Genomic DNA, 57,671 nt, shown 5'->3' on the forward strand with positions numbered 1-57,671 from the left:
CAGCGCAAAGCGCTGTATCGGTGGACAGTAGGAAAAGATCCCCCCTTGCCCCCCTTAAAAAGGGGGGAATAGGAAAGTCCCCCTTTTTAAGGGGGATTTAGGGGGATCAAGATGTCCCACATAACAGCGAAAACTGCTGTAAACCCAGAAACCGGGTTTCTGAATCGTTGCCCAGGCTCCCTAGTTTCAAGAGAGGAGTGGGAGCGTCTCGCTCCCTGGTTTCTCTAGCGAGCAAGTCTCGCTCCCTGGTTTCTTTAGCGAGCAAGTCTCGCTCCCTGGTTTCTCTAGCGAGCAAGTCTCGCTCCCTGGTTTCTCTAGCGAGCAAGATGCTCGCACTCCTAATATTGCACTATATGGCGCTACGCATTCAAGTTAGGACAACTTGAGGCTTTTTAAGGGGGACTTTTACTGCACAACCTTTCGAGAGTCCCAATCAACCCAGAAACCCCATTTCTTGCCCTTCTAACGGCCTAACAATTCTTCGGCTCGCTTGGCCAAGTTTTCCGCACTCAAACCGTTATAGGCCATAATCTCGCCCGCACTAGCAGCCGTTTCTCCCCGTTTCCAGGCAAAAACATCCCGCTTACAGGTACTGCGTAACATAACCGGTTCGAGCAGGGCACTGGCTCCTCCACTGATACCAATCAAGGCATCCCCACCCAATAAGGACTCAAATCCCGCATCATCTAAGAAATGGCTATCTTTTTCCGTGCAAGTTTCCCAAGCCACATCAGTCGGACGATATAACCGTCGGGGATTAATCACAGAAACAATACGCACGCCAATGCCCTCATCTTCCAATTCTAGAGCAGCTTCAAACGTGGGAATTAAGGGCATATCGCCAATTACGGCAAAGACAACTTTCTGTTTGCCTTCCGTTTCATGGAGAATAATGCCCCCATCTTGCAGAGCTTGGCGGGTTTGGTCGAGGGTGGTGCGAACCGGTAAAGGCGATTTACTAGCCGTAATCGTAACACCCTTATTTCTTGTGCCTAATGCCCACTCATAACAAGCTTGAATACTATTGGCATCGCAGGGGAAGAGGGGGAAAACATTACCATTTCGCATCATGGCAGCAAAATAGTTTTCGATTTCTGGCCGTTGGTGCGTCCAACCGTTGCGTCCTTGCTCCAATGCTCCAGCCGTAAATAGGGTGATGGTGGAAGGGGTGGGACGGCGCAATTCTGCCATCGCTTGGGTGACGGTTTGCCAAATGGGCAGGCCGTTGATGGCAAAGGATTCGTAGGAACACCAGAGGGTACGCGCTCCAAAGAGGGCAAGTGCTGCGGCTAACCCGGCACAGGCATCTTCACTTAGGGGTTCATAGACTTGCCCTTGGGGCCCTTGGAAGTAGTCTTCATCAGGAGTCGGGTGGAGAATTTTTAGACCGATGTTAACGTTATTAATTCCAGATGCCGCATTACCATCGGCGTTGGTGAGCAGGAAGTTGGGGTCAGTTTTGCCCACATGAACGATTAACTCACCCATGGCAGTGGTGGCTACTTTTTTGTCGCCTTTGACGGGGTATTCGGTGAGGGGAAGTTGGCCGAGTTCGGGTAGGGGGAGTTCTTTTTCGGTGACGACATGGTGAGAAGCGGGGCCTCCAGCAGAGCGCTCAAAGTTGGTGCGGACGAGTTGCCAGGCTTCGGGGGTGAGGGCCCGTTCTTGGAGGGCACTCACGATGTAGTCTTTTTCGGTGCTGTCTCCGGGATAGAGGTTGTGGGATTTTGCGCCTCGTTTGTGGACTCCTGCGCCTTTGAGTTGTTTGACGATGAGGACGGTGAGTTTGCCGCCTAGGGCAGATTGGGCGGCTTGGTGGGTGGCTTCGAGGATTTCTTGGACGAATTGAAGCCGGTTTTTGAAGGAGAATTGGGTGCTGTCTACATAGTCTCCGGGTTGGTTGGTGTCGTCGAAGTCTTTGGCGTTGACGAGGATGACTTCTTCAAAGCCGTTACCTTCCCAGTATTGGATCATTTCTTCGTTGGTTTTGGTGGAGACCATGCTGTGGTGTTCCTGGGAGTAGCCGTTCCAGACGAGGATGGGGAGGAAGTTGGTGATGTCGGGGAAGGCGGTGTGGAAGTGGCCGAAGCTGCTCATGATGTAGGGTTCGCCGAGTCCACCGTCGCCGATGGTGACGGGGAAGAGGATGCCGGGGTGGAGTTTGGCTCCGGCCATGGCGAAGTGTTGTCCTTGACCGAGGGGGCCGGCGGGGTTGAGGAGTCCGGGGATTTGCCCGGAGAGGTGGCCGAGGAGTCCGTGCATTTCCCGGAAGCGTTCGCGCATGTTTTGTACGGTTTCGATGCCCATGTCTTCGAGGGAGCGGTCGAGGAACATATTGCTGTAGAAGCCGGGGGCGTGGTGACCGACTTCGGTGAGGATATTTTTGTGACCGAGCATGACGAGAGCGGCGATCGCATCGGCAATGCTGGCAAATCCACCGGGGTGTCCGGATTGTTTGGAGGCGGTGATTTGCAGGGTGAGATATCGCAGGGCATCGGCGGCGAGGAGGGTTTGGTAGGCGGCCCGCTCGTCACTGGGGGCGCTAATGGCGGTTTGTCCGGCTTCAATGGCGGGTTGACTTCCGTAGGTGTCAAATTCTGGCAGGGTGTCCGCAAAACATTGGATTCCTTGACAAAAAGATGGGATTGTGGTAGTGGCGGTCATCAGTAAAAAAATCCTCTGGTGTGGTTGGAGATCGTTAAATAAATCTTACAATGTTGCCGGACACTCTATTGGGGAGAGTCTATTGGTTAATTACCGGGTAACCTATTTATAAAAGTTTATAGATCTAGAGTTTTCCATAGAAAAATACTGAAAAAAGAAGAGTTCTTCTCCCATGGAGTCAGAGTAAGAACCCTTGCTAAAATTGTATTTCACAAGGTGGGTCACCCTCGGATTGACCTGATTGCCCCCTAGAACTGAGAACCCCTGTTAATGAAAGCCTTTAGTTTTTCCAAGGTTCCCCCGATTTATTTTGGTGCTGGCCAAGTTCGACAATTATCTCGTTTAATTGCCCAATTTCAGGGTCGGAGGGTACTGCTGATTACGGGGGCACAGTCTTTAGAAGCCTCTGGTAAGCTAGAACAGATTAAGACGGATTTAAGCGAGTTTGGCCGGGTATATCATACGATTTGCGATCGCGAACCGACGGATGCTCTGATTGATGGCATTTGTGCCGAGAGCCGCGACCATTCTATTGATGTGGTGGTTAGTATTGGGGGAGGCAGCGTCATTGATGCGGGAAAGGCGATCGCCTGTAATATGCCACCAGAGTCTGGGGCGATCGATCGCATCCAAAGTCTAGTGACCAACCCTCAACTGACTCACTCCAAAATCCCCTTGATTGCCATTCCCACTACCGCCGGTGCAGGAAATGAAGTCACCCCGAAAATGGCGATCGACCGGGTAGGAGTTTTAGGAACCAAAGCCTTTTTCTCCCATCCCCAATTTACCCCAGATGCCGTAATTCTAGACCCAGAACTGCTGATTTCTTGCCCCTCCGAACTCACTGCCGCCTGTGGGTTAGTCACCTTATCCCATTTAATGGAAGCTCAGTTTGCCCTACATACCTCGGTCTTAACCGAAGCTATTATTTGGAGCGGCTTAGAAGCTCTCAAAGATAATTTACTCCTGGCCTGTGCAGTGGGAGCCACTAGCCAAGCCGTACGGGGAAAAATGGCCTATGCCTCCTGTGCCTCTGGTATTGGTCAAGCCAATAGCTCTATCGGACTGTTGCAAGGACTCGCTCTCACCCTGAGTAGTTTTTGCCCCATTCCCTATCGGGTTGCTTGTAGCACCTTAGCCGGTTCTGCTCTCCGGGTGAGTATCAGAGCTTTGCGTACCCGTTATGCCCAAAATCCGATTCTGCTGAAAATTGCTAAGGTTGGGGAGCTTTTTGATGGCCGCACTCAGCAAAGCCCCAACTATTATTGTGATGCCTTGGTCAATATTGTAGAGGCATGGGTACAAATTTTACCGATACCTCGTCTCGGTGAATATGGAATTAAGCCTAAAGATCTGCCTCCGGTTGTAGAAAAAACCCTGGATTATTGTCCCGATGTGGATCTCCATCGGGATGAGATCTACGCCATCTTACAGGATAGATTGTAGGGCTATGGGCGATCGCGGGTAATGGGTAAGCTCACCTTATGAGAGATAAAAAAATATTATATTTCAAAAGACTTGCAATCCAATCAGCTTATGCATACACTAAAAGTATGAAAGCAATAGGAGCAATAACTAATGTTCAACTTCCTCTTTACCCAACGCCCTGCTAACCCTGAAATGCAAGGAAACGATAACCCCATCAAACGGTACTTACAACCTTTACGGCAATGGCTCAATCGCTTTGAAATTCGTGACGAAAGCATGGCTCATTTCCTCTGTCGTATGATTCCCGTTCAATGTCCTTTTGCCCGCGATCTTTATTTGTTTGGTCGCAAAATTGGCCATATTCCCCCCTTGTGCAAGTTAAATCCCCTGTATGAAGAAGTGGTTGCTTTGCGATTCCGCGCTCTGTGTTATTTGGCTGATGAATGTGGACAAGATATTCGCATTTATTGTTAAGCGCACCGCGCTGGTAATCGGTAAAACACACTCTCTCCCAAAGGTATAGATCGCCGTACTTTCCTCAGTTGCTTACATCAGCAAATCCCTTAGCTCTGGATATCGTCGAATCGAGCCATCAATTGTAGCTAATTGTGCTTGGTATTCTATTGCTGTAGCTATAATAATTCTGTCAAACGGATCTCGATGAATGGGTGATAGCTGCACTGCACGAGAAGCAATCTTTGGAGTCAGAGGAAAAAGAGAAATTCCGGAGGGATCTAACGCTTCTTGCAACCAAAGATCGAGAGTATAGGGCAATGATAAGCGTCCGCGTTGTCCTGCTAAAGCTACTTCGTAGCAAGAGACTGAAGCTATACCGACTAAACTTGCTGTTGAGATGATGTCTACCCAAGCAGTAGGAAACCGTTCCCATTGGAGATTAACAAACCAGATCCAGATGTGGGTATCTAAGAGAATTATTTCAGGCATTCCCAATCGTTTTCATCCACAATAGGACTGACCAAATCTCCTGTAATTTTAGCTTTGCCTGCAATTAAGGGTGAAGGTTGGCGGCGTTGTCCAGTAGAGGTGGGAAACTCTTCTAGAATAGAAATGGCAATGCGAGCTGAATGAATGGGGGGTTTTTGGGTCAACCACACAATCTTACCATTTTGATATAAGGCTTCGTATTGCATAAGTTTCCCTCTAAATTGACTGCCTAGAGATATTATAACTTCCAGACCAATAGAAGTGTAACATGGGCAGGGGACAGAGTTTGGTATAATTTGACGAGTTATTGCTCGACCCAAACCCATGAGTACCCAACCGAAAATAATTGTTCTTGACGACGATCCTACCGGATCGCAAACGGTGCATAGTTGTTTGTTGCTGATGCAGTGGGATGTGGAAACCCTGCGGTTTGGCTTAACGGATGATTCGCCGATTGTGTTTATTTTGACGAATACGAGGGCGCTGACTCCGGAGGAAGCGCGGCAGGTGACGGTGGAGGTGTGCCAAAATTTGAAGCAGGCGATCGCCGCAGAAAAGATCGAAAATTTCTTAGTCGTCAGTCGCTCAGACTCTACGCTCCGGGGCCATTATCCCATTGAAACGGATGCGATCGCCGCCGAACTCGGCCCCTTTGATGGCCATTTTCTCATCCCCGCCTTCTTTGAAGGGGGACGGATCACCCGCGATAGTATCCATTATCTGATGGTGGACGGCACGCCTACCCCCGTCCATGAAACGGAATTTGCCAAAGATTCTGTTTTTGGCTACTCCCACTCCTATCTTCCCGATTATGTCGCCCAAAAAACCCAAGGTCAAATTATCCGCGATCGCGTCCAACGGTTTCTCCTCGAAGATATTCGCGAAGGCAGCTTTGACCGTCTCATGACCCTCACCGATAATCAATGTGGGGTCGTAGACGCAGAACACCAAGTTGACCTAGACTGGTTTGCCGGTGACCTATTGCGAGCCAGTTCCCATGGTAAACGCTTCCTCCTCCGCAGTGCTGCCAGCATTCTCACCTCCCTAGCCCAACTGCCCCAGCAACCGGTAATGGCCGAACATATGAATCAATATGTGCGCGAAGGCAAACCCGGCGTAATTTTAGTCGGCTCCCATGTGAAAAAAACCACCGAACAACTCACCGAACTCCTAAAAGAGCCAGAAATTAAGGGTATAGAAGTCGATGTCAGTCATTTACTCAAAAATGACCCTAACAGCCAAGAAAACCTCATCCAGAGCATTTTAAGCCAGGTTCAGGACATCCACAGCCAAGGGCAAACCCCCGTGATTTACACCTCGCGCCAAGAACTCACCTTTCCCACCATTCAAGCGCGACTCGACTTTGGGAAACAGGTGTCGCAAGTGCTAATGACGGTGGTTCAGAACCTCCCCGAAGATATGGGCTATTTAATTAGCAAAGGCGGAATAACCTCCAACGATGTTCTCAGTCAGGGGTTAAAATTGCGATCGGCTCGTCTACTTGGCCAAATTCTCCCCGGATGCTCCCTGGTGCGTACCCCCATCGATCATCCTCGATTCCCCAACCTACCCGTAGTTCTCTTTCCCGGAAATGTCGGCGATCGCCACGGGTTAGCCACTGTCTATCAACGATTAAACCAGTCATCTGCTCACTGAACCCCCTGAACGGGATCTTAGCCGTACCATTTTATGAAATTATGGTTAAAAGAGTTTTGGCGATCCCCGATCCTGAGCCATCTATCCTCAGTTGGGGAGCAGCAGAACTCCGTTGGAGGAAAACACATTTGGTCAACGCTAACCACTCAACTATGAAATACCGCGCTTTTATTTCTGTCATTCTAGCCTTGTGTTTGAGTCTGATTACCGCCTGTAGTGAAGGCCCAGCCGTAGGCAGCGACTACACCTATGATGATATTAGAAACACAGGTTTAGCTAATAACTGTCCCCAATTGGAAGAAACCGCTAGAGGTTCTATTCCCCTAGATTCGAGCAAGAGCTACATCTTGACCGATCTATGCTTGCAACCGAACGACTATTTCGTGAAAGAAGAAGCCACCAGCAAGCGCAAAGAAGCTGAGTTTGTACCCGGTAAAGTCCTTACCCGTAAAACCTCCAGCCTCACTCAAGTCTATGGAGACCTCACCTTTACCTCAGATAAAGCTCTGACTTTTGCAGAAAAAGGTGGAATTGATTTCCAAAATATTACGGTTCTCTTACCCGGAGGCGAAGAAGTTCCCTTCTTCTTCACTATCAAAAGTCTACTTGCCCAAACTGAACCCGGTGCAGATAGCATCAATACTTCAACCGATTTTGAAGGTAAATTCCGCGTTCCCTCCTATCGGGGAGCAACCTTCCTCGATCCTAAAGGGAGAGGGGTAGCCACCGGTTATGATAATGCTGTTGCTTTACCTTCTAGTGCAGATGATGAAGATTTGACCCTGGCTAATGTGAAACGGGTTCAAGTTGGTGAAGGAGAAATTTCTTTACAAGTTACTAAAGTTGACCCCAGCACGGGAGAATTTGGGGGAATTTTTGTCAGTGTCCAACCTTCGGATAATGATTTAGGAGCCAAAGAGCCTGTAGATGTGAAAATTAAAGGCGTTTTCTACGGTCGCGTGGAAGAAGATTTGAGCTAATTTGATTGCAATTAAATCATCAGTAGGGGCAACAGTGGTTTGTCCCTATTTTTTTGGCAGGCACTATGGCTTACAGCGCTTTGCGCTGTGATGGGGGGATGGGGGAATGGGGGGATGGGGGAATGGGAGCGCAAACAACAGACTCAATCTAGCTTTGAGCAAGCGGACATGAATGAACTATTCTAGCGATCTTTAAAAGCTGCCATTCATGTACCTTATAAAGTGTGAAAACTGCTGTATTAACGATCGCCGAGGGCATCTAGTAATGTTTGATTCTCACTTTGGGAACGAACCGCTATACGGAAATAGCGATCGCCCAATTCAGGAAAACTCAGGCAGTCTCGGATCAGGATCTGGTATTCTTTTAATAACCACTCCTGTAGCTCGGTCACCGACCCATCTGTTTTCACCAATAAGAAATTAGCTGCTCCTGGGTAAGGATCAAACCCCGGCAGCGATCGCAACCCTTGCCAAAGATGGTCGCGGGTGGGGGGTAACCACTGCCAAGTTTGCCGTTGAAAATCATAATCCTGGATGGCTGCTATCCCAGCCACTTCCGCCAGGATATTCACCGGCCAAGGATCGCGCCAAGTTTGCCACTGCTCAATTAAGGTGGGAGCGGCGATCGCATAACCCAGACGCAAACCGGGCAAACTATAAAACTTAGTGAGCGATCGCACCACCACCAGATGGGGATAATCTGGGATCAGGGGGATTAAACTTTGGTCTTCTGAGGGGTCTAGAAAGTCCATGAAGGCTTCATCAATAACCACAAACTCAAATCGATCCAAAATTCGGACAATCTCCTCCTGTCGCCATAATTTGCCCGTCGGATTATGGGGATTATTCAGCAATAAGCCCGATCCAGGATTACAGGAATCGGGAAAAGGAGAAGCTAACTTAGACAGATCTAGAGGATAGGCTTGAATCGGAACCCCAAAGGCTTGTAGCGCTCGTTGATAGTCTCGAAATGCTGGAGTCATCAGATATACACAGCTACACTCTCGAAACTGACGAGCGATCCAAGTCAGTAATTCTGCGGCCCCATTCCCCGGCCAGACAAACTCTGGGGGAAGTTGATGAAACCACCCCAGATGTTTCCGTAACTCGGAGTACCGGGGATCTGGGTACAGAGTAATCCGATTCAAATGGGTATTAATGGCGGCGATCGCCGATTGTGGAGGGCCTAACGGATTGATACTAGCGGAAAAATCCAGCAGGCGATCGGGTGAACAGCCTGCAATTGAGGCTGCCCAAACCAAATTTCCGCCATGAACCGGACGCTTCCAAGACACTGGCTTGACTGATATCAACCGGTAGCTCTCTTAGTCTTTCGGGGGAGCCACTTTTTCCTTAAACAGCTTACCCGCCGAAAACGCAGGAACCTTAGTCGCCGGGATTTCCATCTTATCTCCCGTTTTCGGATTCCGTCCTTCCCGCGCTTTCCGCTCCCGCGACTCAAACGAGCCAAAGCCAACCAAGGTCACTTTATCGCCCTCAGAAACCGCTTCCATAATCGCTTCGAGTGCCGCACTTAAAACCGCATCTGCCTGTTTCTTGGTCACCGCAGCCTTTTCAGCCACCGCATCCACCAACTCACCTTTATTCATGTTGAATCTCCTTTTAAGGTTAAACTGCTGAAACTCCCATTAATTCAGAGTTTCACTGGATTATTCTAATCTCTGTCATCCCAATATGGATCGGCCAAACCTTTAATTTCTATGGATTTCAGGATTTTTTTCAGAAATTGAGCCGAAACTGTATCACAGGATACTATTTTTGGGCAATGAGGGGACATGGATAAGAAAGATTCTCCATTACCTATGACCCAATTTCGTTAATACACAAAAATATTGAGATTGCTAAAGCTACCCACCGAAGGACGACCCGGAGCAGTCAGAACAGCTAAGGGAGTGATACCGCCAGCGGCCGAGCCATTGGCATCAAAGAACAAGTTACCTTGGGAATCGTAAATAAAGCGGATCTGGCCTCCATTTTGAGCATTCTGATAAGCAGTCGGAGGAGTAGCTGGATTAAATGTTCCATTAAACTCGAATAACTGTTCTTCAGATAATGGTCCGGCCGTTAGACCTCCACCGAATCCCTGAGAATTCACTAGAATTCTACTGTTATCACCAAAGCCTTGGATAGTATCTATACCTTCAGTGGGGGAATTATTGGTGTACACATAATAATCTTGACCCGATACCCCATTGAGGGTGTCTGCCCCTAGTCCTCCAAAGAACAAGTCGCTAGAGCTACTACCTCGGAAAATCTCTGATGCGTTTGTACCCGAGACTAAACTACCGGTAATGGCAGTCGTAACAGCATCTGAAGTGAGTCGGGCAATACCCGATTCCGTATTACCAAGAGGAAGAGTAGGCGAAAAGCGCAAGGTTGTATTTCGAGCAATACTCAAGCTGGTTTCATTGTATTGACGAGGAATAACGATAATCGTATCTTGACCCGATACAGTGGTTGTGGGGGCGCTATCATCTTGACCATTGCTGAGGATGGGATCGGTGATGGCTGCGCCCACGGTGGTATAGACATTAATTGTTGATTCATCAGAAGTTCTACCCCCGGTATTCGTGGAGCGTACCACCAAGCCAAAGGGGCCATTGCCACCGGGAGCGCTTTGGAGAGTGATATTTCCACTGGCATCGACAGTAAAGTTAGTGGTCGAGGCCCCTCCGGTAACGCGGGAGATTTCATAGGATTGAATCCCAGAATTATCGGAGGATTGAATTTGTCCAATTATCGTTCCGGGTTGGGTCGCATCAATCCCCGGATCGTTACTGACGGCAATGACTTCTCCCCCGACTAACTGAGGTGCAGTGGGGGCTTGGGTGCTGGGAGTTGGAGTCGGGGTTGGCGTTGGAGTCGGCGTTGGCGTTGGGGTGGGTGTGGGGCTTGGAGTCTCAGTTGGCAGTTCGACGGTAACAAAATCTGTTTCGTTAATGAGGGCTGCGTTGACATTCTGCAAGACCATTAAATAATCGCCGAGTACGGGGCCGGTTTGTCCACCCGCAATAATCTGACGGATAATGACATTACTGGCATTGGCTCCCGTTCCTTGGGTAATGAATAGATCGGCAAAAGTGAGTCCACCTCCTAAGCCGATTTTATCTTCCTTATTTCCTTCCAGGTCAACAAAGAAGTCGGCCACAATGTCTGCACCAGCGAGCTGAAAATCACCGGAGTTGGCATCAATTGCAAAAATATCTCGTCCCGCACCACCGAGCATGAAATCAGCGCCTGTACCGCCAAAGAGAAAATCATTACCTGGTGCATTAATGTCTAAATCTCCAGCTAAGATATCATTACCAGCATTACCTTGTAGGGTATCATTACCGCGATCGCCAGAAAGGAAATCATTCCCATCTCCCCCTTCCATCTGATCCTCATTTTGTCCCCCAAACAGGGAATCATCCCCCGGATTACCCAGCAGAGTATCATTTTCCGTACCCCCAGAAATAAAATCTGCCCCATTACCACCGAGAAGACTATCAAAGCCAGCTTCTCCGGCAATCACATCATCATCATCATCGCCAAAAATAATATCCCCATCATTCCCTCCAAAGAGAAAATCAATCCCTTGACCCCCTCGGATGCTTTCAAAGCCATCTCCACCTTCAATCGTATCGTTACCTAAATCTCCGAATAGACTATCATTCCCTTCACTACCGACCAGATAATCATTATCTTGGCCGCCATAAATAAGATCGTTGCCTCCATTCCCATCAATGGCATCTACACCCGTTCCTCCGAAGAGCAAGTCATTAAACGACCCTCCAGAAATCTGATCGTTACCCGGCCCTCCCAGGATTAAATCAATGCCATCTCCTCCCGCTAGGAAATCATTTCCAAAGTCCCCTGAGATTTCATCGGACTCTGTACGACCAAAAATAGTATCGCTTCCTTGGCCACCAAATAGGCTATCCTTACCCGGCCCACCATCGATCAGATCGTTATCCTGATGACCCAAAATCAGATCATTAAACCCCAATCCGTTTAGGGTATCATTGCCTTGAAAACCTAAGATGATATCGCCTTGGTCTGTTCCGTTGAGTGGATCTGGGCCGGGGGTTCCGTTAATTGTTGGCATGGTTAAGCCTCCTCACGACTGAATGATATAGATGTAAGACCTTCATCCCATTAAAGCTTACCTTAGCTAACTTGAGATTGATCTCAGGTGAAGAGACACCACGTTTGTGGAGGTGAGGAGTTAACCCAAAGGATAATAAGAGTTAATAGAGTTCTTCTTCTTGACCCGTAATAATAGTACAGTCAGCCTTAGCATAAGCCACGCAGGTGAGGACATAACCCGCTTCTATTTGCTCATCCGTTAAAAAGGACTGGTCAGTTTGATCGATAAAATCTTCGGGATACTTTTTCTCTGGTAATACCAATTTACCGGCACAGGTTGAACAAGCTCCCGCTTGACAGGAATAAGGAAGATCGACCCCTTGATCCTCTGCTGCGACTAGAATGTATTCATCTTCAGGAACTTCAATCGTTTCATCGAGTTCTTCTTCTTCGTTGATCAATCGGACGCTGTAGGTTTTCTTCGCCATTTTCCTGCTTCCACGATTAAGGGCCAAATGAACTTTTGGGGATTTGAGTTAAGGGTATTATAGATTAAGCTAAAGCTAAGGATTTATTAACCCCAAATTTGCACTTTATGAAGACAACTCAATTTCCTTTAATTCAAAAGGGAATACAGTTTATCTAATTATGTAAAACAACGACATCTGTAGGGGAAAACGGGTGTTCCCCCCTACAATTATGTCTCACTGTTAAGCGAATCGACTATAGATCGTCTTCTTTATGGGTTTCAATCGTGCAATCGGATTTAGGTTTAGCAATACAGGTGAGAACCCAACCTTCTCCAATTTGATCGTCATCAAGGAAGGACTGATCTTCTTGGTCAACACTACCAGAGACAACTTTACCTGCACAGGTAGAGCAAGCACCGGCACGGCAGGAGTAAGGCAGGTCTAAGCCTTGTTCTTCGGCGATATCTAGAATGATTTCGCTGTCAGGGCACTCTATTACTTTTTCTCCATCTGGGGTTATTAAGGTAACTTTGTATGTAGCCATGGTGTTACTCCTCAGAGATTGTTTAAATGAGTATAAGCTTGATTAATACAAACAGTAGATGCTTTATCAGCTCAACTGTTTGTAATATTGCTTGTCTTCCTTCTTGATATTACGTGATTTTGGACAAATTGCAACCCTAATTTAATCAACAATTTGAATCAGATCGGTGATTTGATTTTCTAATTGCTTATACTTCACCGTTGGCATCCGTATCTAAGATAACTGTTGTTGGGGTTCAGATTATGGGCAAGTTTTAGGGATGTAAGCACTGAATAGCTTGTAATAATCCTTTTGCTTTGTTCAGGGTTTCCTGGTATTCACTTTCGGGAATGGAATCAGCAACTAGACCGGCTCCAGCTTGAACAGATACGGTTTTATCTTGTACGACCATGGTTCTAATGGTAATGGCGCTGTTGAGTTGTCCTTCAAAGTCGTAGTATCCATAGACACCTGAGTAGGGGCCGCGCCGATCGCCTTCCAGTTCGTGAATAATCTCCATGGCGCGAATTTTTGGGGCCCCACTGACGGTTCCGGCGGGAAAACAGGCTTTGAGTAAATCCCAGGCTGTAAAGTCGCTCCCCAGTTCCCCGACGACATTGCTAACGATGTGCATGACATGGGAATAGCGCTCGATCACCATCAGCTCATCGACTTTAACCGTTCCACTGGTACAGACTCGTCCCAAATCATTGCGCCCTAAATCGACTAACATCACATGCTCGGCAATTTCTTTGGGATCTTGTAAGAGTTCGGTGGCTAAGGCTTGGTCTTCTTCTGGAGTTGCGCCACGGGGACGGGTTCCGGCAATGGGTCGGACGGTGGCGAGGGTTTTGCCACTGGGGTCTTTTTCGGCTTTAACCATCACTTCTGGAGAAGAGCCGATCAGTTGCCAGGAGCCAAAGTTAAAGTAGGCCATGTAGGGTGAGGGGTTAATGAGTCTGAGGGAGCGATAGAGGTCAAAGGGTTTGCCTTTATAGGGGGTACTCAGACGCTGAGAGAGGACGACTTGAAAGATGTCGCCCGCGAGAATATAGTCCTGGGCGGCTTTGACGTTGGCACAGAAGGCTTCTGGGGTAATGTTGCTGGTGTAGGAGAGGGTGGAGTCTGGGTTAATGCGGTTGGGGGGGGTCCATTCGAGGGAGATGTGTTTGCGCGAGAGGGGTTTGTTAAGTTTTTTGACGAGAGATTGGATGCGATCGCAGCCTTTCTTATAAGCTTTTTTCAGTTTAGTCTTCGGATCGCTCACATCTACATAGGCGATCGCCCAAATCTTGCGCTTGACCTGATCGAAAATTAACAGGTGATCGACCTGCATCCAAATACCATCGGGCAGATCTGTCTTTTCCCCTTCATGAACCGGAACGGTTGGTTCGATCCAACGAATCAGTTCATAACCCCAAAACCCAAATAATCCCCCAATTCCGGGAGGCAATTGGGGCAATTTGACGGGATGATAGGGTTCTAAGCAGTTGGCTAAGTGCTTGAAGGGATCGCCTTGAAAGTCTTGTTGAGTCCCATCTCGGAAGGTTTGGGTGGTGCGATAATGCTCCGCATCGCTGTCGCGATCGCCTCTTGCTTCTAAGATCCATAGGGGATCGCATCCTAATAAACTGTAGCGACCGATTTTTTCACCCCCTTCGATCGACTCTAACAAAAAGCTGTAGGGGCGATCGGCACAAACCTTATACCAAGCGGAAACCGGGGTTTCTAAGTCAGCTACCCACTCCTGACACACGGGGATAAAGTTACCTTGTTGGGCAAGCTGTTTAAATTCGGAAAAATCGGGGTAAATCATGGATCGAGGGTAGATAGAACAGGGGTCGCCATGCAAATATAGTCCTGTTTATGCTCAAGATCAATGATATCGCGCTTTCCTCTGGTAATGGGTAATGGGTGATATTCCGATTGTTCTATTCTCCCTCTATAGCTGAGAGTTCGTCGGTCAGTTGCAAACGTCCCCGATGATAAAGATAGAGAAGGCGATTAATGGCATGTTGCTCTTCTTCGCTCAGGTTTTGCTCTAGAATAGCCGCCATTAGCCCATATCGGTCTGCTTGGGTTAGCTGGCCTTTAGTATAGGCTTGCACAATTACATCGCTGAGGGCACAGGGGAGGAGATTTAAAGAAAATTCCATGGCTCGATTTTGGAATTGCACCTGTAAGGGACTCTAAGATTATTCTGCTTAATTTTTCCCTATATTTCGGTGATGATGGGGCTAATCCGTTGTGATTTTGGTCACGATTATGACTAAGCGACCCTTTTGAATTGATATTAGGCGCAAACAGCAGCAACCCAGAAGAGTCCATCGACCACTAGGGTACTGAGGACTGCACCGCTAAAGGCCCACCATTGGATGGGTTGAGAGCGCAGGGGAATTAAGCCGAGCAGGAGCAGGAGCATGACTAGAACTCCGGCCCAAAATCCTCCCCAGGGGGTATAGATTTGGGCGATCGCCTCTTCAAAGACGGGGCGGACAAATTCGGGTTCGACTTGCATCAGTTGTCGCCAATGAGGGATCAGATCGACTAGGTAGAAGTAAATATCGGTGATTGCTGTGCCCAAGAGGGAACCGAGATAGAAGAAATGACCAATTAATCCCCAAGCATTCCCAGAGCGTCTACAGCGCAGCACTAGGTCGAGTAACACGAAGGGTAGGGCGATCGCCTCGATGGGCAAATGATAGAGCGGTTCCCACCTCAACCACCCCCAATAAATCGAACCGGCTAACCAACTCCAACTGAATCCTAAGCACAGATCTCCCCAAACTTGCCCCCAGGGGCGAGTCCTTAGCGCCCAACTTACCCCTATCCAGAATAGGGTCATTACAAAACTTAACTCTGGGAACAGTCTTACTAAGGGGGCTTGGAAGAATACGGGCACAATTACCAACCCCCCAGATGCCAGCCAGATTTGCCAATGTTGAGGGAGAGCCAACCCTTTCCACCATTCTTTTACAGGATTTGGGGCTGACTTGGATGTTGCGGAAGAGTAGGGGGGGAAGGTTTGATGAACCACAATTAAGTTTCGTTACTTAACTTTACATTGTTTAAGATATCAGATTTTTTAATTCTGTCCATTGGATCTGATATCCCCCCTGGGGGGATATGACTATGATAACCGATCGCCAGAGAAATGAAAGCCGTAAGCGATGACAGGCTGTTTTTAGCAATAATGGGACAGTTCTTCATCGATAGTTTCCAATGATCAAAAAAAGTGGCGATCGCCCCCTTCTGCTGCTGATGTTCCTATCCAGCCTACTTTTACCCACCCTCGTGCAAGCCCAAGAAGCCTCCAGCAGTATCTCAGGACAGATTAATGTATTTCAAGCCTTCATTTTAGGACTGGTACAGGGAATGACCGAATTTATCCCCATCAGCAGCACCGCGCACCTGAAAGTCGTTCCCGTCGCGCTCGGCTGGGGCGATCCAGGAGTCGCCTTTTCTGCCATTATTCAACTCGGTAGTATTGGCGCAGTTCTGTGGTACTTCTGGGGAGATTTGAGTCAACTTACCCTAGGAACCTTGGGAGCGCTCCAGAAAAAAGACTATCAGGCTAATAGTGTTCGCATGGTATCCGGGATAGCGATCGGAACCCTACCCATTGCCATTATTGGTTTAGGGATTAAAATACTTGTACCCAACTTCGACGAATCGCCCATTCGCAAACTCTCCTCGATTGCGATCGCCTCCATCGTCATGGCCATCCTACTCGGATTAGCCGAAAAATGGGGCGATCGCAAACGAGATTTCGATCGCCTGGGAATGAAAGACGGCATCCTCATGGGATGTGCCCAAGCCCTCGCCATTATCCCCGGCGTTTCCCGCTCCGGCTCCACCATCACCGCCGGATTATTCATGGGATTAGAACGCGCCACTGCCGCCCGCTTTTCCTTCCTCCTCGGCATTCCCGCCATCACCCTCGCCGGATTAGTCGAACTCGCCGGATTACTCGACGAAGGACTCAGTGGAGTGGGCTTATTTCCCCTAATTGTCGGCTTAATCTCCTCCGCCTTCTTCTCCTATGTCGCCATTGCCTGGCTGATCCGCTTCCTCCAAACTCGTAGCACCTGGCTTTTTATCTGGTATCGTCTTATTTTTGGCATCGTTATCCTAATCGCCATCAGCACCCAACTGATCCCAAATCGCTAAACCATGAGTACCATCCGTCCCGCTAAAATCTCCCAAGTTCTCCCCGACTCCATCGCCGCCGAGATTGGCTTTGAACCCGGTGATGCGATCGTCTCTATTAACGGCACAAATCCGCGAGACTTGATTGATTATCAGTTTTTGTGTGCCGATGAAATTCTCGATCTTGAAGTCATTGATATTAAAGGTAAAACCCATCAAATTGAAATTGAAAAAGACTACGATCAAGACCTAGGACTAGAATTTGAAACTGCCTTTTTTGATAGCTTAATTCAATGCAATAATCGCTGTCCCTTCTGCTTCATCGATCAACAGCCCCCCGGAAAACGGAAAAGCCTCTATCTCAAAGATGATGACTATCGCCTCAGTTTTCTCTACGGCAGTTATTTAACCTTAACCAATTTATCAGAGCGGGAATGGAGCCGCATCGAAGCCATGCGCCTCTCTCCCCTCTATGTTTCCGTTCATGCCACTGAACCAGAAATTAGAAGTAGACTCTTAAAAAATCACCGTGCTGGTGAAATCTTAAAACAGCTCGAATGGTTCCAAAAACGGCGCTTACAAATTCATGCTCAAGTCGTCGTTTGTCCGGGAATTAATGATGAAGAGCATTTAGAACAAACGATTTTAGATTTAGCCCAATTTCATCAAGGAGATGTTCCTACAGTCGCTTCAATTGCAGTAGTTCCTGTAGGCTTAACTCGGTTTCGCCCCACAGAAGATGAACTGATTCCGGTAACCGTGGAAAAGGCTAAAGAAGTGATTGCACAAGTGCAACGATTACAGGATAAATTTCAACAGGAAAAAGAGGCTACGGTCGTTTGGTTAGCTGATGAATGGTTCTTAATTGCTGGAGTTGATTTACCTCCAGAATCCCACTATCAAGATTATCCGCAGATTGGTAATGGGGTGGGATCGATTCGGTTATTTATTCGGGAGTTTGAAGAGAAGATCCAAGAAAGAACCATTTCTGAAGTTTCTCCCCATAGGACGTTATCTTGGGTGGTGGGAAATACGGTGGAGAAAGCCTTTACACCTCTGGTAGAGAAACTCAATCAGATATCAGGCTTGAGGATTGAGTTACAAGCCTTGAATAGCGACTATTGGGGACAAGAAATGACGGTTACGGGCTTGTTGACTGGGGAAGATTTACTGCATAAATTATCAGGAAAAGTGTTAGGGGATGAGATATTATTGCCGACGGTGATGTTAAAGCATGGTGAAACTTGTTTCTTAGACGATCTGACGGTAGAAGAGGTGGAAGAAAAGTTAGGTGTGCCGATTTTTCTGGTGGAAAATATTGATGCTTTGCTCGATAGGGCATTTTTAGATGAGATGTAAAGTTGATTCAATTAACAGTGAGACACCATAATCTATCTACAACGCCCGTATATGTAGGGGCGAACGGCCGTTCGCCCCTACAACCATGTCTCATTGCTATTTGAATTGACTATAAATGTAAAATGTCTTCGCTAATTTAGGGCTTTAGATTTTAGGGAGTGCGAGCATCTTGCTCGCTTATCACCTCTAGCAAGCAAGATGCTCGCAGTACTGCCTTTAGTTCCCGATTTAATGTATCTAAAAATCCCAGAGAACGGGGTGATATTGGATATGATCGGTAACCGTGGAGCCGATCGCCGAAATTTTCTCTAAGTCTTCCTCCGAGAGCTTGATTTCTGCGGCTTTGGCGTTATCTTGGACTTGCTGAATATTGCGAAAACCGGCGATCGCATGGGTGCGGGGCCCCGCCATTACCCAGGCTAGGGCAAGTTGTGCTAAAGTACACTCTTTTTCGGCGGCAATGGGGCGTAATTGTTCTAGGGCATTTTGTACCCGTTGGTAATGATCTCGATTGACAAAAAGCTTATTTTTCGCCCGATGATCGCCAGGGAGAAATTGATGATCGGGGCCAAATTTGCCCGTAAGGAGTCCTTGACAGAGGGGAGAATAGGCGAGAATTGACCAATTCTGCTCGATGCAATAGGTTTTAATTTCCCCTTCAATGGAGCGCCAAAAGAGGGAATAGGGCGGTTGTAAACTGTCAATGGGGCCATATTGCCGGGCTTCTTCCATCTGGTCTATGGAAAAATTAGATACACCGATCGCCCGAATTTTGCCCTGTTGCTTTAAGTCCACCATTGCCTGCATGGTTTCGGCGATCGGTACAATTTCGCTCCCCCAACTGCCAGAGGGCCAATGCAATTGATACAAGTCAATATAATCGGTTTGTAAGTTCTTCAAGGACTGCTCGCAGGCGGCGATCGCCGCATCATAGCGAAAATCACTCACCCATAACTTGGTAGCAAAAACCATGCGATCGCGCACATCCCGCAACGCTCTACCCACTAAACGCTCCGAATCTCCCTCACCATACTCAGATGCCGTATCTACGGTCGTTATTCCCGCCTCAAACCCCGCTCTGAGTCCTTGCATGAGTTCCTCCTCATCCGTACCAAACCACATGCTTTTATCCGCTTGCCAAGTGCCCATAATGATGGGGGTAATCTGAATATCCGTATTGCCTAAAGGGTAAGTTTGCATGGTTGTGTGTCTGTTTAGCGAGTATCTTGTAGGGGTGATATCAAGTCCGGATAAAGGGTGAAGAAGGGGGCCAGATGCCCGCACTCCTCTAATCCCTTAATATTGCTGGAGTGGGATCGTCTCGCTCCCTAAGTTTTTAATCATGGTATTTCCGCTTCGCGGACATGAACAATCGGACTTGATTGAAGGGCCAGAGAGCCTCCTAAATTAGCTCTAATTCTTATTGTGACTGACGATCAAACCTATGGCAATTTATCTCGATTCTGCGCTCATTTCTGAAGCCCAAACCGCGATTGAATGGGGATGGGTCAAAGGGATTACCACTAACCCCACTTTATTAGCTAAAAGTGACCTTTCGCCCCAAGAAACTTTAACTCAATTAGCGGCGATCGCACCTGAAGAGTTATTCTATCAACTCACCGCCCCTACCTATGAGGGCATGATCGCCGAAGGCAAACAAGCCTATGAGATTATCGGCGAAAAAACCGTGTTAAAAATCCCGGCAACGGCGATCGGATTTCAAGCCACAGCCTACTTATCGCGCCATATGGACTGTTCCGTGACTGCCATTTATAGTGCAGCCCAGGCGGCGATCGCCCAAGAAGCGGGAGCCAAATATGCGATCGCCTACGTCAACCGCGCCACCCGACTCCTAGGGGATGGACTCGCCCTCGTCCAATCCATGGCTCAAATCTTACAAGGCACTTCCACTCAAATTCTAGCCGCCAGTCTCAAATCTCCCGAAGAAGCAGCATCTGCTCTACAAGCTGGCGCAAATGTCATCACTGTACCCCTAAACCTTTTGCAACAAATGACCACCCATCCCCTATCAGAAAAGACCGTCTTGGAATTTAACCAAAACGGTCGAGGAATAGGAGGATAAAGATATTCCCTACTCAGCTACCCGCACCCTAGCCAAATAAGCATCCGTATAATAATGGCGGAGAATATCCTGATAGGTTGACCCTTGAGAAGCCATCGCATAGGCTCCATATTGGCTCAGTCCCAAACCATGGCCAAATCCCCGGCCTTGAACTTGGAAACTTCTCGCCCCTGTTGCCTTATCTCCCGTACTAGCCGGTTGAATTGTAAATAAGGTACTTCTCAACCCTAGTGCTTTTCTAAACTGGGCCCCAGTAACCACCTTTTCTCCCTGATCGCCAGTAATTTTTAGCGTCCGAACGCGACCTTGGGGGGTTTTTTCTTGAGGGACAATAGACACCACATTACCCACTCCTGCGGTTAACTCGCTGATATCGTCGAGAGTGAATACCTCTGTCCATTGATAAACAGGAGCTTGCTGATCGTAATCGGGTACAGCTCGCAGATAGGGACGAGCTTCTGACCAAATATCTTCCACATTCTCCGTATGACCGCCAGAGGAGGAATGAAAGACCGCTTCAATAATTGCGCCATTGTAGGCCAAAATTTGCCCTTGGGTGGCATCTACGGCTTGCTGAGTGCTGACATATTCATCTTGTACCCCACCATAGACCTGCCAGAAGGTATTATTCCCCACATCATAAATTTTATCGGCTGTCTTTTCCCGGTGATAAAGGGCATAGCTGCGAGCCGATACCGCCTGAGCTTTCAGAGCTTCCAGGGGCCAAGAGGGGATCATTTCGCCGCCGACTACACTGTAGAGATAGTGTTCAATATCGACATAATTAATGGCGGTAATTCCTTCATCTGTGGGTGTAATGAGTAGTCTACCTCGATACCAGCGATCGCCAATCCACACTAACCCACCATTTTCTGGCTCAATCCACAGTTGTCCCGCTCGCCACTGGGCTAAAGACACCCCATAATAATCAGACTGAGCCGTAAACCCATCCATGGGGTTTAACTCCCCAATCACCTGACCATTGGCATCTTTGACAATAGCGGCCGTAGAACTACCAATTTTGACTTGATCGGCATCTTCCTGAATGGCGACCCGCAATTCTACTTCCGCCGCACTTGCTAAAGAAGCCATCACCATCCAGAGCAGGGTGGTGAGCCACCAATGGGGTTTAAGGGGTTTCAATAGGGACTGAAAGGGAATGAAGAAAATACTGAACACAGAAGCCATAGAAAATCAATCCTGAGTGGGAGTCGTTAAAGAATCTGTACGTTATGGAAAATCTTAATAGACCTTAACAGATCGTCGGCTCTTATGAGTCAATTTCCGGGAAATTTCCACAGCCATTTTTGGGTAGCGATCCTCTAACGACTTTACCCACCCTAATGCTTAGATGAGGGTTCTATGCTGCGGCAGGCTCTTCATAGGGAATAAAGAGCTTTTTCTCTGCTCCACAGATGGGGCAATTCCAATCATCGGGAATGGCAGAAAAGGGGGTTCCGGGGGCAATTCCTGAGTCGGGATCGCCTTTGACGGGATCGTAGATCATGGAACATTGACGACAAATCCATTTTTGGGTGGCTTCATCATCGCTGGGCGCTTTTTTGGTGATGGTTTGACCGTCTAAGCTATGCATTGCATCCGTATATTGACGGGCATGATGCTGTTCAATGCTGGTGAGCAGGCCAAAATTGTGGGCGGCTTTACGGAAGATTTGGGCGTGTTCTTGGGATTCTTGGGTTTGCGCTTCAAATTCAGCCACGGCATCACTGTCGCGGTCTTCCCGTGCTGCTTCGGCAAACTCCGGATACATGGTGGTATATTCGTAGGTTTCCCCTTCGATGGCTAATTCTAAGCACCGGGAGGCGATCGCCTTTTTCTGCTCATCTGTCAAAGATGCAGGATCGTCAACCACCAGTTCAGGATGGATTAAGCGAAAATGGGCAAAGGCATGTTCAGTTTCCTGATTTGCCGTTTCTCTAAACAGTTTCGCCAGTTCTGACATTCCTAACTTTTTGGTCACTTCGGCGAAAAATAAATACTTACGGTTAGCCATGGATTCGCCACCGAAAGCAGCTTCGAGATTTTTAGCGGTGTTGTTATTGGATAAGTCCATCGTTTAATGTTGCTTTTTTTGGGCGGGTAATTGTATCAACCCTACCATTATAAAGGAACTCTTAAGCCAAAATAAGTCACAACTAATTCGGTTGCCCCCGTATTCCGCAGTTCATGAACTTCGCCAACTTCAACGGCAATACAAGTGCCGGGAGACAGGGGATACTCCTGGTTATCTACGGTAATCATTCCGGTTCCCGATTCGATAAAGAAGACTTCACACATATCTGGATGGCTATGGGAATTGGCGATTTCTCCAGGGGGAAATTTGGCTTGGGAAAAGTTAGTTAAATGGGGTAAATCTCCCATGCGTAACATCACTTGTTTGCGGATGTTGGCATTGTGAGAAACTCCTTCTTGGGGGAGATTATTTAAGGTGGTTATTTTCATCAGTCATCAAGGGGTTGAGACTCTAATGATTTAGGCAAATTACGGACGACCTCGGTTTGAAACCAAACTCTGAGAATGGTTTGTAATTGAATTCGACTAATATAGGGCCATCCTCCTTCGGTTTCGATATCTCGCAGGAGTGAATATAAGGCTTGACGGTTATCGGGAAGGGAGTCTTGAAACCAGGTGTCTCGAATATGACGATGCATGTCTTCGAGACTGCGAAGGATAGCTAATAAGGTAAGGGTATCTTGTTGGTGTGTAGCGGCTAGGGTTTCTATCCGCTCCAGAGTGGTTTTGAGTTCCTGTTTCCAGGGTTGTACATTAGGGTCTAAATCCTTGTGCATCCGTGATTGAGTTGACTTATATTCGGGAGTTCGATCGCTTCAGTGTAACCGAAAACTGGCGATCGCCGCTAATCCCCCATCTTAATTACAGTCGATAGCGCTGGAGCAGCCGATCGATCTGTTGAAATAATTCGGACTCAGTAGAAGAGTTGTCTAACAGGCGATCGCCACGCTGAACTTTCTCATCTAACGGCATTTGGCTGTTTATCCTCATCTGCGCTTGGTCTAAAGTCAAGTGATTGCGGTTCATAAGTCGTTCGATTTGTTGCTCTTCAGAACAGTAAATCACCCAAATCTCCTCCACCAGATGCGTCATCTGGGCTTCAAACAGGAGAGGAATAGAGAATACCAGGGTATCCTGGGGAGAAGATTGGTTAAGGATAGTGTAGAGGCGATCGCGTACATAGGGATGAATTTGCTGCTCTAACCATTGTCGCTCAACCGGGTGATTAAACACAATTTCCCCCAACTGCTGCCGATTTAATCCCCCTTCCGGTAACTGAATCGACTCCCCATATCGTTGCACAACGCGCTCAAAAATCGGCGATTCCGGTTGTACCGCTTCCCGCGCATAAACATCCGCATCAAACACCGGCAACCCATACCGCCTTTCCAGATATTCAGTCACCGTACTTTTTCCCGTCGCAATTCCTCCAGTAATTCCAATTTGCGCTTGTTTTCGACTCATTGATCGATCGTCCCTTGTCATTTTGATCTTCATCATCTAAAACATTAGCTAACCCAAAAGTTCTTGAATCAATGTTTTGAACGTTCTGATAGCTATTTTCCAATTCAGCCGAGACTCGTATTCCTGAAATGAAGACAGAGCCAAAGACTGATACGCTTCTCGATTGTGTAGCATCTCTAGGATATACTCGCTATAAACTGAACTTTCAGTTTCCAAGGAAAATGTCTTTCCATTTTTTCCATCTTGAATAATCGTCGGAATTCCACCAATATTAGTGCTGACACAAGGCACACCATAGGAATTAGCCTCGATTAAAACATGAGGAGAACAGTCGGCTAAAGTGTGTAATATTAAGAAATGAGACGCAGAAAATAAATGATCGAGTTGTTGTTGTCCAGATGTTGTGGATTTATCGATATATCCAATAATATTAACAAAATCGAGACTTGATACCCATTTAGGGGGTTGACATCCCACTACATTTAAGTCTGTTTTTACTCCTGCATTGTTTAAGTTTTTGGCAACTTCTACCGCAAAATCCCCTCCTTTGCGTTCCCAATCTACACCGATAAATAACAGTTGACATTGATCGGGGTTTCGGTTTTGAATCGATAATTCAATATCGGATAAAGTTCTTGTACTTTTCAGATTCGCTCCCCAAGGGATAACGCTCACTTTCTCAGAGGGCAAATTATAAATTTTCATTGATTCCTCGGCAGCCCAATCGGATGTGAAAATCAGGCGATCGCACCGATCAAAAGCTGACTTTTCTAAGCGATAAATATTTCTTGTTGTTTCACCAGACAAATTATTTAAATAAGAATAAAAATTGATTAAACTCCCTAAAGGTGCATCTGTCCATAGAACTAGAGGTTTAGGGCTTTTTAAGTAGGCAAAAGGAATCGCATTTTCTGGACAGAGTGCCAGATTTGAGGTAGAAATTGATAACTTTTTTTCTATCTGTTTAGCATAATATTTCAAAACCATCGGTTCTGCCCAACTATAATAATCTTGTTTAAATAACTTGCGATAAAACAGCCATTTTAAGCGCGTGACTGGAGTCTTGTATTTTTCTAAAGGGCCGAGATAGTTTAAGGTAACGTCTTGAGCTTGTAATTCTTGAGACAGATAAGAACCGGCCGTATACATTCCCGTATGTTGTTTGGGCCAGCTAGAGGGGTTAAATACATCATAAGTGGTTATATAATCGAGTTGGATCATTTTATTCTCATTTCAAGGTTTTTCTATGAGGTCTTGCATCAGCTTATAGGCTAATTCTCCAGCCTTATCCCAATTCAAACGCTCTTGATATTCTTGGAATGAACAAGTAGCTAAAGCCTGATAGGTTTCCCAATCATAGAATGTGGATTGAATATACTGGTGATACTCTTCAATTTTGGCATTTAGAGCAAAGGTTTTACCATTTTTACCTTCTCGGATTAATGTGGGAATACCTCCGACTTGGGTTGATAAGCTAGGGAGTCCGAAAGAACTTGCTTCCCGGATGACTGCTGGCGTGACATCTGCTCTGGAGGGTAAAATTAGGAAGTGAGCCTGGGCAAAAATTGAATTGAGTTGTTCTCGTCCTTTTTCAGTGGATTTATCAATAAAATCGATCACGGTGACAAAATCGGGTATAGGTTCATCCTGGGGTAGACGGGTTCCAACAATAGTTAGCTGGACGGGAAATCCGAATTGATGTAGCGATCGCCCCACATCTAAGGCAATATTACCCCCTTTACGATACCAGTCTACACCGATAAACAGCAGATGGCACGTGGCTTTCGACTTCCCACCAATGATATGCTGAATCTCTTCTGGGGTGCGATCGCACTCCATATTTGCCCCCGTAGTCACCACCTTTAGCTTTTTGGCGTTAACATTGTATAGTTTTTTTGCTGTTTCTGCTGCCCACTCAGAGGAAAAAATAGCTAATTCAACATTCTGTAATGCTCGGAAATCAATGGCTTTTAAATATTGCTTAGATCGCCAGCATGTATTTCGATAGACTTCCGGAATTCCCCCACAAGTTGTGTCTGTCCACAACACTTTGGGCCGGTTATACTTTAAGTAAGCTAAAATCAGAAGATTGGGAGAAAAAATAATATCAGGTTTCCATAATTCTAATTGACGAATAATTTGCTGGCAATAGTTTTGATTCACCGAAGGTTCCGCCCAATAGAGATACTCTTGTTGAGAAAATATGGTTTCATAAAATCGCCGTTCTAACTTCGCAAAAATTGAATGCTTCTGTTGTAGCGCACCAATATATAAAAACGACTCCGCCTGCTGTTCCAACATTTTCGCCATCCAGTAGTTGCTTCCCCAGTTACCAACCGAGCCACGGGGCCAACTTTTGGAGTTGTATAGATCCGAATGGGTTACAAATGCGAGTTTCATTTCAACAATTCCTAAAACTTAAATTGACTTAGAACATAAACTTTGATAAAATTTTATAGTCTCGTAACTTAACCTTTCCCAATCCAGTTTTTCTAAAGGGGATTGTTGCGATCGCGGTTTTTGTATCCACTCTAAACTTTCTTGTAGTAGATTCGCATTTAACTGATTTTCATACACTTTTACCCAATCAGAGCCTACCCAGGTTTGCAGTTCAGCCATGGCTCCTTGATTCGGAACCAGGATCGGACAATCGAAGGATAAAGCTAATAAAGCGCTTCCAGAATTGAGGATTTCTGCAAATGGAAGGACAACTAAATCGGCGGCTCTATAATAAAATTGCAGCTCTTCATTAGGGACATATCCGAACAGCAGACGAATTCGGGAATCTTGATAAGCAGACTTTTCGAGTTCCCCTTGCATTTCTGGAAGATCGAGACGGCCAACGATCAGTAAAATAGCGTCAGGATCGTCTAATTCTCGAAAAGTTTGAATTAGGAGGGGAATATTTTTATAAGGGGCAATGTATCCGAGAAATAGGATAACATTGGAGGTTTGGGGCATATTGAGCTGATTTCGGGCAGTGGCGCGATCGCACTCATCGGCATATTCTCCCCGATAATGACCATGGGGAATTATCCCACAAGGACGCTCTCTGAGGCTAGGATAGCATTCTTGGGCAAGCTCTTTGCCTATCTGACACATGCTGATATAGCCATCAATGCGCTTGAGCAGTTCCCCTTGAAACCATTCTGCTACTTTGGGATGAAGCACAATATGAGGAATTTTATCGTGAAATGTCCAAACAATTCGAGTGCCTCTAAATTTAGCCCAATCAATTAACACTAACATCATCCGAGCGCGAATCCCGGCAATGATACCATTAGGATGGCGAACAATTGTTTCCGCAGCCCAATGGAGATGAAAAACATCATAGCGCTTGCTCAGTAACCGCTTGAATGAAAATTCTTCAACCTGGACTCCTTGTTTAGCCATGGGTTGATATAATAACCAATTATAAGGATTAAGATATCGCGTCTTAAACGCCGGCCAAGCAAGCACTTTCATAAATTTATACTTTATCTAGATATTTATTTTTCCACAAATATAATGGACTTTTCAAGCTATTCACCAGCATCTCCAATTGACAAGCAGCAGTCAAATTGGATTTAACTTGAGTCCGGTAACGCAAAAATAATAGAATCATTCTTCTTATATCATTGACCATATAAATTGGATAAATTAATGGTCGTTGCCAAGGCTTAAAATTAATGGTTCGAGTTACATAGCGACTCAAGCCAATTCCCTGAAGTAGAGAGAGTAAGTAGGAGCGCTGTAAACGAGAATCTGGAATTTTGTGATCGATTTCCATTTGGGGATTGTACCAAATTTCCCAGCCATTTTTGCGAAGGTAAGATAAAGTCTCCAAATCTTCAGAAGTCAACCAACTTCTTTCGACTCTTCCTGTTAAAATCAGGTTTTCTGGGACGCTAGTCAACCAAGCCTGTTTGCGAACGACTAACCCCGCACTAGGAGGTAATAGATTATTTTTGGGACTGTATTCTAGGGGCTGATCTCCTCGTTCGACAATAGCCAAAAAACCTAGAAGTGGTTGAACCTCTTCTGAAGGAGGAGATTCAAATTTCCCATGAATTTGACTGCCAAATGCGCCCGCTTGGGGATACTCTTGTGCGAACTTCAAGGCAGAACATACCCAATTTTGACTCGGCAGATTATCATCATCTAAGAACCCAATTAACTCAGAATTTGACTGTTCTACCCCTTGCTGACGAGCGAAAGCTGCACCTTGTTGTTTTTCAAATTCATATCGCAAAGGAATGTTTAAATCCCAAGTTTTTTGGTAGTCTTGGAACACTTGGGCGGTGTTGTCTGTACTGTTATTATCCACTAGGATAATTTCCCAACTCAGGGACTCAACCCCGGTTTGTTGGCGCAACTTATCCAAAACTTCTGGAAATCGGTTTGCGCCATTATAGGTAGGAATCGCAACTGTAAATTGGACAGACATTTTTCCTCTCCTTACTCGGAGACAGACGCAACTGGTTCGGGTTCTGGGGATACGATCGCATCATGGGGTTTACTGAAGGTTAACGCACCGTCTTGGGAATCAATGATAATGGTATCGCCTTCTAGGAAAGTATTGTCTAAAATTTGGGTGGCGATCGCATTCTCAACCTGTTTTTGAATCGCCCGCTTCAATGGACGGGCCCCATACACCGGATCGTAGCCCGCCTCTACCAAATGGTCAACCGCCGCCGGGGTAATGTCTAGGGTAATCTTCTGTTCTGCTAACAACTGCTGGGTGCGTTTGAGTTGAATATGGACAATATTGCCCAATTCCCCTTTACCCAAGGCATGGAAGAGGATGATATCATCGACGCGGTTGATAAACTCCGGTCGAAACTGCTTCCGCAAAGCTTTTTGCACCCGCTTCCGCATCTCCTCATATTGGCTATCATCGCCGGAAACATCTAGAATATGCTCCGATCCAATATTACTGGTCATCACAATCACCGTATTGCGGAAATCAATCGTCCGTCCTTGGGAGTCCGTAATTCGACCATCATCAAGGACTTGCAGCAGAATATTAAATACATCTGGGTGCGCCTTTTCCACCTCATCTAACAGCACAACAGAATAGGGACGACGACGGACTTGCTCGCTCAGTTGTCCCCCTTCCTCGTATCCCACATATCCCGGAGGCGCACCGACTAAGCGGGAAACGGCGTGTTTCTCCATATACTCGGACATATCAATTCTGACCATGGCTTCTTCCGAGTCGAACAAACTGGCAGCCAAGGATCTGGCTAATTCCGTTTTTCCCACCCCTGTCGGCCCCATGAACAGGAAGGAACCGATGGGACGACCGGGATCTTTCATTCCTGCTCTGGCGCGGCGTATGGCTTCAGCAACCGCCTGTACAGCCTCATGCTGACCGACGACGCGCTCATGTAAATAGTCTTCGAGGTGTAGCAGTTTTTGCCGTTCAGATTCGAGTAAACTATTCACCGGAATACCCGTCCACTTGGCCACAATTTCGGCAATATCCGCGTCTGTGACTTGTTCGCGCAATAAAGTCGAGCCGGTTTCTTGCAAGGCTTGCAGTTGTGCTTCTTTGGTTTCCCGCTCCCGTTCCGTTTTCTCTAATTTGCCATATTTAAGTTGGGCTGCCCGGTTTAAATCATAGGCTCGTTCGGCTTGTTCGATTTGCACGCGCAACTGTTCTTCTAATTCTTTGAGGATCTTAATATCATCGATCAGTTGCTTTTCCATTTGCCATTGATCGTTGAATTTCTTCTGTTTTTCCTTGAGTTCGGTAATCTCTTGCTCAATGCGTCTGACTTTTTCTTGGGGTTCTTTCAAGTGTTCCCCGTCCAAGGAGATTTTTTCCATCTCTAGCTGCATGATCCGGCGATCGATGGTTTCCAATTCTACCGGTTTCGAGGTAATATTCATTCTTAATTTAGCGGCCGCTTCATCAATCAGATCGATCGCCTTATCCGGTAAGAAGCGATCGGTAATATACCGGTTGGATAACTTGGCGGCTGCAACTAGGGCTGAGTCCGTAAACTTGACGCTATGGTGGACTTCGTAGCGGTCTTTTAAACCCCGCAGAATGGAAATGGTATCCTCAACACCGGGTTGATCCACATATACCTGTTGGAAGCGCCGCTCTAGGGCCGCATCCTTTTCAATATAATTGCGATATTCATCCAGGGTGCTTGCGCCAATACAGCGCAATTCGCCCCGCGCTAACATGGGTTTGAGTAAATTGGAGGCATCCATGGCGCTCGACTGTCCGGAACCGGTTCCGACTACGGTATGCAGCTCGTCGATAAAGAGGACAATTTGCCCTTCGGAGTGGGTGACTTCCCGCAAAACCGCCCGCAGTCTGGCTTCAAATTCTCCCCGATATTTGGCTCCGGCGATTAAACTGCCCATATCCAGGGTGATCAGTTGCCGGTTTTTCAGGGACTCTGGCACTTCATTGTTAACGATACGCTGTGCTAGGGCTTCGGCGATCGCCGTTTTTCCCACCCCCGGTTCCCCAATTAACACCGGATTATTCTTCCGTCGGCGCGAGAGGACTTGTATCACCCGCCGAATCTCCTCATCCCGCCCGATAACCGGGTCTAGATTGCCCGATCGCGCCAATTCTGTCAAATCTCGCCCATACTTCTCCAAAGCGTCGTAGCGGTTTTCTGGGGCTTGATCCGAGACCGTTTGACTGCCGCGAATATCCTTGATCGTTTGCTCCAGTTGCGTGCGAGTGCGGTTAAACCGACGCACCAACTCCCGGCCAATTCGTTGATCTTCGGCTAAAGCGAGTAAAATATGCTCGACGGAAATATATTCATCATTCCAACTTTGGCGAGCCGTTTCTGCTTCATCGAGCAGCTTATCTAGACTGCGACCGAGATAGAGTTGGTCAACATTGTAGGTGGTTTTCTGCCGCGCATCAAACTGGTTGAGTTGCTGTAATAACCGCGCTGGGTCAATTCCCGCCTTTTCTAAGATGGTTTTAGCCAGTCCTCCTTGCTCCAAAAGGGCGATCGCCACATGCTCGACTTCCAACTGCTGATGTTTCCCTCGTCGAGCGATATCCTGAGAGTTGACAATGGCTTCCCAAGCTTTATTGGTAAATTTAGATGAGTCAGTTGGTTGCATGGTTAGGGTAATTGGCGATCGTTTCGCTATAAGCTTATCTATTATAATGATCAACTCCTGGATTAAGATACCCAGCTCTGGACGAACTCGCCCCAGAAGAGAGTCTCGGTTGGTTGTGGTGGGTTCTCTAGGATCTAGGAGAGTGGCGATCGCCCATCTGAACCCACCCCATCAAGCTAATGTTTGGTCTTTTGCTACAGTGTTAACCATACCCAACTTAGAGCGATCGCCATGTTTAATCTTTCTCGTACCCGTTCCCTAAATCAGGTTCAAGAAGCCGTTCCAGCCCTTCTTGATGAGTTAAAAACCGATAAAACACCGATTGTGATTACCCTGGATGGTAAAGCTGCGGCTGTACTGCAAGATGTTGAAAGCTATCAAAATCTGCTCGACAGACTAGAATTATTAGAAATGATTGTCGGGATTCGGAAAAGCTTAGAAGAATTTGAGCAAGGAAAAGGAATTTCGATCGATCAAGCATGGGAACAGTTTCAGCAAAAACATGACTTACCAAGTTGAAATATCTCCTACGGCAAACCAAGATATAGAAAATATCTTTCTTTGGCTCCAGCAAAATATCCCCAATCAATCTTATCGCTGGGTTCGGGGATGTTATGAAATCATGCTGACACTTGAGAACTTCCCTAATCGTTGTCCCCTGGCTCCAGAAAGCGAATATTTAGATATAGAAATACGTCAACTTTGGTATCAAAAAAAGTATCGTATTTTGTTTAGTGTGACCGAAAATGAAGATCGGGGAACGGTTCAAATCCATAGAGTCAGACACGGATCTCAAAAACAGATTGAATCTTTAGAGGAATTTTTCAATGATCGGGAAGAAGGAAATGAGTAATACCAATCCTTTCAAGATAGTGCCACGACTAGCGAGATTATGAGATTGCTTCACTCCACTGAGTTCTGTTCGCGTTTCACGCAAGCTTCGCTTTCATGTCGGCGACAGCCGAAACGCTGACATACTATAACTGATCCAATGGACTTGATATGACGGTTTATTATGGCGATCGCCCATCTGAACCCACCCCATCCCCCTTTATACCCTGGCGGGGGGCGGGTTTAGGAGATGGGATCGCTGATGATTTACTCAGAGCAGGAATTCCCCAAAATAAAATTGTCCTCGGATTTTATCTTCCCCATATCCGACGTTATACCGAATTTGCGGTCAATTAAACCAATTCTCCTATGTATCGTTGTTAACCTGACTCAGGTCAGGTTAAAATAACGATTGATTTTCCTCTCTTCTCCTCCATGTCTATTCAGGCTCAACCTCCTATTTTTCTCGTGGGCTGTCCGCGATCGGGGACAACCTTTTTGCAAAGCGCGATCGCTGCTCATCCAACGATCCATTCCTTTCCCGAAACCCAGTTTTTCAAGCACTTAACTCCTCACAACCCCTTAAAAGCTCAATTAGGGTTAGTGGCTCGGAGTAAGATCCGACCGAAACTGATCTCTTTTTTCCAAGAAATCAATCGTCCTGACTTAATTTCTACCATTCCTCAGATCCCCTATAAACCTATTTATATCAATTATTTTATTAATCTCTTGCAATCCTTGACTCATGAGCAAGGCAAAGATCGCTTCTTAGAAAAAACCCCAGAACATCTCTATTACATTCCGGAAATCGAGCCGTATGTTCCAGGCGTGAAATTCATTCATCTCTTTCGTAATGGCACTGATGTAGTTGCTTCGTTGTATGAAGTCACCCATCGCTACCCGCAACGTTGGTGGGGAGCGTGGAATATTGATTATTGTATCGATCGCTGGCTGGAAATGGTTACCCTCAGTCAAACGTATCTAGACCAGCCTCATCACTGTGCCGTTCGCTATGAAACACTTTTGCAAAACTTTAGTGAATGCTTGCAGCGCATTTGCCAGTTTCTCAACATTGAATATAGTGAAGCAATGATCGACAACTATCATCACTCTTCAAAGTTCTTGATTAATACAACGAGTAGACAAGTAGAGAACCAGATTAGAGATATTAGTACAGTTAGCTCAAAATTTGAATCCTTGTTTGATGAGTCACAACGAGAGTATATTATTGAGAGAGTTTCTGCTGTTGATTTAGAGACGATTCCGTTTCTGTAATATTACAGCGCTTCGCGCTGCTATGAGGTACATTGTTGATTAATGGATTTGAGTTGTCATTGCGACCGCAGGGAAGCATTCGCGCTTCGCGTTTCGCGTTTCGCGTTTCACGCAAGCTTCGCTAACACGCAAGCTTCGCTTTTCATGTCCGCGAAGCCCAAACGCCAAGATTCGGGGATTGTGGGATGATTGCTTCATTGCACTTCGTTCCATTCGCAATGACTTAATCTTAATAATACTGTAGGAGGTCATTGTACAATGGATACCCTAGATCATTACTTAGAGCGGGAATTCCCAAACATAAAATTGTCCTGGGATTTTATTTGCCTCATATCCGACGTTATACGGAATTTTCAGTCAATTAGATCGATTAACCCTGAATATGCTCAATTTATCTAACTTTGGCCCCTTAGATTTAGTCATTCTCCAAACTACGTCCTTTTGTAATCTCGATTGTGACTATTGTTATTTACCCGATCGCCATCTCAAAAACCAGTTTTCCCTGGATCTGATTGAACCGGTGTTTAGGCGCATCTTCGAGAGTCCGTTTGTGGGAGATCGCTTTACCGTCTGTTGGCACGCAGGGGAACCCCTAGCTGTGCCGATTTCCTTCTATGAAACTGCTCTGACTCAAATTGCAGAACTGGATCGACAGCTCAATAAAACTGGGTGTAAAATTGGGCAATCCGTGCAAACCAATGCCACCTTAATTACTCCCGCTTGGTGTGACTTATTCAAGCGCTATAACGTGCAAGTGGGGGTGAGCATTGACGGCCCTGATTTTATCCATGATGCCCATCGGAAAACCCGCACGGGACTGGGAACCCATCACAGCACCATGCGCGGTATTCGTCACCTGCAAGAACAGGATGTACCGTTTAATATTATTACCGTGATTACTCAAGATTCCCTTGACCATGCTGATGAAATGTTTGAGTTTTTCATGGATAACGGTCTCACCGATGTGGGCTTTAATATCGAAGAATTAGAGGGGGTACACCAGTCCTCATCCCTCGCCAATACGGACGCTAGAAAGCGCTACAAGGCATTTATTCAAAGATTTTGGGATTTGACGGCTCAAAGCGGTGGAGAATTCAAACTGCGGGAATTTGAGCGGATTTGTAGTTTGATTTATAGTGGCGATCGCATTCCTAGAAGCGGTTTAACCACTCCCTTCGTCATTCTCAATGTCGATCATCAGGGCAATTTTTCTACCTTCGACCCGGAACTGTTAGCCATCAAAACCGCAGAATACGGTGATTTTATCCTCGGCAATGTGCTAACCGATAGCTTAGAATCCGTGTGCGAGAGTGAAAAATTCCAACGCATCTATGGCGATATCACGGCTGGGGTCGAACTATGCCAAAATACTTGTCAATATTATGGCTTGTGTGGCGGCGGTTCTGCCAGTAATAAATATTGGGAAAACAAAACCTTTCGCTCCTCGCAAACCATGGCCTGTCAGTATTACGAACAAATGATGACCGATTTAGTCGTAGAACAGTTAGAGGATTCTTTAGGATTAACCCATGTCTGATTTTCATCCTGTATTGGCCGCCCATAGAGCCAACTGGCCCCTAACCCATTTTTAATTTTTAATTTTTAATTTTTAATTGATATTAGGACTAACCCATGTCTGATTTTCATCCCGTCTTTTGGCAATTACACAGTGACCTTCCTAGACAAGGCCCCGGCAATTTTGAAGCGACAAAACAGGCCTTTTCTCGTCTGAGTGCTTTACCCGACTGTCCCCAAATTTTAGATGTGGGGTGCGGCCCAGGACAACAAACCCTGGATCTGGCCACCCTGAGCCAAGGTAAGATTACTGCGGTGGATTTCTATCAACCCTATCTCGATGAGCTGAAGCAAAGATTTGAGAGTCGGGGATGGGGAGAGCGTTTAGAAGTCGTCTGTGCAGATATGGCCGACTTACCGTTTGCAGAGCAATCTTTCGATCTGATTTGGTCAGAAGGAGCCATTTATATTATGGGGTTCGATCGCGGCTTGAGCAAGTGGCGATCGCTCCTCAAACCCGGAGGATACCTAGCTGTCACCGAAATCAGTTGGTTAAAACCCAATCCTCCCGAACCCGTCAAGGAATTTTGGCAAGAAGGCTATCCCTCCATGAGAACCCTAGAGGAAAATCAATCCGCCATGGAAGGAGCGGGTTATACCCTGGTTGATACGTTTACCTTACCCGAAAGTGCTTGGTGGACAGACTACTATACACCCTTGGAGAACAAAATTCAGCAGCTCAAAGTAGAGTATCAGAATGACCCAGAAGCCTTACAAATTTTAGAAGGCGAACAACAAGAAATCGACCTCTATCGCCAGTACAGTCCATATTTTGGCTACGTTTTTTATATTGGGCAATTGGCAGACCATTGATAATTGATAATGATGGGGTGAGCTTCTTAAAATCATCTACTTGTAAGCCCCCCATCTCCCCATCTCCCCATCCCCTACTGAAACGGCAAGAGCCATCCGCGCAAAAAGTAGTAAATTGTGACTAAATATTCATTGGTCACCTTGGTACTTAAAACCAGAGCTTCGGCGCTGGGAATAATATCTTCTAACGTCAGTCTTTTAGTCACCGTTGAATCCTGAATGGTAATAAAATCCGTAGGGCTGGGAATCACTTCTATATTCAAGAAAGAAAACGTTAATTGAGCGCGATGCATTTGTAAGGCTGAGGTGACTAAAATAATCGGCGTTTTTTCTAGTCCTTGAACTTCGAGAATTTTTTTCACTTGTACGGCAGCACGATACATATTATCCCCTTGAGAAATGGGTTGCAGGTTAGAATTATGGACTCCAAAACGCTGGAGGACGTTGACAATATCTTGGGCTTCATTGGGGTGTTCGCTGTGGGTGAAACTCTGCACGCTAGAGCGTCCAGTAACCAGGATTTGGGGGTCATGATTTTGGGAAACGGAGGCCCAAAATATTTCCAGGGTATGAAAAATGAGATTACCGCGATCGCTCAATTGCACATGGCGATAATCGTCGGCTATCACTGCTTCTGTTGTATCTTGACCCAAGAGAACAATGATTCGAGCTTGTTCGAGGGGGGAAACCGGACAAGCTGCTTGGCAGTTACTATACCGTTGTTGAGTAATTCTATTTGCTTCCGCTTCCGCCTGATGAGCCAATGTATAGGCAACCACTGGCAAACTAAAAAAGACTAACATAGCAAACCCTGCCCAGATCAGAACTTTTCCCGGTTTAACCATTTCCTTGCCTTTGAAGTGCAACATCCCCGATAAAATTAGGGTAATGGAGAGTCCAAGGGGAGTCAGGGGAAAAACCAGCAACCGCCAAACCTCAGCCACCACCACTGTACCCGGATTGAAAAAGGTCAAAATGATCAGGGTGAAAATCAGGATTCCCCCTAACCAGGTATAATATTTTTTCGGAATCCATTGCAGGAGAATCGCGTAAGCAATGACTGCAATCAGCAGCCAGAGCAAAAGCCGAGTGAGTAAGGAAAAGATCATACTGCGGCCAGTCTGGGTTGATGACTCATGTGAATTGATGTTCTATCACTATGTCTTATTGCCTGCTGTCCGGACAAGGAATTGTTCTATATTTCCTTGGCGATGTTGGTGTCTTTGTGGGGGAAAGGAACCACAGAGACACAAAGGACACAGAGAGAGGCAAGAAAGGAGTTTTCAGAGTGAAAGCTTAACCCCGTTATTGGGCCGCAAAGCGTGAGAGAATAGCAGGTTGAATGAGTGAGAGGAAGCTTTATGTCCCAACCCCTGACTGAGAATCGATATCCAGAAGTTCTATCTCTAGAGTGGTCTGTTGTGTCCCTTTCTGAGTCTGTGGGGGATGGTCAACAGTATGATTTGTATTTGAGTATAACCTGCGGTCATCGGTGGGAACTTCTAGGGAATGGCCGGCTGCAATTTGGCTTAAAGGGGGGCGAATTAGGGCTGAGGTTAAAAGGAGGGTTTTGGTGTTCAGAAGGGGATCAGGAGCCGGATTTGAGTGGGATGGGAGCGCGGGCGATCGCCTCTGGAACCCCGGAAAACCCCATCTGGAGGTTAATTCCCCTGAAATCAGGGCAGATTTTGACCGGCTCTATCAAGGGATGCAAGTGGGGGCGCATTCAAGCGAGTTCTAGCCAGGAAGCGCTAGAAGCAACGTTTTCCCTCAAGGCAACTGATGTACAAATTATAGGGGCAGAAGGATTATGGCCCCATCAAGTCACACCGAATCAAGTGGCGATCGCCGAGCAAAAATTAGTCCTCATGCTGCTACAATCATCACTACAACCCTACATCAGTCGCACCCTTTGGCACTCCCAAGAAGAAGCCCAGATACAACCGCCTTATCAACCCCAGTTCGATCAAACTCCTGCCTTAGACCTGATTACCCAAATTACCACCGCCAACACTGATAACTTCCAAGAACTTGCCCAAATTGCAGGCTTAAACCTCTCTGACGACTTAGCCGGAGCCAAACTCTTAGGAACGAACTTAAATGGTTTAGACTTGAGCGAAGCTAACCTAGAGCGCGTCTATCTGCGCGGAGCCGAACTCTGTGATGTAGACTTCAGTGGCGCGAACTTGCAACAAGCTAACTTTGGCGGTGCAGACTTAAGTGGCGCTTATCTGAGCGATGCGAATTTAGAAGGAGCAAACTTCCACCGCGCCAGTTTAGCTCTGGCTAACCTCAGTGGCGCTAATTTAAGAGGTGCGGACTTCACCGACGCTAACCTCAGCAATGCTAACCTCAGTGATACTCAGTTAAAGGGCGCAAACTTCACCAGAGCTGATTTAACCGGTGCGGGTATTGTCCTTTCTGATATGACGGATGTTATTCTCGATGACACGAAAGTAGTGCAAACCCGATTTAAGGATAATCCAGGATTAACCTCTTCTCTGCACGATGCTCTATTGCAAAGGGGTGCTATTTTTGAGGAGGATGAAACGGAGTAGCTTAGAGGGAGAATGCCTTACTTACATCATGGGAACATACAAGCGGGCAAGATGCCTGCACTCCTGGAATTCCTTGATATGATTGGAGTGGGAGCGTCTCGCTCCCTAATTTCACTCCCTAATTTCGCCCCCTAACCTCGCTCCCTAGTGTAATCAACTCTTCGGGAGTAACTGCACCTTTTTCCGTAATAATAGCCGCAATTAACTCCGCCGGGGTCACATCAAAAGCTGGGTTATAATACTCCACCCCTTCGGGAGTAATGCGCGTGTCCCCCACTTGAGCCACTTCTGTACTATCACGCTCTTCAATGGGAATTTCGTCCCCATGGGCTAACTTAAAATCTACTGTAGATAGGGGAGCTGCCACATAAAAGGGAATATTGTGGGCTTTAGCAGCTAGGGCAACACTATAAGTGCCAATTTTATTAGCCGTATCCCCATTGGCACTGATCCGATCTGCTCCTACGACTACCGCATGAATCATGCCTTGTTGCATACAATGGGCTGCCATATTATCTGTAATGACTGTCACCGGGATACCTTCTTGCACGCATTCCCAAGCCGTCAGTTTGGCCCCCTGTAAGCGGGGACGGGTTTCATCAGCATAAACCCGGTTTAACCTTCCCTGTTCCCAAGCACTCCGGACTACACCCAAAGCCGTGCCATATCCGGCAGTGGCTAAAGCACCCGCGTTGCAGTGAGTCAGTAAGTTTAACCGCTCTGGTGTTTCTGGGAGTACCTTAGCCCCATGTTTACCGATCGCCTGACAAGTTTGTAAATCTTCTGCTTGAATCTCCTGAGCAGTTTGTAATAATTGAGTCTGAATTTCAGCCACAGAAGCAGATGGATCTCCTGCTGTTTTTAACATCCGTTCAATAGCCCAAAATAAATTCACTGCTGTGGGGCGAGTTTGTCGTAGGCTTGCGGCGATCGCTTCCAGTTGTGCCAGAAACTCGGTAGTATTCCCGACTTTAATTTCTCTGGCTCCCAATGCCATGCCATAGGCCGCAGCTACACCGATCGCTGGCGCTCCCCGGACAATCATGGTTTTGATTGCCTGTGCCATCTCCGTAGAATTCCGAATAGCAATAGTTGTATATTCTGCCGGTAAGCGAGTTTGATCGATGAGCATCACGCACTGATTTTCTCGATCCCAGCGCACGGGATAAACCGGGTTATGATGAGCAACCATGGGCATTTTATTGACAATTGACCCAATTATAATAACGTGAATAATTTTTAATTGAAAAGGGCGAAGATACCTCCGCCCTATGATGATTATGCTGAGTGTGGGTTGACTTATACCAGACGAGAGTAGTATTCCACCACCAGCAGTTCATTCACTTGCAGTGCCACCCATTCCCGTTGAATGATGCCATTGACTTTAGCCGTCATTTTGGCTTTGTCAAATTCCAAATGGCTGGGAATGTTGGCTAAACCGGGATATTGCAGATTAGCTTCTACCAGTTTACGGGAGCGATCGCGGTTTCTGACCCCAATTTCTTCTCCCTGTCTACACTGATAACTGGCAATAGTTACCGGACGACCATTGACCGTTATATGGCCATGGTTGACTAATTGGCGAGCTGCGGGGATAGTGGGAGCCAGACCCAAGCGAAATACCGTATTATCTAAGCGCATTTCCAGCAGTTGCAGCAGCACTTGTCCGGTAGAACCCGTGATCCGACGGGCTTTTTTCACATAGCGTAGAAGCTGCTTTTCACTCAAACCATAGTTAAAGCGCAGCTTTTGTTTCTCCTCTAGACGGATAGCATACTCTGACTTCTTCTTCCGAGCCTGACCATGTTGACCAGGGGGGTATGCCCGTCGAGGAGATTTACGAGTCAAACCAGGTAAGTCCCCCAAGCGCCGGGTTACCCGTAAGCGCGGGCCTCGGTATCGTGACATCGAAATTTCCTCTATTTTTATTTTTTACACAGATCTATCATCATACTCTTCTAAATACTCCCTGTCAACACCTACCCATTACTGATTCCTCATGACTTCAAAAACTGGAATAGGTAACTCTTGTCCATAGGTTTGTTCTAATTGTTCAACCTCTAAAGAGCGAATCAGATTCAGTTTTAGGCTCTCGGCGCTGAGAGTTTGGGCATAACTAGCGCTCAGATAGGGTAAATAGGAATCATCTTCAGATAAATAGACTTTAAAGAAGGCTAAACTTAAACTATTCATCGCATTAATCCCCACGGTATTATCTCTAGGTTTTTCCTGAGCAGATTCTGGGGTAAAGGGATTATTATTTTCCGTGGGAGCGCTGACCGAAAAATGAGTTCCTGGAATCATCAAGGCTAAATATTTTTCGGGATGTTTCAGCCATAGAAAGGGATAAATTTGTTCGGTCACAATGGGAGTAACAATATCATGGCTACTGGCCATCAATAGGGTAGGGACATCAATTTGGCTGATTTGTTCTGGGCCAAAAATGACACTACTGAGGGGATAAACGGCGATCGCCGCTTGAACGCGAGAATCGTGTAACTTTTGTTCATCCGGCTCTATATCATTGGCCCGACATTGCAAGAGTACCGATACATTTAGCATCGGATTATCCAGGGTACATTTTTGGCGCAAGCGTTCTCGATTTAACTCTGCTCCAGCTAAGGATAAGGCAGTTGTTGCTCCCAAAGAGTGGCCTAAAATGCCCACATTTTGGACATTAATTCCCCGGGCCCAATTGCCTTCTTCAGCTTGCAGTTTTTCTAATTCATCTAACAAATCTTTAATATCATAGGGGCGCTTGACGAATTCCTGGGGATAAATCTCTTGATTTAACCATCCTTCTAAGAGGGCTTGACGATAGCCTAAATTAGAGCCAATATGTTCAGGAATGGCGACCGCAAACCCATAGGAAGCAAGATATTGAGCCAAGTCAACAAAATTGCTCCGAGTCGATCCAAATCCATGGGAAATCACAATTAAGGGAGCTGGTTGGTCTTGATTTTCGGGTAAATAGAGATCGATATCTGATTCTACCAATTCCCTAGTTTTGATATTTAAATTTTGCTCTCGAACGGTCAAGGGGCCAGGCTGCAAAATATCGGGTAGCGTATCGGCAATCGGATTTAAGGTTGCTTCCCGATTGGCTTCTTCAATAATGGTTTGAATTGCAGCATCTCGATATTGAAAAAAGGTGGTTAAAAGCTTCTGTAATTGCAAGATCACTCCGGTATTAATCCGCATTCCTTCACTAGGGAAATAGCGCAGAATATTGACTAAGGTTAATCCTTCTGGGTCATCTGCGGCTAAGATTAAAGCAGATCTGAGAGCATAAAACCCATTTTGACGCTTTTGGGTTTGTATCAAATATCCTAAGCGTTTCAAAACTGATTCTCCTATGGCAGTATAGGTCATCTGAGAAACTGCCACCGCACTTAACGAAAACTTTTGTTGCAGTAACCCTTGTAGCTCTTTTCGATCTTCTGGTTCTAGAAATTGGGCATAAAATTGAAAATCTGGGGTGATTTCTCCGGTTTTGGCAAATGTATCTAGGGCATCAACTGACAGGCTAAATTCTAAAGGGCCATAGGTAAAATAAATGTTTTCTGCACTTCTGGCGGGTTGGGCTGACCAGGGAAATAGGGTTAAACTGAATAAACATAATCTATAAATACTTTTGATTAAGAGTGATTTGATCTTCATAGGATAAATAGCTCTTTGCATAGGGGCGGATCAAAGTTTAAAGTTTAGAAATCGGTTTTTTGGGCAAATGTGCCATGAAATCCCATGGGGATAACATGGGGTAATCCTAAGCGACAAAGGGGGGAATCACTGAGGTGATGGGCATCATAAATCCAGACTTCGCTGCTATGGCTAGAGGAATGGTAAACCACGGTCAGCACCCAACCGCGATCGCCGGTTTCTGGATCGGGCACATAGAGGGGTTCGGTTGCATACGATCCGATACCTGGATCGCCCATCTCTAAGGTTTGAGTTTGGTTGTCCCAACGGGCAATGACATTGAGTAAATCTTTGCCTAGTGAGGTTCCTGGACGGTGCATGGACAAATAGGTATAGCGGGCAGGTTTGCCGACTTCTAGGGGGGAGACGATGGGAAATTCGCTATGCTGCTCGATGAGGGGATAATGGTCGAGCAGTTCGCCGGTTTTGGGGTTAAGATGCGATCGCCACAATTGACTTAACGCTTCGGTATGGGTTTTGCCACTGGGCACTTCCCGCAGAAATTCGTTGGTTTGGAAGTCCTGATAGCGGGCAAAATCAATGACTAGGTTCTCCTGTTCATCCATAAACCCATTGCTAAAGTGCCACTGGAACCAGGGAGGGGCTTCTTGTTGCTGGATGAGGGATAGGGTTTGGCGATCGAAGATGAGAATTTGGGTTCCTTTGTCGGGTTTCCATTGCAGAGCATCCGCAAAACTGCTTGTACCGAGTAAAATCGGGAATAAATTTAACTCAATGGGGGGAATGAAAAAGACTAAATAGGGGCCTGCAAGCACAAAATCATGGACAATGGACATGCTCTTGAGGAGATGTTGGCCCATTTGAATGATTTTACCGGTGCGATCGCTCTTATATAAACCTAATGTTGGCTTGGCTCCCGGCATGATACCAAAGTTAAAAATTTCTCCTGTCTGAGCATCCACTTTCGGATGGGCAGAATAGGGCATCCCGGACTGTAACTGGGATAGGTCATCTTTTCCTTGAGTCTCTAAGGTTTCTAAGTCTAACCGATAGGGGCGATCGCCTTCCCACAGAGCCAAAAGCTTATCCGGTAGAGCCAAAACCGACGTATTCGCCGAATGTTTCGGGGACTGTCCCCACCGCTTCCACAGAGGGCCAGCAGCCGTCATGCCATAATTAGGATACAAAAATCGATCCGCTTCAGCTTCCGCACAATAGCCCTCGGTTTGCACATAGCGATAAACCCCAGTTGCTCCCTCCTGGGCAAAATGAACCGCCAGAATTGCCCCATCTCCATCAAACCAATGACCCACCCGCACGCCACCCCGTTCTAGTCGTCCAGGGCCATTTCGATATAGCGTCCCCCGTAAACCTTTGGGTATGGCTCCTTCGAGAATTTCCAGGTTAGTCGGCGGAAATTCCGTAGCGGGTTGAGCAACTGCTTGACTCCAAGCTGGATAGGATTGAGTTGGGGAAGACATAGAGAATTAGGATAATTAACAATGATTGGGTAGATGCGGGTTTAACCTAATCTAGGAAACCCACCATCAATGATGTTAACCTGCCCACCCCATCAGGCTTAATGTTTGTAATGGGTTAGTTTAAAAAAAATAGTGCAGACTGCAATCAAGCAATCTGCACACCAGTTTGGAACACGACTTAGCATCAAAGGAGCAGAGATCCTCAAAGCCTTACTATCTCTGAGGAGTTGAGTATTATGCAAAACATCAACTCACCCTAGGTTCAAGCAACTCATAAAGATTCATCTCAAGGATAGGCAAACCCGAAGGTTAGACCAAACAGGACAATGATGACTCTGATGCTTCTACTATGGCTGACTTTAGGGGGACTGGGGGATTCTGTGTAAGCAAGATTCACAAACATGAGGATCTTAACCTAGGGTTAGCCTCTGTGGTGATTCGATACACAATTTATCCCAGTGGCAGTTCTCACTATATTAATGAAGAATAGAAGAAGAAGACTCTGGTTCAGTTTGAGCCGCCGTCTCCCACACCATCTGTTGTTTCCTGGTGTAATCTGATGAACCAGATTCAGTTTATCCAATCCTTTGCTAATCTTACTCCTAGGCGACAAGAAGTGCTGCTAAAAGTCTTAGCGGGGGAGGAAGATACAGCGATCGCCGAACAGCTTTATATTCAACCGGTGACAGTACGCAAGCATATCCAACATATCTGTGATGCCTTTTTGGGAGCTGTCGATCCCCAAGAAGCGGGATATTCTCGTCGCGGGGAATTGATTGCCTTGATCGCCAAATATCGTCCAGAGTTAATTGGAGAAGCGCTGAAAACCAACCGGGAACCCCAACCCCAGAAGCATCATATTCTGCTCAGTTACTATCAAAGTCCCACCGATCCGCCTTTAAGCCTTATTTCCCAACTCTACGAAACCCTGAGAAACTCCGGTTATACGGTTACTTTAGCGGATAACTGCCTGCGGATGGCTAAAAATGGGTTGCAACAGATTTACCGAGAACTGAATACCTGTGAAGAGTTGTTGCTGTTGCTCTCGCCCTTATCTGCGGTGAGTGAGATGATTACCGAAGAGGTGCGAATTGTCAAGTCCTTACAAGAGTCGCGTCAGCAGGGACTTCCCCATATTATTCCTTTAGAAATTAACAATTCCTTTAGTCTGCTCAACCATGATTTGCGGGGCTATTTACAGGACTTACCGAGGTTAAGATGGCGATCGCCAGAAGATACCCCCAGATTAATTAAAAGCTTATTACGACTACTGGCTGAGGGCGATCGCCAGCCGATGAAAATTGTCTCTCCTCCTGCACACTCTGCCCATAACCCCTACGCCATCCTACCCAAAGCTCCCCCCCAACCCATTGCCGAACCGGAAATTCCCAGAGGACAAGTCGAGCTGGCCTCAGCATTTTACATCGAGCGGCCCCGAATAGAAACGCGATGTTATGAGGCGATCGAAAAACCCGGAGCCTTAATTCGCATCAAAGCCCCCCGACAAATGGGCAAAACCTCCCTCATGGCTCGCATCCTACACCATGCCTCCACCATTGGCTACGCCACCGTTCCCCTCAGTTTTCAACTTGCCGATAGCAAAGTCTTCACCGAGCTAGAACCCTTCCTCAAGTGGTTTGCCGCCAACATCAGCCTACAAATCAACCTACCCGTCAACTTTGAAGACTATTGGGACAGCATTTTTGGAGCCAAAGTCGCCTGCAAATCCTACTTTGAAAACTATATCCTTCCCCACTGCCAAAACCCCCTCGTTTTAGGCTTAGATGAAGTCGATGTCGTTTTCTCCTTTCCCGACATTGCCTCCGACTTTTTTAGCCTCCTGCGAGCTTGGCATGAAGAAGGAAAAAACCGCGACATCTGGAAAAAACTGCGCCTAGTCGTCGTTCATTCCACAGAAGTTTATGTTCCCATGAGCATCAACCAATCCCCCTTCAATGTCGGCTTACCCATTGAACTGCCCGAATTTCCCCCCGATAAAATCCTAGAACTCGCCCATCGTCATGGCTTAGATTGGACAATCTCAGAAGTCAATCGACTCATGTCCATGGTAGGAGGACATCCCTACTTAGTCCGACTCGCACTTTACCATATTGCTCGCCATGAAATGACCTTAACAACCGTCCTCGAAACGGCAGCCACCGATGCCGGTTTATATAGCGATCATTTAAGGCGACACTTATGGAATCTACATTACCATTCCCTCTTAAAAGAAGCCTTAAAAAAAGTGGTCGATAGCGCCCAAGCAGTACAGCTTGAATCCATTCCCGCCTTTAAACTACATAGTATGGGATTGATTGATTTACAGGGACATCAAGTTGTGCCCAGATGTAATCTGTATCGTCAGTATTTTCGAGTACAACTCTCTTAGTCTTTTTTTATTTCAGGCGAGCATCTACGGGAATCATGAACAACATATTTACTAAAATGTATGAATATCAATTTGGCGGCAGTTTGCCGCTAAATTCACCTACTTATGTGGTACGTCAAGCCGATGCAGATCTCTTTCGTGGAGTTCTAGCCGGAGAATTTTGCTATGTTCTCAACTCTCGACAAATGGGTAAATCCTCTTTGCGAGTCCGCACCATTGAGCTATTAAAAAATCGTGGTATTGTTTGTGGTGTGGTCGATTTAACCGCTATTTTTAGCCGCAATATTACCGCCGAAGAATGGTATGCTGCCTTTGCCTATTCAGTCTTGAGTAGTTTTAATTTAGCCGATAAAATCAACTTGCCCAAATGGTGGCGCGATCGCCTCTCTTTTTCTCCCGTCGAGCGGCTGCGTTTATTATTAACTGAAGTCATCCTACATCAGATTCCCCACAATGTGGTGATTTTTGTAGATGAAATTGATAGTGTATTAGGTTTAAAGTTTCCAGTTTATGATTTCTTCGGCTTAATTCGATCTTGCTATAAAAAACGTCAAAAATATCCAGAATACCAACGATTAACTTGGGTTTTATTAGGCGTAGCCAGCCCTTCAGAACTAAGTTCCAACCCTAACTTTAGTCCCTTTGATATGGGTCGAGAAATTCAATTAACCGGATTTCAATTGCAAGATTGTTTAGGATTAGCAGAAGGCTTAGTCATGAAAGCGAGAGATCCACAAAAAGTTTTGAAATCCATTTTAGATTGGACAGGAGGAAAGCCTTTTTTAACACAAAAAATGTGTCATTTAGTCGCTAACAGTGAATCATTTATTGCCCTCAATCAAGAGCAAAATAGGGTTAATCAATTGGTTCATACCAAGATTTTGCAGAATTGGGAAGCTCAAGATGAACCCGAACATCTTAGATCGATTCGCGATCGCCTCTTAGAAAGTCCCAATCGAAAATCCTTATTAGAATTATATTCCCAAATCTTAAATCAAGGGGAAATTCCATCAGAAGAGAGTCCAGAACAAACGGAATTACGATTAAGTGGTTTAGTGGTTAAAGTTCCTTTTGGGCATTACTATGCTCGTCCAGTAATCGGAGTTTATAATAAAATTTATGCCCACACATTTGATCTAAAATGGCTTAAAAATCGACTGGGATATAGCCCTGAAAAATCAATTTATTTAAGTAAAAATCAATATTTATCAGACGAGCAAAAACTTTACGATCATCTCCTTTATTGGGTGCAACAAGAATCGCCATCTATTATGATTCAAAGAGTTCATAAGTTATTTATTGAAGTCATTGGCTATCCAGATATTGAGATTAGTGCTGTTCTGCGACGCTTGATTATTCAAATTTCCGAATCAAGTCAATTCAACAAAATATTAAATCGCTGCTTTTATATTTTGATTAATCACTGGCAAATTCGTGCTTCTTCTAAAATCGCGATTGTGGGTTTAATTGCTCTATTTAATAATCAAAGTCAATATCAATATTGCCATTCTTCTCCCTTACCTAAATATGTTGAAAAACTCAAGACAATGGTGGATGATTTTTGTAAAAGTCATGAATATAAAATGATTGAAAAACTTTTTGTAGAACCGATCATTCATGCCACTGTTAAAGAATTTGAAGAGAGTGAAGATTATCATTTTTTGCGAATATTGATTGAGAATAAATCTAGTGCTAAGTCTCACTCTTCTTCCATTTTCACCTCTCCGCTTAAAACACAAATTTATCGCTATCCCTATCTTTATCGATATTCCCTAGTGGCATCCAATAGTTCTAGGGAACATCAGCAACTGCTGCAAGAAATTCAAGCTGAACGCCAATGGGAATTTGAACTGAGTCTTTCCCAGTATGCGACCTATTTAATTAAAAAAATATCGGGTTTGAATAGTCAAAAGCCCTTGGCTAATCCGACTCTACTGAGTGACCAAGATCTGTATTTAGCCATTAAACAGTTTACGGGTAAAGTTGAGGGAAATTCGAGTTATAAAGATTTAGCGAGAAAGTTTTTAGAGCATACGGAAACTGTGCGTTCTTATCAGGAATTTAAAGAGCAATTCTATAATTATATTATTACTGCAATTGATTCTGACGTTCACTCTCAACATTTTGATTTTAAGTTAAGGCATAAACTTAAAAGTCTCTTGCCAGAACAAGATAACAAAGGGTTTAATTCTCTGTTGCTGAACCAAACTTGCGATAATTTGTTGAAGTTTTTGATTGAAAGTCCAGACGATCCTAAACATTATATTTTTGTGAATTTGATTGCTAATTTGGGAGAATTAAAAACCAGTGCATTACTCCTAAAGATTGTGCTAATTTCAGGTCAAAGTCAATCGAATTTAGGAGAACAATTGTTTCAATGGTTTAATTATTATGAGTCTAAACCTATCGATCAAATTCAATGGTTTATCAATTTTTTGGAAAATATCAATATTGCTTTGGTCATTAACAATGAAACCCTAGATGTGTCGTCCATTCAATCGTATCTTAAATAGTTCTATTTAAACACTTGTCATGACGACGGCAGGGAAGCAATCGCTGCAATTTCCCAAATTGGGGAGATTGCTTCATTCTCCTTGCGCGACCTTCGCAATGACATACTATAACTGATCCAACAGACTTGATATGACTGATGGTTATGGGAACTTTCCTGACTCGGCTCCCGACTATCCAATCTTGTGGGTAGTTACTCCAGGAGGCTTGGATTTAAATCACTTTCCGTTTGGGGAAGCCGTTCGCCTGTTATCCCCTGAATGAGTGGAGTTTTAAGTTAAATGTCAATTTTTGTCAAAGAATGCAACATTCTAGCACGCTGGCTGAAGAGTTTGGCACAGTGGAAGAAGGAAAGGATATCCTGACTCACCTGCGCTTTAGGTGGACTCTTATTGTACATCTCACCATCTTAACCGTTTCGATAACCATGAAGTTTAACTATTACACCTTTTGGCTCCCCCTATGTGCCTATCTTCAACAACCCTTGTTTAACCCAGAGTCTCCCATAGTTTGGAGTCCCCAGCATTTTTGGACTCGCTATCAATTAACCCTTCTGGAGCGATGCTGGGAAAGGAGTCATCAGGAGGGACATCCCCAAGCTTGAGTGCCGAAGGTGTGCAGAGCAAGAGTTGTCGCACTCTAAAGCTTACTGCACCTTCCCCGGCTCTCCATATTGCGTATTGTGTTCTGCTGATGGGGTAATTCTGTATCCGGAGATTCCCGAAAAATTAGGAATAAGTAAGGAGAAATTCCCCAATTTACCCATATTCCCATGGGTGGGATCAGTGTACGGAGATAGCAGACCATGACTAATAGCCCTCAATCTTTAAGTGTTCAAGCTTGTGCCATTTTGGGACTTTCCCCCAAAGAGTTGCGGCAGCTCCTGAGTCAGATGGAAGCGCAACTCCACCATTCTCCGGTCTATCGCCGTACCCTGGAGAGTCTCCACAGTCAGTCAGGAGAGGGGGCAGAAGGGATGCAAATGTTGATTAAGGCTATGGGACGAGAAGCGATTCAGATCGCCTTGCAACACTTGGTTAATGAGTATCAGCGCCAGTTGAGTGAACCTCTACGTCCTTCAACGGCGATCGCCCCGGTAACCACTCCCCAGAGTAGCACTAAACCCAGTACCGCCCATTCCCCAAAAACCGTTCCTGTCAATTCCGGTTTAGCATCATCCACGCAAACCCCTCCACCCCGCCCTCAGAAACTCTCTAAGGTGCAGTTGGCCCAACAGAAAAAGCAACAGGAACGGGAAACGGGTTGGAAAAAAATTGGCGAACAATTACAAAAAGCGCGTTTGGGGCGAAATCTCTCCCTCGATCAACTCCATGCTTTAACCCGTATCCCGATCCATGAACTCAAAGCCTTAGAAACTGGAGATTTCGAGCATCTGCCGGAAGAAATTTACCTCCATGGTTTTGTGCGTCGTCTGAGCATTATTCTCGGTTTAGACAGTCAGCACCTGCTTTCGACCCTCCCAGAACCTGATGTCACCCATTCGGTCATTCCCTCCTGGTCTTCCCTTGCCCACCAAAAAAGTAAAGGATTTTATTTACAACCGGCCCATCTCTATTTAGGCTATACCGCATTAATGGCTAGTGCAGTGGGAGGACTGGCTTGGTTATACGGCGATGCGCCCTCCGGTGCAGCCCAAGAAACCCCCCCAGAAGCACCAGAATTCTCCATTCCTGACTCTGGACAAAAGTCCTATGCTGCTGAGTCTCTCTCTAACTCCGATCTTCCTGCTCCTGAAATGGTCAGCGATCCCCAATAAAGAGGGAAAGCCTGTAGTGCGAGCATCTTGCTCGCTGCCTTTCCCCATCACCCCATCACCCCATCACCCCATCACCCCATCTCCCCATCCCCCCATCCCCCATCTCCCCATCCCCCCATTCTCACTAGGGAAATTCAAAAGCTAGGGAGCGAGACGCTCCCACTCCTTTTTTCAGAATCTCAAACAATATTTCACAAATCAACCGGACAGATCGTCTTATAAGAGGAACCTCATGGACTGATTACCCCTTAAAATTTTTCCTTGGTAATGAAATTCAACTTTCTTAGCCGCATAACCTCTAGTCTCACCAGCCTTGTACTCGCCAACTGTCTATTATTAGGAGCCGCAGCCCGCGCCAATATTTCCATTTCTCCCCTGGTGGTAGAAACCCAAGTGAACCGAGGGCAAGCCACGGGAAGCATCACCGTCTCTAACCTCACATCAGAAGAATTTCGCGCCCGCGTCTACAGCGCCCCATTTACCTATGACGCAGAAGAAGGATTTCAAGTCTTAGACTCTAGCCCTCAAGACTTAAGTCCCTACCTGCAATTTTCTCCGCGAGAACTACAAATTCCAGGGACAGAACAACGTCGCATCCGCTTCATTGCCCGATTTCCTCCCAGTTTACCCGATGGAGAATATCGAGCTATCCTCTTTACCGAAAACCTCAAAGCCACCATTCAAGAAGAAACCGATTCCACGGGGGATATAATTTTTCGGACAACCATCGTGCCCCGAATTGGAGTCGCCGTTTACGTCCGCAAAGGGAATATTTCCCATGAGCTAACCCTCGACAGTGCCCGATATAATCCAGAGTCCAAAACCCTGGACTTACTCGCCATAAACACCGGAAAAGCGAGCGTCATTTTGCAACCGGAATGGACGCTGAAAAAAGAGGGTCGAGAAATAAATCGCGGTCGTAACGAAAGTATCACCGTGATTGCCGAAGGTTCCCGCTATATACCCATAGACTATTCTACCGATCGCGAACAGACTTTGGAACCCGGAGACTATGAACTTTCTGGGCAATTAGGTTGGGGCGTGAATTTCAGTAATAAAATCGACTTTTCTGTAAATTTTACCGTTCCTGCGACTGCTGAATCCAGGATTTTTCCTTCTTCCGAGTGACATTTAGATCCCCCCTAGCCCCCCTTAAAAAGGGGGGAAGAAGAAAGTTCCCCTTAAAAAGGGGGGAAGAAGAAAGTTCCCCTTAAAAGGGGGGGAAGAAGAAAGTTCCCCTTAAAAGGGGGGGACGAAGAAAGTTCCCCTTAAAAGGGGGGGAAGAAGAAAGTTCCCCTTTTTAAGGGGGGAAGAAGAAAGTCCCCCTTTTTAAGGGGGATTTAGGGGGATCAAAATGTCCCATATAAAGCGCAAAAACTGCTGTAAGAGCGCAAAGCAATGTAATGAAAAAGTCCATAAAATTATTCGGGTTAATCAGTTGTTTGCAACTAATTCTTTTAAGTGAATCTATTGGGCTACCGCAAGCAACTCTTGCCGCCACCATGCCCACCACAGCTCTCACAGAAAGCACCCCAAATTCCCAGCCGACTCTGTTTATTGTCGGCTTAACTGTAGGCAGGCGAACCGTTAATGCTGGGGTATTAGTGCGCGGTGAAGTTGACGATACAGAAGCCATTAACTTTGAGGATTGGCTGGTTCCTTATAATGCCATTTTAGAAGCCTTAAACTTTACTTCTGAAGTGGTGGAAGAGGACACCGTTGAATTAAGATCGCCCTTTAAGGTCGTGCAACTGAATCTGAATGACTTACAAACAGACCCCGAATTAGGATTAGTGCTTTCCGTGGGCCAAATGAGAGAACTGTTTGACATTCCCATTGAGTTTGATTGGCGAGAATATGCCATTGTTTTTCAAGTCCCGGAAGTTCGCAACCCTCGGAGAACTCGCCGTCAAGATCGCCAAATTGTTATTGAAGGATTGCCCGAAATTTCTGCTCCTAACTTTAATGTTAGTGGGATACAACAGGAAGTGAACTCAACCGGAATAGGAGAGAATCCGATTAACAACCGAGGGCAATTTTCGGCCGTGGGAACCCTGTTCGATAGCAGTTGGTTTTTGCGCTTGAATCAACGGGACTTTAGCCAAAGCGAAACTTGGCAATTGTCGGAATTACAGTTCCTCAGACAAAGGGATTCCGCCGACTATTATTTGGGGTCACAGCCTACATTTTGGCGCAGTCAAAGTGGGGGAGAGTTTTGGGGATTTACGACTATTCAACGTCGAGGATATAATCCCTTTCCAACTTTGAGAAATAATGGTGGGGCAAATCCGGAGCAACGACTGCAACCGGAGTCGGTGACGGCAACCATAACCGGTCAAGCAAAACCGGGAACGGTTGTGCAATTGGTGAACAATTTGCAGACTGGAGAATTGCTGGCTGAACAAGTTGTGGATGATTCGGGGGTTTATCGGTTTAATGCGGTGAGAGTGGGACGAAATTTTGATACTCAATATTATGTTTTACTCTATCCGAATGGTTCTTTGGCTGAGGAACCGATTATTGAGGAAGCGCGATTTAGTGTATTGCTGGAACAATTGCCCGCAGGTACATCGGCATGGGTGGTTTCTGCGGGGTGGAAGCGTCAGTTAAACGTTGATGAATTTTGGGGCGACTTTACTGATTTTAATGCGGGAGTGACCAGTCGCTGGGGACTCTCGGAGGATTTGACGGTGGGTTTGGGGGCATTTTACGATCTGGGGATGAATGGATTGGCGGAAATTTTTTATCAACCCAAAGGGACTCCATTTATTGCGTCAATCTCTGGTATTCTTGGAGAAGAGACAGATATTGATATTAATCTGGTTTGGGATGGTTATCCGAATTTTCTGGCCAGTTTAAGTAGTGATTTGGAGGATACGCGCTATTCTTTGGATTGGAAATTTTTACCTCAATTGAGATTGATCGCTAATGGTACATTTGGCGATTTTGGTAATTTTGGTCTACAGTATTTTTCGGGTGGCTTAAATTCTTCTACTCTGGCTCGGTTGAATGTGGATACGGAGGGGGAGTTGAGTTGGAATCTAAATCAACAGTTGGGGCGGCTTTATCTGTTTCATCAGGGAAATAAGAGCAGTTCTTTGTCGGATTTGTCTTATCAGTTTACGCCGTCTCATCATGGGGTTTTAAATTATCGGACGTTGCATGGTTCTAGGAATGATTATTTGGTCTCAGCATTCTGGCGCTACAGATCGCCCGATCGCACTTATTTTGGCGAGACCTTGTGGCAAAGTGAGTTAGGCTACCAAGTCGGATCTCAGGGCGGTGGCTTTTATGTCAATGCATCCACCGCCATTTTACCGGGAATTGCCCTAGAGGTGCGCTATGAAGGCATCTCTATAACCTCCGATCGCAGTCAGTTTCGCCTGCAACTGGTGTCGAGTTTAGGGTTGCAACAAGGTATTCGTCCCGGCGATCGCCAATTGGAGCGCTTACGCACCGCAGGCGGCTTGTCGATTCAGCCCTTTTACGATCGCAACAACAACGGCAAACGGGATCGTAATGAAGAGATTTATACCGATTCCTCCGAGTTTCTGATCCTCAATAACCAACTGGTAGAACCCTGGGAAATTGAAGTTAAAGGCGATCGCTTCCTCCTCCCCCTTCCCCCCGCCACCTATCGCCTCGACTTAGAAGCCGCCGGATTTCCCCCCGACTTCCAGCCTTCAGTCAAAAGCTGGGCAGTAGAAGTCGTCGAAGGCAGTTTTACCCCCCTGATGATTCCCTTGCAACCCTCCTATACCCTTGCCGGAGTCGTGACAGATAGCCAAGGTAACCCCATTGCCGGAGCCAGAGTAGAAGCCTTCTCCAGTGACGGTACATCAGCCAGTTTATCCATTACCAACACAGCCGGAGTGTATTATCTAGAACAATTGCGAGAAGGCACATATGAACTTAAGGTCAACGGTGATGGGGCGATCGAACCCAACACCATTACCATCGAGCCGAATTCCGAAACCTTATTGGAATTAAACTTACAGCAGTTGGAGCAGTAATGAGTCGCGAAGGGTTGCCCTCATCCCCCTACCCCCTTCTCCCACGGGAGAAGGGGGAAAAAGTCCCTCTCCCGTGGGAGAGGGATATAGGGAGAGGGCATTATTTCCCTTATCCTCCTGCCCACCCTACGATGATTGGCTACTCTTGGTCTAACAAAACTCGCAAAAACAGCATCGGAGTTAAAACTTGCGTGCCATGGTAATATTTCAGCGACAGCAAATGGTTATCGACAGACACCAAATAATCGGCTTTCGCTTCATAAGCCGCCGCTAAAAATTTATTATCATCTGGGTCAATATCATCAAGGTAAGTGGCTTCATACACTCCAGGAATATGCAGGGCGATCTCTATAATCTCTGTGAGTAAATCTTCAATATCTGCTAAATTAACCTGCTGCCTAATCAACCTTGTAGCAAGTTCTTCAAGCAAAAGTGGAGCCATGACTAAACTAAAACGTCCCTCACGCCATAACGTTAAAATATGCCGAGGACTACTTTGACGGGTTGGACGAAGCATAGCAGCCACAAATACAGAAGTATCAATGACAACTTTAAGCATCAATCTTCATTCCATTTCGAGAAGATTTTGATTGTTCAAGTTCTAATCCAATGCGATCGACAGTTGCCTCAAAATCTGCCCAAATTTCTTCAGCCGGACGCGGTGGCATTGCTGAGGCGATCGCAAATGCCTTGTCAATTAACTCTTTCGCTTGGCGGAGTTCTTCTGCACTTGGGGGAGTGGGATCGACTTCGATGCCTTCCCACTCTAAGAGCAACATATCATTGGGCGTACATTGAAAAAAATTACACAATTTCGCCAGAGTATCAAAGGCGATCGCCTCTGCCAAACCCTTCTCTAATTCCCTGATTTGCTCTAGGTCAATTCCCGTGACTTCGGCAATCTCTTCATTACTAACATTGCCGTAATTTTTCTTGAGTTGAGATAACTGACTTTTGACTTTCATATCATTCCCAAAAATTCCGTTATTCGTTCACTTATTCTACCCTATCGAACTAGGGAACTTCAAAATCCAGGGAGCGAGACGCTCCCACTCCTATGTTTCTCCAGGAGTGCGAGCATCTTGCTCGCTGGCTTTTTCCAATCTTGCTCGCTGGCTTTTTCCAATCTTGCTCGCGGCCTTTCTTCCCCATCACCCCATCACCCCATCTCCCCATCCCCCCATCACCCCATCTCCCCATCACCCCATCACCCCATTCCCCCATCTCCCCATCTCCCCATCAATCCAGAAAATACATCCTCAACTTTTCAGTCAACATCAAGCGTCCCTCAGAAACCCGCTTGCGGACATTCGTATAGGAAAGCTCCTGCTTTTCAGCAATCTCTTTATAGGACAGCGCCCCATAGTAATGTAAAATAAACGTCTCCCGAATGCGATCGGGTAAACTTTGGATCGCCTTTTCGATCATTTTCCGCGCTTCAGCTTCTTCCATACTCATATTTCTATGCTCTTGCATCGGGGATAAAATGCGGGATTCATCCAATCGATCGAAGGATACTATCTTATTCTTGCTCCGATTTTTTTTACGCTGCATATCAATACAGACATGATGAGTTATTTTATACAAATAAGACTTAAAATTAGATATATTTTCCGGATTATCACCCATTTTTTTCCATGCTTTCAACATAGATTCAGAGAGGGCATCCTCCGCATCCATCACATTACCGCCCATCCATTTTAGGCAACAATAATAGAGAAAATCTCGATGTTTTTTCCATTCTCGCCAAAACCAAATGTGTTTTTTTTTACACGGCTTTCCGGAGTGGGGGCGATCGCCGCAATTAACAGGTGAATTCTCTAACATTTTCATCATTCATCACAAGATTAACAGTATTCACGTAGTAAAAAACCCCTGATCTAATTGTATTTATCTTTATCAAAGATGCTATAAAAAGTATCCTGTCCCCATAAATGTGGTTTTCACCTCATTTACTCTGATTAAAAGAGCCGTAGAGAGAAAAATCATCACACACTTTTGCGAATGGATTACGGTTATTATTGCTAAACCTATCACGTCAACATCAGAGTCGCCTTGATTTAGATCACACTTGTGATGACAGTTACAATAACCTTTCTCCAAATTAATAAGTTCTTCGCATCCATGGGATAGGAAGATGGGGGGTATAGGGATATAGGGGGATCAATGTGTATCTCATCAACTTGAGTGGTAGGGTGTGTTAGGCGCTCGATTGATTATTAATATCAGCCAAAATTTCCCATAGCGCCGTAACGCACCCAATCCATCTCGAAGCCGGTCGTCCAGTGGTCATTGGTATTTTGCATAAAGGCTCAACTCAGTTCGTAGTAAGCACTTTAGTAGATTGTAGGTGCCCTGCGCTGTCGCTAACGCACCCTACTGTCGTGACTAAAATAGGGCAATAGGTTGCCCGGAGTGCGTTAGGGAAAACAACAGCGAGCAAGATGCTCGCACTACAATCGATTGCTATCAACATTTGCCCTCATCCCCCTACCCCTTTCTCCCACGGGAGAGGGATATTCCTGCGGACATGAAAGGGAGAGGGCAAAAAAGGCATTAACTCAAAAATTTCACAAATTCACCCCCACAAACGTCTTAAAGATAGAACACCCTAACCATAGATATAAAAATCTCAACCATGAACACTATCCGTTTTGCCCTCGCAAGTGCCCTGGCAATCCTCAGCGCTGTAGCCTTTGCTCCCAAAGCCCAAGCCCAAAACAGCGTACCCGTCAACTTCAATGGGACTGTGACCAGCTCCTGCACGTTTACTAACGTTGGCAATGGTACATTGCAGCAGCCCAGTGCTACGGCTGAATACCTGATGGCTGAACTTGTATCTAACACTGGTCAAATAGGGTCTCTAACAGTCAACTGTACAGGCCCTAGCAATCTCTCTATCAGCCCCCCAGTGAAACTTCAGGCTCCGCATGGGTTCAACCCCGATATTGTTCAAGCTGTTTTATACAACGACACAGGGTCTGAGACTACAACCAATGGCAATGGCCAGTTTAGCAACAGTTCTCCGTGGAATAGCTCTACAACACCAATATCTGCTACTAATAACAGTACTTATAGGGTCGGTATGGTTGTGGGCAAAAATGCCAATGCCAATGGCTTACCTTCCGGGACTTACGTTTATCAAGTCACCGTGACTGCGACTCCTAACTAGCCTCTCTTGTAGGGGCGAAAAATTTTTCGCCCCTACAAAAACAACTCACTGTTAACCAAAACTGACGTTAACTACAAAAATTCAGTGGTAGTGCCGTGACAACCCTAAAATGGTGGGTTACGGCGGATTGATAGATTGCTGTCAGAGTCTAGGTTTTAGCCGCCTAACCCACCCTACGCTAATGCACATTTTTAGCTGTGTCAAGGCAGTAGGGTGTGTTAGGCGCTCGATTGATTATTAATATCAGCCAAAATTTCCCATAGCGCCGTAACGCACCCAATCCATCTACAAAAATTCAGAAATCGAATTTAGAAATCGTCTTCAGAGTAGAGAAGCAAAAGCCCGACAACAGGGCAAACCCCTGTAAAAACATGCTCGATCTAAAAAACTGGATCAAACAAAGTACCATGAGTCCCACCTGGTACACCATACTCATCACCTATATTGTTCTATTCTTCGTGATGGGATATATCACCTTCTTTCACAATAATGACTTCATCACTAACCCCGAAAACTTCGACAAAATAATTAAAGAATACGATCGCGAAGAAAAGCAACTCTTGGTTAAAGAATTACTCCAAGATGATGCCAATAATTTTAAGGAACAAAATACCATCAGCTCCCAAGCTTTTTATATCGTCTTGGGAGCAATTGTCTCATTTTTATCTTCTACATTAATCTCTAAA

At 46.0% G+C, this 57,671-nt stretch carries 53 protein-coding genes and 1 pseudogene (1 of these 54 running past the window's edge); 24 read left to right on the forward strand and 30 right to left on the reverse strand.

Annotated elements, in window-relative coordinates; genetic code table 11:
* Positions 1 to 462 precede the first annotated feature (462 nt).
* Positions 463 to 2,664, reverse strand: a complete 2,202-nt coding sequence (locus tag PMG71_RS16460; protein ID WP_283754795.1) for a phosphoketolase family protein — start codon at positions 2,662 to 2,664, stop codon at positions 463 to 465.
* Between the two features lie 270 nt (positions 2,665 to 2,934).
* Here PMG71_RS16460 and PMG71_RS16465 point away from each other — a divergent pair, with 270 nt between their 5' ends.
* Positions 2,935 to 4,110 carry an iron-containing alcohol dehydrogenase gene (locus PMG71_RS16465; protein WP_283754796.1) on the forward strand — a complete coding sequence of 392 codons (1,176 nt, stop codon included), beginning with the start codon at positions 2,935 to 2,937 and terminating at the stop codon, positions 4,108 to 4,110.
* 174 nt (positions 4,111 to 4,284) lie between these two features.
* Positions 4,285 to 4,566: a Mo-dependent nitrogenase C-terminal domain-containing protein gene (locus PMG71_RS16470; protein ID WP_347179315.1), complete on the forward strand. Its 282-nt coding sequence runs from the start codon at positions 4,285 to 4,287 to the stop codon at positions 4,564 to 4,566.
* 72 nt (positions 4,567 to 4,638) lie between these two features.
* Here PMG71_RS16470 and PMG71_RS16475 read toward each other — a convergent pair whose 3' ends face one another.
* A complete protein-coding gene (locus PMG71_RS16475) occupies positions 4,639 to 5,037 on the reverse strand; it encodes a type II toxin-antitoxin system VapC family toxin (RefSeq protein WP_283754798.1) in 399 nt (132 codons plus the stop codon).
* A complete protein-coding gene (locus tag PMG71_RS16480) occupies positions 5,025 to 5,243 on the reverse strand; it encodes a hypothetical protein (RefSeq protein WP_283754799.1) in 219 nt (72 codons plus the stop codon). Before PMG71_RS16480 ends, PMG71_RS16475 begins: the two co-directional genes overlap by 13 nt.
* Before the next feature lie 118 nt (positions 5,244 to 5,361).
* Here PMG71_RS16480 and PMG71_RS16485 point away from each other — a divergent pair, with 118 nt between their 5' ends.
* Together PMG71_RS16485 and psbO are read left to right on the forward strand one after the other, a co-directional pair.
* On the forward strand, positions 5,362 to 6,693 hold the full coding sequence (locus tag PMG71_RS16485; RefSeq protein ID WP_283754800.1) for a four-carbon acid sugar kinase family protein: 1,332 nt from the start codon (positions 5,362 to 5,364) through the stop codon (positions 6,691 to 6,693).
* A gap of 152 nt (positions 6,694 to 6,845) precedes the next feature.
* Entirely contained in the window at positions 6,846 to 7,673 is an 828-nt protein-coding gene (gene psbO / locus PMG71_RS16490; protein ID WP_347179316.1) for a photosystem II manganese-stabilizing polypeptide, read from the forward strand.
* A 239-nt stretch (positions 7,674 to 7,912) separates the two neighbouring features.
* Here the strand turns inward: psbO and cobD are convergent, their stop codons facing one another.
* The 8 genes from cobD to PMG71_RS16530 all read right to left on the reverse strand — a co-directional run bounded on the left by cobD (position 7,913) and on the right by PMG71_RS16530 (position 15,792).
* A complete protein-coding gene (gene cobD, locus PMG71_RS16495) occupies positions 7,913 to 8,968 on the reverse strand; it encodes a threonine-phosphate decarboxylase CobD (RefSeq protein WP_283754802.1) in 1,056 nt (351 codons plus the stop codon).
* A gap of 30 nt (positions 8,969 to 8,998) precedes the next feature.
* Positions 8,999 to 9,283: an HU family DNA-binding protein gene (locus PMG71_RS16500; RefSeq protein ID WP_283754803.1), complete on the reverse strand. Its 285-nt coding sequence runs from the start codon at positions 9,281 to 9,283 to the stop codon at positions 8,999 to 9,001.
* 227 nt (positions 9,284 to 9,510) lie between these two features.
* Complete coding sequence (locus PMG71_RS16505; protein WP_283754804.1) at positions 9,511 to 11,781, reverse strand: calcium-binding protein; 2,271 nt, start codon at positions 11,779 to 11,781, stop codon at positions 9,511 to 9,513.
* Between the two features lie 142 nt (positions 11,782 to 11,923).
* Positions 11,924 to 12,250 carry a 2Fe-2S iron-sulfur cluster-binding protein gene (locus PMG71_RS16510; protein WP_283754805.1) on the reverse strand — a complete coding sequence of 109 codons (327 nt, stop codon included), beginning with the start codon at positions 12,248 to 12,250 and terminating at the stop codon, positions 11,924 to 11,926.
* Positions 12,251 to 12,485: 235 nt separating this feature from the next.
* The gene (locus PMG71_RS16515) at positions 12,486 to 12,776 is read right to left on the reverse strand and encodes a 2Fe-2S iron-sulfur cluster-binding protein (RefSeq protein WP_283754806.1); all 291 of its coding nucleotides are present in this window, start codon (positions 12,774 to 12,776) and stop codon (positions 12,486 to 12,488) included.
* Between the two features lie 253 nt (positions 12,777 to 13,029).
* Positions 13,030 to 14,571: an anthranilate synthase component I gene (trpE, locus tag PMG71_RS16520; RefSeq protein WP_283754807.1), complete on the reverse strand. Its 1,542-nt coding sequence runs from the start codon at positions 14,569 to 14,571 to the stop codon at positions 13,030 to 13,032.
* 115 nt (positions 14,572 to 14,686) lie between these two features.
* On the reverse strand, positions 14,687 to 14,911 hold the full coding sequence (locus tag PMG71_RS16525; protein ID WP_283754808.1) for a hypothetical protein: 225 nt from the start codon (positions 14,909 to 14,911) through the stop codon (positions 14,687 to 14,689).
* A 137-nt stretch (positions 14,912 to 15,048) separates the two neighbouring features.
* Complete coding sequence (locus tag PMG71_RS16530) at positions 15,049 to 15,792, reverse strand: DUF3120 domain-containing protein (RefSeq protein ID WP_283754809.1); 744 nt, start codon at positions 15,790 to 15,792, stop codon at positions 15,049 to 15,051.
* 185 nt (positions 15,793 to 15,977) lie between these two features.
* Here PMG71_RS16530 and PMG71_RS16535 point away from each other — a divergent pair, with 185 nt between their 5' ends.
* Positions 15,978 to 16,925, forward strand: coding sequence for an undecaprenyl-diphosphate phosphatase (locus tag PMG71_RS16535; protein ID WP_283754810.1), 948 nt, complete (start codon positions 15,978 to 15,980; stop codon positions 16,923 to 16,925).
* A 3-nt stretch (positions 16,926 to 16,928) separates the two neighbouring features.
* Complete coding sequence (locus PMG71_RS16540) at positions 16,929 to 18,263, forward strand: TIGR03279 family radical SAM protein (RefSeq protein ID WP_283754811.1); 1,335 nt, start codon at positions 16,929 to 16,931, stop codon at positions 18,261 to 18,263.
* 237 nt (positions 18,264 to 18,500) lie between these two features.
* Here the strand turns inward: PMG71_RS16540 and PMG71_RS16545 are convergent, their stop codons facing one another.
* Positions 18,501 to 19,463 (reverse strand): aldo/keto reductase, encoded by a 963-nt coding sequence (locus tag PMG71_RS16545; RefSeq protein ID WP_283754812.1) that lies wholly within the window; start codon positions 19,461 to 19,463, stop codon positions 18,501 to 18,503.
* A gap of 244 nt (positions 19,464 to 19,707) precedes the next feature.
* On the opposite strand from PMG71_RS16545, the gene PMG71_RS16550 reads away from it, so the two are divergent.
* On the forward strand, positions 19,708 to 20,346 hold the full coding sequence (locus PMG71_RS16550) for a transaldolase family protein (protein WP_283754813.1): 639 nt from the start codon (positions 19,708 to 19,710) through the stop codon (positions 20,344 to 20,346).
* Positions 20,347 to 20,355: 9 nt separating this feature from the next.
* Here the strand turns inward: PMG71_RS16550 and PMG71_RS16555 are convergent, their stop codons facing one another.
* The 10 genes from PMG71_RS16555 to clpB all read right to left on the reverse strand — a co-directional run bounded on the left by PMG71_RS16555 (position 20,356) and on the right by clpB (position 30,930).
* Positions 20,356 to 21,534 carry a SpoIID/LytB domain-containing protein gene (locus PMG71_RS16555; RefSeq protein ID WP_283754814.1) on the reverse strand — a complete coding sequence of 393 codons (1,179 nt, stop codon included), beginning with the start codon at positions 21,532 to 21,534 and terminating at the stop codon, positions 20,356 to 20,358.
* Between the two features lie 172 nt (positions 21,535 to 21,706).
* Positions 21,707 to 22,420 (reverse strand): rubrerythrin family protein, encoded by a 714-nt coding sequence (locus PMG71_RS23980; protein ID WP_347179313.1) that lies wholly within the window; start codon positions 22,418 to 22,420, stop codon positions 21,707 to 21,709.
* Positions 22,421 to 22,467: 47 nt separating this feature from the next.
* Positions 22,468 to 22,809, reverse strand: a complete 342-nt coding sequence (locus PMG71_RS16570) for a cupin domain-containing protein (protein ID WP_283754815.1) — start codon at positions 22,807 to 22,809, stop codon at positions 22,468 to 22,470.
* Positions 22,809 to 23,156 (reverse strand): hypothetical protein, encoded by a 348-nt coding sequence (locus tag PMG71_RS16575; RefSeq protein ID WP_283754816.1) that lies wholly within the window; start codon positions 23,154 to 23,156, stop codon positions 22,809 to 22,811. The genes PMG71_RS16570 and PMG71_RS16575 overlap by 1 nt, the downstream gene beginning before the upstream one ends.
* 85 nt (positions 23,157 to 23,241) lie before the next feature.
* Positions 23,242 to 23,844: a dephospho-CoA kinase gene (gene coaE / locus PMG71_RS16580; protein ID WP_283754817.1), complete on the reverse strand. Its 603-nt coding sequence runs from the start codon at positions 23,842 to 23,844 to the stop codon at positions 23,242 to 23,244.
* 48 nt (positions 23,845 to 23,892) lie between these two features.
* Positions 23,893 to 25,065 carry a glycosyltransferase family 4 protein gene (locus PMG71_RS16585; protein ID WP_283754818.1) on the reverse strand — a complete coding sequence of 391 codons (1,173 nt, stop codon included), beginning with the start codon at positions 25,063 to 25,065 and terminating at the stop codon, positions 23,893 to 23,895.
* 12 nt (positions 25,066 to 25,077) lie between these two features.
* Positions 25,078 to 26,244 (reverse strand): glycosyltransferase family 4 protein, encoded by a 1,167-nt coding sequence (locus PMG71_RS16590; RefSeq protein ID WP_283754819.1) that lies wholly within the window; start codon positions 26,242 to 26,244, stop codon positions 25,078 to 25,080.
* 18 nt (positions 26,245 to 26,262) lie between these two features.
* Positions 26,263 to 27,309: a glycosyltransferase family 4 protein gene (locus PMG71_RS16595; protein ID WP_283754820.1), complete on the reverse strand. Its 1,047-nt coding sequence runs from the start codon at positions 27,307 to 27,309 to the stop codon at positions 26,263 to 26,265.
* A gap of 4 nt (positions 27,310 to 27,313) precedes the next feature.
* Entirely contained in the window at positions 27,314 to 28,270 is a 957-nt protein-coding gene (gene hpsE / locus PMG71_RS16600; protein WP_283754821.1) for a hormogonium polysaccharide biosynthesis glycosyltransferase HpsE, read from the reverse strand.
* Between the two features lie 11 nt (positions 28,271 to 28,281).
* Positions 28,282 to 30,930, reverse strand: coding sequence for an ATP-dependent chaperone ClpB (gene clpB, locus PMG71_RS16605; protein ID WP_283754822.1), 2,649 nt, complete (start codon positions 30,928 to 30,930; stop codon positions 28,282 to 28,284).
* 46 nt (positions 30,931 to 30,976) lie between these two features.
* Between clpB and PMG71_RS16610 the strand changes: the two genes are divergently transcribed.
* The 8 genes from PMG71_RS16610 (at position 30,977) to PMG71_RS16640 (ending at position 35,424) form a co-directional block, all read left to right on the forward strand.
* Entirely contained in the window at positions 30,977 to 31,192 is a 216-nt protein-coding gene (locus PMG71_RS16610) for a hypothetical protein (protein WP_283754823.1), read from the forward strand.
* Positions 31,162 to 31,449 carry a type II toxin-antitoxin system Phd/YefM family antitoxin gene (locus PMG71_RS16615; protein WP_283754824.1) on the forward strand — a complete coding sequence of 96 codons (288 nt, stop codon included), beginning with the start codon at positions 31,162 to 31,164 and terminating at the stop codon, positions 31,447 to 31,449. Before PMG71_RS16610 ends, PMG71_RS16615 begins: the two co-directional genes overlap by 31 nt.
* Positions 31,433 to 31,783 (forward strand): type II toxin-antitoxin system RelE/ParE family toxin, encoded by a 351-nt coding sequence (locus PMG71_RS16620; protein ID WP_283754825.1) that lies wholly within the window; start codon positions 31,433 to 31,435, stop codon positions 31,781 to 31,783. Before PMG71_RS16615 ends, PMG71_RS16620 begins: the two co-directional genes overlap by 17 nt.
* Positions 31,784 to 31,932: 149 nt before the next feature.
* Positions 31,933 to 32,118 (forward strand): element excision factor XisI family protein, encoded by a 186-nt coding sequence (locus PMG71_RS24195; protein ID WP_283754826.1) that lies wholly within the window; start codon positions 31,933 to 31,935, stop codon positions 32,116 to 32,118.
* Positions 32,119 to 32,196: 78 nt separating this feature from the next.
* Positions 32,197 to 33,036, forward strand: a complete 840-nt coding sequence (locus tag PMG71_RS16630; RefSeq protein WP_283754827.1) for a sulfotransferase family protein — start codon at positions 32,197 to 32,199, stop codon at positions 33,034 to 33,036.
* Between the two features lie 251 nt (positions 33,037 to 33,287).
* Positions 33,288 to 33,401 carry an element excision factor XisI family protein gene (locus PMG71_RS23990; RefSeq protein ID WP_347179314.1) on the forward strand — a complete coding sequence of 38 codons (114 nt, stop codon included), beginning with the start codon at positions 33,288 to 33,290 and terminating at the stop codon, positions 33,399 to 33,401.
* 17 nt (positions 33,402 to 33,418) lie between these two features.
* The gene (gene grrM, locus PMG71_RS16635; RefSeq protein ID WP_283754828.1) at positions 33,419 to 34,573 is read left to right on the forward strand and encodes a cyclophane-forming radical SAM/SPASM peptide maturase GrrM/OscB; all 1,155 of its coding nucleotides are present in this window, start codon (positions 33,419 to 33,421) and stop codon (positions 34,571 to 34,573) included.
* Between the two features lie 95 nt (positions 34,574 to 34,668).
* Positions 34,669 to 35,424 carry a class I SAM-dependent methyltransferase gene (locus tag PMG71_RS16640; protein ID WP_283754829.1) on the forward strand — a complete coding sequence of 252 codons (756 nt, stop codon included), beginning with the start codon at positions 34,669 to 34,671 and terminating at the stop codon, positions 35,422 to 35,424.
* A gap of 74 nt (positions 35,425 to 35,498) precedes the next feature.
* Here PMG71_RS16640 and PMG71_RS16645 read toward each other — a convergent pair whose 3' ends face one another.
* Positions 35,499 to 36,533 (reverse strand): YdcF family protein, encoded by a 1,035-nt coding sequence (locus PMG71_RS16645; protein WP_283754830.1) that lies wholly within the window; start codon positions 36,531 to 36,533, stop codon positions 35,499 to 35,501.
* A gap of 252 nt (positions 36,534 to 36,785) precedes the next feature.
* Here PMG71_RS16645 and PMG71_RS16650 point away from each other — a divergent pair, with 252 nt between their 5' ends.
* The gene (locus tag PMG71_RS16650; protein ID WP_283754831.1) at positions 36,786 to 37,982 is read left to right on the forward strand and encodes a pentapeptide repeat-containing protein; all 1,197 of its coding nucleotides are present in this window, start codon (positions 36,786 to 36,788) and stop codon (positions 37,980 to 37,982) included.
* Positions 37,983 to 38,100: 118 nt separating this feature from the next.
* Here PMG71_RS16650 and mtnA read toward each other — a convergent pair whose 3' ends face one another.
* From mtnA to PMG71_RS16670, 4 genes are all read right to left on the reverse strand, one after another.
* Positions 38,101 to 39,174 carry an S-methyl-5-thioribose-1-phosphate isomerase gene (gene mtnA / locus PMG71_RS16655; protein ID WP_283754832.1) on the reverse strand — a complete coding sequence of 358 codons (1,074 nt, stop codon included), beginning with the start codon at positions 39,172 to 39,174 and terminating at the stop codon, positions 38,101 to 38,103.
* Positions 39,175 to 39,281: 107 nt separating this feature from the next.
* The gene (rpsD, locus tag PMG71_RS16660; RefSeq protein WP_283754833.1) at positions 39,282 to 39,890 is read right to left on the reverse strand and encodes a 30S ribosomal protein S4; all 609 of its coding nucleotides are present in this window, start codon (positions 39,888 to 39,890) and stop codon (positions 39,282 to 39,284) included.
* Between the two features lie 78 nt (positions 39,891 to 39,968).
* Positions 39,969 to 41,642, reverse strand: a complete 1,674-nt coding sequence (locus PMG71_RS16665) for an alpha/beta hydrolase (protein ID WP_283754834.1) — start codon at positions 41,640 to 41,642, stop codon at positions 39,969 to 39,971.
* A gap of 44 nt (positions 41,643 to 41,686) precedes the next feature.
* On the reverse strand, positions 41,687 to 43,123 hold the full coding sequence (locus PMG71_RS16670) for a carotenoid oxygenase family protein (protein WP_283754835.1): 1,437 nt from the start codon (positions 43,121 to 43,123) through the stop codon (positions 41,687 to 41,689).
* A 559-nt stretch (positions 43,124 to 43,682) separates the two neighbouring features.
* Between PMG71_RS16670 and PMG71_RS16675 the strand changes: the two genes are divergently transcribed.
* The 7 genes and pseudogenes from PMG71_RS16675 (at position 43,683) to PMG71_RS16705 (ending at position 53,813) form a co-directional block, all read left to right on the forward strand.
* A complete protein-coding gene (locus PMG71_RS16675) occupies positions 43,683 to 45,512 on the forward strand; it encodes an AAA-like domain-containing protein (RefSeq protein ID WP_283754836.1) in 1,830 nt (609 codons plus the stop codon).
* Between the two features lie 35 nt (positions 45,513 to 45,547).
* The gene (locus PMG71_RS16680; RefSeq protein WP_283754837.1) at positions 45,548 to 48,025 is read left to right on the forward strand and encodes an AAA-like domain-containing protein; all 2,478 of its coding nucleotides are present in this window, start codon (positions 45,548 to 45,550) and stop codon (positions 48,023 to 48,025) included.
* Positions 48,026 to 48,155: 130 nt separating this feature from the next.
* Positions 48,156 to 48,287: pseudogene (locus PMG71_RS16685) on the forward strand (DUF2201 family putative metallopeptidase); the annotation flags it as partial.
* A 37-nt stretch (positions 48,288 to 48,324) separates the two neighbouring features.
* A complete protein-coding gene (locus PMG71_RS16690) occupies positions 48,325 to 48,627 on the forward strand; it encodes a hypothetical protein (protein WP_283754839.1) in 303 nt (100 codons plus the stop codon).
* A gap of 201 nt (positions 48,628 to 48,828) precedes the next feature.
* Positions 48,829 to 49,800, forward strand: coding sequence for a helix-turn-helix domain-containing protein (locus PMG71_RS16695; RefSeq protein ID WP_283754840.1), 972 nt, complete (start codon positions 48,829 to 48,831; stop codon positions 49,798 to 49,800).
* A gap of 267 nt (positions 49,801 to 50,067) precedes the next feature.
* The gene (locus PMG71_RS16700) at positions 50,068 to 50,928 is read left to right on the forward strand and encodes a fimbrial biogenesis chaperone (RefSeq protein WP_283754841.1); all 861 of its coding nucleotides are present in this window, start codon (positions 50,068 to 50,070) and stop codon (positions 50,926 to 50,928) included.
* Positions 50,929 to 51,203: 275 nt separating this feature from the next.
* A complete protein-coding gene (locus PMG71_RS16705; protein ID WP_283754842.1) occupies positions 51,204 to 53,813 on the forward strand; it encodes a carboxypeptidase regulatory-like domain-containing protein in 2,610 nt (869 codons plus the stop codon).
* A gap of 139 nt (positions 53,814 to 53,952) precedes the next feature.
* Here PMG71_RS16705 and PMG71_RS16710 read toward each other — a convergent pair whose 3' ends face one another.
* From PMG71_RS16710 to PMG71_RS16720, 3 genes are all read right to left on the reverse strand, one after another.
* Positions 53,953 to 54,372, reverse strand: a complete 420-nt coding sequence (locus PMG71_RS16710) for a putative toxin-antitoxin system toxin component, PIN family (protein WP_283754843.1) — start codon at positions 54,370 to 54,372, stop codon at positions 53,953 to 53,955.
* On the reverse strand, positions 54,365 to 54,778 hold the full coding sequence (locus PMG71_RS16715) for a helix-turn-helix domain-containing protein (RefSeq protein ID WP_283754844.1): 414 nt from the start codon (positions 54,776 to 54,778) through the stop codon (positions 54,365 to 54,367). The genes PMG71_RS16710 and PMG71_RS16715 overlap by 8 nt, the downstream gene beginning before the upstream one ends.
* A 274-nt stretch (positions 54,779 to 55,052) precedes the next feature.
* Positions 55,053 to 55,640, reverse strand: a complete 588-nt coding sequence (locus PMG71_RS16720; RefSeq protein WP_283754845.1) for an RNA polymerase sigma factor — start codon at positions 55,638 to 55,640, stop codon at positions 55,053 to 55,055.
* A gap of 1,716 nt (positions 55,641 to 57,356) precedes the next feature.
* On the opposite strand from PMG71_RS16720, the gene PMG71_RS16725 reads away from it, so the two are divergent.
* Positions 57,357 to 57,671 carry the 5' portion of a hypothetical protein gene (locus PMG71_RS16725; protein WP_283754846.1) on the forward strand. 6 nt of this gene lie beyond the right edge of the window, so 315 of the gene's 321 nt are visible here — the first part of the coding sequence; it begins with the start codon at positions 57,357 to 57,359; its stop codon lies beyond the right edge, outside the window.

This window comes from Roseofilum acuticapitatum BLCC-M154, from assembly GCF_030068475.1.
Taxonomy (GTDB): domain Bacteria; phylum Cyanobacteriota; class Cyanobacteriia; order Cyanobacteriales; family Desertifilaceae; genus Roseofilum; species Roseofilum acuticapitatum.

Excerpts from the sequence above, each read along its gene's own strand:
- PMG71_RS16460 (WP_283754795.1), bottom strand. The coding sequence starts at position 2,664 with ATGACCGCCACTACCACAATCCCATCTTTTTGTCAAGGAATCCAATGT.
- PMG71_RS16465 (WP_283754796.1), top strand. The coding sequence starts at position 2,935 with ATGAAAGCCTTTAGTTTTTCCAAGGTTCCCCCGATTTATTTTGGTGCT.
- PMG71_RS16470 (WP_347179315.1), top strand. The coding sequence starts at position 4,285 with ATGCAAGGAAACGATAACCCCATCAAACGGTACTTACAACCTTTACGG.
- PMG71_RS16475 (WP_283754798.1), bottom strand. The coding sequence starts at position 5,037 with ATGCCTGAAATAATTCTCTTAGATACCCACATCTGGATCTGGTTTGTT.
- PMG71_RS16480 (WP_283754799.1), bottom strand. The coding sequence starts at position 5,243 with ATGCAATACGAAGCCTTATATCAAAATGGTAAGATTGTGTGGTTGACC.
- PMG71_RS16485 (WP_283754800.1), top strand. The coding sequence starts at position 5,362 with ATGAGTACCCAACCGAAAATAATTGTTCTTGACGACGATCCTACCGGA.
- psbO (WP_347179316.1), top strand. The coding sequence starts at position 6,846 with ATGAAATACCGCGCTTTTATTTCTGTCATTCTAGCCTTGTGTTTGAGT.
- PMG71_RS16500 (WP_283754803.1), bottom strand. The coding sequence starts at position 9,283 with ATGAATAAAGGTGAGTTGGTGGATGCGGTGGCTGAAAAGGCTGCGGTG.
- PMG71_RS16505 (WP_283754804.1), bottom strand. The coding sequence starts at position 11,781 with ATGCCAACAATTAACGGAACCCCCGGCCCAGATCCACTCAACGGAACA.
- PMG71_RS16510 (WP_283754805.1), bottom strand. The coding sequence starts at position 12,250 with ATGGCGAAGAAAACCTACAGCGTCCGATTGATCAACGAAGAAGAAGAA.
- PMG71_RS16515 (WP_283754806.1), bottom strand. The coding sequence starts at position 12,776 with ATGGCTACATACAAAGTTACCTTAATAACCCCAGATGGAGAAAAAGTA.
- trpE (WP_283754807.1), bottom strand. The coding sequence starts at position 14,571 with ATGATTTACCCCGATTTTTCCGAATTTAAACAGCTTGCCCAACAAGGT.
- PMG71_RS16525 (WP_283754808.1), bottom strand. The coding sequence starts at position 14,911 with ATGGAATTTTCTTTAAATCTCCTCCCCTGTGCCCTCAGCGATGTAATT.
- PMG71_RS16535 (WP_283754810.1), top strand. The coding sequence starts at position 15,978 with ATGATCAAAAAAAGTGGCGATCGCCCCCTTCTGCTGCTGATGTTCCTA.
- PMG71_RS16540 (WP_283754811.1), top strand. The coding sequence starts at position 16,929 with ATGAGTACCATCCGTCCCGCTAAAATCTCCCAAGTTCTCCCCGACTCC.
- PMG71_RS16545 (WP_283754812.1), bottom strand. The coding sequence starts at position 19,463 with ATGCAAACTTACCCTTTAGGCAATACGGATATTCAGATTACCCCCATC.
- PMG71_RS16550 (WP_283754813.1), top strand. The coding sequence starts at position 19,708 with ATGGCAATTTATCTCGATTCTGCGCTCATTTCTGAAGCCCAAACCGCG.
- PMG71_RS16555 (WP_283754814.1), bottom strand. The coding sequence starts at position 21,534 with ATGGCTTCTGTGTTCAGTATTTTCTTCATTCCCTTTCAGTCCCTATTG.
- PMG71_RS23980 (WP_347179313.1), bottom strand. The coding sequence starts at position 22,420 with ATGGACTTATCCAATAACAACACCGCTAAAAATCTCGAAGCTGCTTTC.
- PMG71_RS16570 (WP_283754815.1), bottom strand. The coding sequence starts at position 22,809 with ATGAAAATAACCACCTTAAATAATCTCCCCCAAGAAGGAGTTTCTCAC.
- PMG71_RS16575 (WP_283754816.1), bottom strand. The coding sequence starts at position 23,156 with ATGCACAAGGATTTAGACCCTAATGTACAACCCTGGAAACAGGAACTC.
- coaE (WP_283754817.1), bottom strand. The coding sequence starts at position 23,844 with ATGAGTCGAAAACAAGCGCAAATTGGAATTACTGGAGGAATTGCGACG.
- PMG71_RS16585 (WP_283754818.1), bottom strand. The coding sequence starts at position 25,065 with ATGATCCAACTCGATTATATAACCACTTATGATGTATTTAACCCCTCT.
- PMG71_RS16590 (WP_283754819.1), bottom strand. The coding sequence starts at position 26,244 with ATGAAACTCGCATTTGTAACCCATTCGGATCTATACAACTCCAAAAGT.
- PMG71_RS16595 (WP_283754820.1), bottom strand. The coding sequence starts at position 27,309 with ATGAAAGTGCTTGCTTGGCCGGCGTTTAAGACGCGATATCTTAATCCT.
- hpsE (WP_283754821.1), bottom strand. The coding sequence starts at position 28,270 with ATGTCTGTCCAATTTACAGTTGCGATTCCTACCTATAATGGCGCAAAC.
- clpB (WP_283754822.1), bottom strand. The coding sequence starts at position 30,930 with ATGCAACCAACTGACTCATCTAAATTTACCAATAAAGCTTGGGAAGCC.
- PMG71_RS16610 (WP_283754823.1), top strand. The coding sequence starts at position 30,977 with ATGATCAACTCCTGGATTAAGATACCCAGCTCTGGACGAACTCGCCCC.
- PMG71_RS16615 (WP_283754824.1), top strand. The coding sequence starts at position 31,162 with ATGTTTAATCTTTCTCGTACCCGTTCCCTAAATCAGGTTCAAGAAGCC.
- PMG71_RS16620 (WP_283754825.1), top strand. The coding sequence starts at position 31,433 with ATGACTTACCAAGTTGAAATATCTCCTACGGCAAACCAAGATATAGAA.
- PMG71_RS24195 (WP_283754826.1), top strand. The coding sequence starts at position 31,933 with ATGACGGTTTATTATGGCGATCGCCCATCTGAACCCACCCCATCCCCC.
- PMG71_RS16630 (WP_283754827.1), top strand. The coding sequence starts at position 32,197 with ATGTCTATTCAGGCTCAACCTCCTATTTTTCTCGTGGGCTGTCCGCGA.
- grrM (WP_283754828.1), top strand. The coding sequence starts at position 33,419 with ATGCTCAATTTATCTAACTTTGGCCCCTTAGATTTAGTCATTCTCCAA.
- PMG71_RS16640 (WP_283754829.1), top strand. The coding sequence starts at position 34,669 with ATGTCTGATTTTCATCCCGTCTTTTGGCAATTACACAGTGACCTTCCT.
- PMG71_RS16645 (WP_283754830.1), bottom strand. The coding sequence starts at position 36,533 with ATGATCTTTTCCTTACTCACTCGGCTTTTGCTCTGGCTGCTGATTGCA.
- PMG71_RS16650 (WP_283754831.1), top strand. The coding sequence starts at position 36,786 with ATGTCCCAACCCCTGACTGAGAATCGATATCCAGAAGTTCTATCTCTA.
- mtnA (WP_283754832.1), bottom strand. The coding sequence starts at position 39,174 with ATGGTTGCTCATCATAACCCGGTTTATCCCGTGCGCTGGGATCGAGAA.
- rpsD (WP_283754833.1), bottom strand. The coding sequence starts at position 39,890 with ATGTCACGATACCGAGGCCCGCGCTTACGGGTAACCCGGCGCTTGGGG.
- PMG71_RS16665 (WP_283754834.1), bottom strand. The coding sequence starts at position 41,642 with ATGAAGATCAAATCACTCTTAATCAAAAGTATTTATAGATTATGTTTA.
- PMG71_RS16670 (WP_283754835.1), bottom strand. The coding sequence starts at position 43,123 with ATGTCTTCCCCAACTCAATCCTATCCAGCTTGGAGTCAAGCAGTTGCT.
- PMG71_RS16675 (WP_283754836.1), top strand. The coding sequence starts at position 43,683 with ATGAACCAGATTCAGTTTATCCAATCCTTTGCTAATCTTACTCCTAGG.
- PMG71_RS16680 (WP_283754837.1), top strand. The coding sequence starts at position 45,548 with ATGAACAACATATTTACTAAAATGTATGAATATCAATTTGGCGGCAGT.
- PMG71_RS16690 (WP_283754839.1), top strand. The coding sequence starts at position 48,325 with ATGCAACATTCTAGCACGCTGGCTGAAGAGTTTGGCACAGTGGAAGAA.
- PMG71_RS16695 (WP_283754840.1), top strand. The coding sequence starts at position 48,829 with ATGACTAATAGCCCTCAATCTTTAAGTGTTCAAGCTTGTGCCATTTTG.
- PMG71_RS16700 (WP_283754841.1), top strand. The coding sequence starts at position 50,068 with ATGAAATTCAACTTTCTTAGCCGCATAACCTCTAGTCTCACCAGCCTT.
- PMG71_RS16705 (WP_283754842.1), top strand. The coding sequence starts at position 51,204 with ATGAAAAAGTCCATAAAATTATTCGGGTTAATCAGTTGTTTGCAACTA.
- PMG71_RS16710 (WP_283754843.1), bottom strand. The coding sequence starts at position 54,372 with ATGCTTAAAGTTGTCATTGATACTTCTGTATTTGTGGCTGCTATGCTT.
- PMG71_RS16715 (WP_283754844.1), bottom strand. The coding sequence starts at position 54,778 with ATGAAAGTCAAAAGTCAGTTATCTCAACTCAAGAAAAATTACGGCAAT.
- PMG71_RS16720 (WP_283754845.1), bottom strand. The coding sequence starts at position 55,640 with ATGTTAGAGAATTCACCTGTTAATTGCGGCGATCGCCCCCACTCCGGA.